Genomic DNA, 45,671 nt, shown 5'->3' with positions numbered 1-45,671 from the left:
CCCGGCATTCACCTGGGCCGTGCCTGAACTGGTACGCGAAATCAAGCCCGAAGAAATGGATATCCCCATCCGCAACAAGCGTTAATCCGTTGCTGTAACCGCCCGCGCAAGCGGGCACAAAGCCGGAACTGGCGGAACAATCGCCAGTTCCGGAAAATCACGTAGAATTTTTAGCGGGGTGCGGCATGTCTGTACAAAAACTGGACGCGGCTGGCAAGAAAGCCGGAACCGTGTCGCTGGAGACGCGCGACTTGACGATCCGTTTCGGCGGTCACGTTGCAGTCAACGCGGTGTCATGTGCCTTTAAGACCGGCACGCTGACCGCGATCGTCGGCCCGAACGGCGCCGGCAAGACCACATACTTCAATCTGATTTCCGGTCAGCTGAATGCTTCAGCTGGCCAGGTGCTGCTGAACGGCCGGGACATCTCCCGCCTGCAAGCCTCGGCCCGCATGCATGCCGGCCTGGGACGCGCCTTCCAGCTCACCAGCCTGTTCCCGCGCCTGACCGTATTGGAAAACGTGCGCCTGGCGCTGCAATCGAAGCGTCAGATGGGTCTGGACATGTGGAATATCTGGAGCAGCCACAAGGACCTGATCGCGCGCGCCGAAGAGGTGCTCGAAGCCGTGGCCCTGACTGCCAAGCGCAACATGTACGCCGCTGCTCTGCCGCATGGCGACCAGCGTAAGCTGGAAGTTGCCCTGCTGATGGCGCTGGACCCGACCGTCTACATGTTCGACGAACCGACTGCCGGCATGAGCGTCGATGAAGTCCCGGTGATCCTGGACCTGATCCGCATGCTGAAGACCAAGACCGACAAGACCATCCTGCTGGTTGAGCACAAGATGGATGTGGTGCGCGAACTGGCCGACCGCATCATCGTGCTGCACAACGGTACCCTGATGGCCGATGGCGAACCGGAAGCCGTGATCGCCTCGCCTGTCGTTCAACAAGCCTACCTCGGTCTCGCGCCGGTTGGAGAAGCCGCATGAATGCCCCTCTCTTGAAACTCGAAGGCGTCAATACCCACATTGGCCCTTATCACATCCTGCACGGCGTCGACCTGCAAGTGCCGCGCGGCCAGCTGACCATGCTGTTGGGCCGCAACGGCGCCGGCAAGTCCACCTGCCTCCGCACCATCATGGGCTTGTGGCAGGCGTCCAAGGGCAAGATCACTTTCGACGGCCAGGACGTCACCAAGAAGTCCACTCCCGATATTTCGCAGGCAGGCATCGCCTACGTGCCAGAAAACATGGGGATCTTCTCGGACCTGACCGTGCGTGAAAACATGATTCTCGCGGCCCGCGGCGCACGCAGCGTCGAGGACATCGATCAAAAGCGCCTGGAATGGATTTTCTCGCTGTTCCCGGCAATGAAGAAATTCTGGGAATACCCGGCTGGTAAATTGTCCGGCGGCCAGAAGCAGATGCTCGCCGTTTCCCGCGCTATCGTCGAACCGCGCAAGCTGCTGCTGATCGACGAGCCCAGCAAGGGCCTGGCGCCGGCGATCATCGCCAACATGATTTCGGCCTTCCGCGAACTCAAGCAGACCGATACCACGATCCTGCTGGTGGAACAGAACTTCAACTTTGCCAAGCAGCTGGGCGACACGGTGGCCGTGATGGACAACGGCAAGATCGTGCACCGCGGCCTGATGGCAGAACTGGCTGAAGACGAAGCGCTGCAGACGCAGCTGCTGGGTCTTTCCCTGAACGCTCACCAATGAGGAAATCATGAGCACAGCTGAACTCCCCATTGCAAAAACTTCGAAGGCGCCAACCATTCCAAAGGCCAAGGTCGACTGGATTCCGTTGGCCCTGGCGCCGATCATGGCGCTGGCTTCATTGCCCTTCATTGGCTCAACCTCTACCTGGCTGACGCTGACCCTGGCAGGCCTGGCCATGGGCATGATCATTTTCATCATCGCCTCCGGCCTGACCCTGATCTTCGGCTTGATGGACGTGCTGAACTTCGGTCATGGCTTGTTCATCGCCGTCGGCGCATTCGTGGCAGCGACCGTGCTGGGCTGGCTGCCGGCCGAGTGGATGACCGCGGACAGCCTTGGCTTGAACTTGCTGGCGATGATCCTGGCCATGTTTGCGGCCATGGTCGTGTCCGGCATTGTCGGCTGGATCTTTGAGCGTGTCCTGGTGCGCAAAGTCTACGGCTTGCACCTGATGCAGATTCTTATCACCATGGGTGGTATGGTGGTCGGCGAAGAGCTGATCAAGGTGATCTGGGGCCCGGAAATGCGTCCGATGACGCTGCCGACTTCGCTGTTCGGTTCCGTGATCTTCATGGATGCCGGCATCGAGAAGTACCGCCTGTTCGCCGTGGTAGTCGGAATCATTGTGTTTGCCGTCATGATGCTGGTGCTGAACCGTACCAAGCTGGGTCTGCTGATCCGTGCCGGTGTGCAGGATGCCGAAATGGTGGAAAGCCTGGGTTACCGCATCAAGGCCCTGTTCGTTGGCGTGTTCGTGGTAGGTTGCGCACTGGCCGGCCTGGGTGGCGTGATGTGGGGCTTCTACCAGCAAAGCATCATTCCGCAGATGGGCGCCTCGATCAACGTGTTGCTGTTCATCGTGATCATTATCGGCGGCCTGGGTTCGACCGGCGGCGCCTTCCTCGGCGCTATCCTGGTTGGCCTGCTGTCGAACTACTCTGGCTTCCTTACCCCGAAAATCAACGCTGTCTCGACCATTCTGCTGATGGTTGCCATCCTGGTATGGCGTCCGAACGGCCTCTATAAGGTGACCAACCGATGATCTCGCGTCTCTTATCCAACGACTTGCCGCGCAGCCGCGTGCTGACCGGTATCCTGATCGTCATTTTCCTGGGCCTCGCGCTCGCGCCGTTCCTGTTCCCGAGCTCGCGCGCGCTGAACGTGGCTGCAAAGATTTCGATCTTTATCGTGCTGGTGGCCAGCTTCGACCTGCTGCTGGGTTACACCGGGATTTTCTCGTTCGCCCATACCATGTTCTTCGGTATCGGTGCCTACGGGATTGCCATCGCCAGTTCGCGCATGGGCCCGGGCTGGGATAGCCTGTTGATCGGCATGGGCGGTGCGCTGGCTTTGTCGCTGGCCCTGTCCCTGGTCGTGGGCCTGATGTCGCTGCGGGTGAAGGCAATCTTCTATGCCATGATTACCTTGGCGGTGGCGATGGCGTTCCTGACCCTGGCTGGCCAGATGTCCGATATCACCGGTGGTGAAGACGGCTTGAATTTCCGCCTGCCGGAAATTTTCTCGCCAGGCTTTACGTTGTCGGAAACACCGCTGTTTGGTGTTGAACTCAACGGCAAGCTGCTCACCTACTACATGGTGTTCTTCATCGCACTGGCGCTGTTCTTGCTGATGCTGCGTATCGTGAATTCGCCGTTTGGTCGCGTACTGCAAGCCATCCGTGAAAACGATTTCCGTGCTGAAGCGATCGGCTACCGTATCGTGGTGTTCCGTATCTGGTCGAACATTCTGGCTGCGCTGTTCGCCACCCTGGCTGGCTGCCTGCTGGCGCTGTGGCTGCGTTATAACGGCCCGGACACTTCCCTGTCGTTCGTGATCATGGTGGACATCCTGCTGATCGTCGTGATCGGCGGCATGGGCACGATGTACGGCGCAGTGGTCGGCACGGCCCTGTTCCTGACCGCGGAAAGCTATCTGCAGGAGCTGTTCAAGCTGGCTTCCGACGCTACCTCCAGCCTGCCGATGCTGTCGGCCCTGTTGTCGCCGGACCGCTGGCTGCTGTGGCTGGGTGTGCTGTACATCCTCTCGGTGTACTTCCTGCCCATGGGCGTCGTCGGCAAGCTGCGCTTGCGCGCGATGTTCAAGAAGAAGTAAGGCAGCATGCAGCCTAGCTCGCACTACCTGCGTTGCCATGGCCGTGAAATCCACTATGTGGAGTGGGGTGACAATGCGGCGCCCCCGCTCATCATGTGGCACGGCTTGGCGCGCACCTGCCGCGATTTCGATGATCTGGCGCTGGAATTGCGCGGCAGTTACCGCATCATCGCGCCCGACACGCTCGGGCGCGGTTTTTCTCAGTGGAGCCCGGTACCGGACGAAGAGTACTGCCTGGCTTTCTATGCGCAAATCGCGCAATCCCTGTTTGATCAGCTTGGCATCGAACGCGCCCGCTGGGTCGGCACTTCGATGGGCGGCGCCATCGGCACGCGCGCCGCGGCAACCACGCTCAAAGGCCGCATCAGCCACCTCGTCTTGAACGATAACGGCCCCATGCTGGCACTGGAAGCGCTTGAGCGCATCAAGGCCTATGCCGGCAATCCGCCGGAATTCGATACAGTCACCGAGTTGGAAGCTTATCTGCGCAAGGTGTATTTGCCGTATGGCTGGCAAAGCGCTGCGCAATGGCGCCGCATGGCGGAAACGTCGACTCGTCGTCTTCCCAACGGCAAGATCACTACGCATTACGATCCCGCCATGGTGCGGCAGTTTTTCGTGCATCCCAACGATTACCGCACCTGGGAATTCTACGATCAGCTGGACATGCCGACGCTGGTACTGCGCGGTGAAAATTCGGACCTGTTGTTGCAGGATACGGTCGATGAAATGACTCGCCGTGGCCCACGCGCTCAGGCAGCCATCATTCCGGATTGCGGTCATGCGCCATGCCTGAACGTGCCGGAACAAATCGAGATCGTGCGTCGATTCCTGGCCAGCTAGGCACGCACCTTCACGTCAGCAGCATTTTTCCTTTTGAATCGAGCCAGGAGCGACAATGCATTGGGCATTGCCGCGCCGCTGGCCGTATTGTCGAAGATGCACCAGGCGGTTTTTCCCTGCGCCTGATATTGCCGCAATTCGTTTTCAAGTTGCGACAGGTATTCTTCTGAATACGCCGAATGGTACATCTCTGGCGATCCATGCAGCCGGACATACACCGTTTTCGCGCCAGTAAAGAGCTCTTCGCACGGCGCCACGGGCGGATCGGCAATGACTTGGCTGATGCCGAACTCTTGCAAGAGTTGATTTGCTGCGGGCATGAACCAACTGCGATGCCGGGCTTCGCAGACAACCGGCGCGCTTGTCTGTTGAGTCAAATTCGCGAAAAACGCATGTACGGTTGGCGGATCGAACCGCAGGCTCGGTGGCAGTTGCACCAGAAGGCAGCCTAGTTTGTTTCCCAATTCATGAACTTCTTGCACGAACCCTTCAATGAGCGGCGCGACATTTTGCAAACGCTGATGATGGGTAATCGTACGCGGAACCTTGACCGAAAAGCGGAAATTCTCCGGAACGCTATCGCCCCAGCGCTGATAGGTTTCGGGACGATGCGAGCGATAAAAGGAACTGTTGATTTCGACCGCCGGCAAAACAGCACCATAGCGCTCCAAGTGACTTCCTGCCAGGGGAAACGAGGCCTTCTGCGCGCTCGCGATGCTCCAGCCAGCGCAGCCGATTAAAGGGGTAGATTCCTCAAGCATGTATCGTGACGCTAAGCATTAAATTTTATTCGCATGTTCCGGCCGACGCTGCAGAGCAACGGGCTAGGCAGATGGCCGCCGATAATTGCATGGCAGTCCACCGGTTTGAGTTAATAGGAATGCAACAAGTTCACGATGCGGAAAAGCCGAAAGGAAGACGACCCGGTGACGAAGAATCACCAATTTCTATGTCGCATGAATGAGTAACTCCTGCGAAAATGCTAATGTCACATCCTCGCACCTCAGAAACAAAACGACTCGCCACACGCGGCAAGGCTTTACGCTACACTGATATTTTTATTGCCAGAAAGAATCGTCATGTGGATTGCCAAACGCGCGCCAGAATTAAAAACCGTGTTGATCGCGGGCGGACTGGTGCTGACTCTGGCAATGGGAGTACGGCACGGCTTTGGATTCTGGCTGCAACCGATTTCACAAGCCAATGGCTGGACGCGGGAAACCTATTCGCTCGCCATGGCACTGCAAAACCTGATGTGGGGTGTATTCGGGCCGTTCGCCGGCGTGATTGCCGACCGTATCGGCACCGCGCGCGTGGTGCTGGTCGGCGCCCTGTTTTATGCGGCAGCCTTGCTCTGGATGGCATTGGTCACGCAACCGACTTTGTTCGTCATCGGGGCTGGCGCGCTGGGCGGCGCGGCACTTGCCTGTACCGCCTTCGGCGCCATCAGCGGTATCGTGGGGCGAGTCGCGCCGGCGGAAAAACGCTCCTGGGCTTTCGGCATTTCCTCGGCGGCGAGCTCCTTCGGGCAATTCGTCCTGATGCCGGTCGAACAGCAATTGATCTCGGCTACCGGCTGGCAAAATGCCTTTTATGTGCTCGCCGGCCTGCTGCTAGTGGTGATGATCCCGATGTCCTGGTATTTGCGCGAGCCGGTTTATCAAGAACAAGGCGGGCATCAACAAAGCATCGGCGAAGCGATCCGCGAAGCCTTCGCCTATAAACCTTTCCTGCTGCTTGTGGCCGGGTATTTCGTTTGCGGCTTCCAGGTCGTATTCATCGGCGTGCATTTGCCGGCCTACCTCAAAGACAAGGGCATCATGGATCCGAATGTCGCCGTGATTGCGCTTGCCCTGATCGGCCTGTTCAATATTTTCGGCTCCTACTACGCCGGCAAATTCGGTGGCATCCTGCCCAAGCGCTATTTGCTTTCCTCGATTTACATCACCCGCTCGGTGGTCGTCGCCCTGTTCCTGCTGGCGCCGCTATCGACCGCTTCGGTGTACGTGTTTGCTGCGGCGATGGGCTTTTTGTGGCTGTCGACCGTGCCGCTGACAAATGGCGTCGTGGCGAGCATCTTCGGCGTGAAGTACATGTCGATGTTATCCGGCTTCGTGTTTTTTTCGCACCAGGTCGGCAGCTTCCTCGGCGTCTGGCTGGGCGGGTATTTGTTTACCAAGGAAGGCAGCTACAACACGGTCTGGATGATCACCATCGCGCTTGGTGTGTTCGCGGCCCTCGTCAACCTGCCGATCAATGAAAAGCCGATTGTGCGCAAACCTGCGCTCGCTTAAGGGGCATATACTGACTCGCCGCCAAGTCATCGTGAGAGGCAGAGTGAAATGGACGACCAGATGAAATCTCGACGCAGCCGGCTCCAGCATATGCTGTTGGGCATACTGCTTGCCATCGTTCTGGCGGCGACCTTCATGGCTTATCTGCGGCCATCCTTTATCGTCGACCTGGCAAATCGCCTGGTGCTGTGCACATAGTTTCCACGCTGGTCCACTTACCATGTCTGCTGACATTTCACTGACCAACCTGGAAAAGCTAATCAACCACTGGCGCTTGAGTAAGCCTTCCACTGGAGAGGAGAGTACGCTTTCGCCGGAAGTGAATGCCTTGGCCAGCGTCTATGCGCAGATGATCTACGAGCGAAGACACGCGCTTCCCATTTCAGCGCTGCCGCCGTTTGTGCGGCAATTGATCGAGGAGTGGATGGCGCGCCAAGAGGCAATGCCGTCGCAGGCGATCAAATAACCTCGGATTGGAAGCGCAGCGCTGCGCCTAGACAACTATCCGGCGAGCGCACTTCAGCCAAGCTTACGCTGCCAGATGCCGCGCTTGCCGTAACGGTGCCGCGCTCTCGGCCTTTTTGTTTTCGGCCTGCGCTTTTTTCACGATATGCTTCTTGTGCGCCTGTCCCGCATAATCGCTTTCCAACAATGCACGCGCCGTGTCTGCCGATATGCCTTGCTCCTCCAGCCATTGCCCCACTAATCCGGCAAGGCGGTCCAGGGCGATGCGGTGTGTGGCGTCCGTCTTGGCATACAACCAGTCCGACAATGCCATAAAGCGCGCGAAGGGAGACTCACCCAGGATATGCGGCAGCGTATGGGCAAAGCGGCCGGAATTGGCGATCATGTCCCAGTAACGGGCAAAGCGTACCAAGCGTTGCATGTCGGCGAAACCGATGCGGTCATTTGCCAGAATCGTGTAGGGCGGATGGGCTTCATACACCATATGGAAATTTTCCGTATGGCGGATGATCGGCGTGCCACGCAAGCGCTTGAGGATGCCGAACTGGATTTCGTGCGGCTTGAGTGAATACAGAAAATCGAAGCCGCGCGCAAAGCTGTCGATATCCTCGCCCGGCAAGCCGGCAATCAAATCAACGTGCAAATGCGCGTGCGAGTGCTCGCACAGCCAGCGGATATTGTCGGCCGCCTTTTCATTGTTTTGCCGGCGGCTCACGTGTGCCTGGACTTCCGGGTTGAAGCTCTGGATCCCGATTTCGAATTGCAGCGTGCCCGCCGGGAACTTCACGATGGCATCCTTGAGCGCATCGGGCAGATGGTCGGGCACCACCTCGAAATGGGCGTATACCGGGTCTTCCGGATGCGCGGCCAGTTTATCGAGGAAGAATTGCATGATCTTCAAACTGGATTTGATATTCAGGTTGAACGTGCGGTCGACGAACTTGAACAGGCGAGCGCCGCGCGCATGGAGTTTTTCCAGCTCCGCCAGGAACGCATCGAGATCAAACGGCCACGCCGTCTTGTCGAGCGACGATAGACAGAATTCGCACTTGAACGGGCAGCCGCGCGATGCCTCGACATACAAGGTGCGATGCGCGATATCTTCATCGGTATAGAGATCGTATGGCAAGGCAAGGTCGTTCAATGGCGGCTGCACGCCCGCATGGATCTTCATCAATGGCTGCGGACCATGCAATACCTGCCGGCACAGCACGGCAAAGCTGACATCGCCCCAGCCGGTGATGACGTAATCGGCCAGGCGCACGATTTCCTGTTCGGCGGTTTCATACGACACTTCCGGCCCGCCCAGAATGACCGTCACTTCGGGTGCGACGCGCTTGAGCATCGACACGACCTTGGTGCATTCCTCGACATTCCAGATATAGACGCCAAGCCCGATGATGCGAGGGCGCGACGCCAGTAGCTTTTCCACGATTTCCGTCGTCTTCGTGCCAATGACGAATTCCTGCACGCGGGTTTGCTCCTGCAGTTCGCCCATGTTGGCAAGCAGATAGCGCAAGCCCAATGAGGCATGGGTGTAACGGGCGTTCAGGGTGGACAGCAGGATAGTCATGAAAAGAGACGGCGCAAAAAAAGCCTCATTCTACGCTGGAAGACTCGGGCGTGAAGGCATTGCTCCTGGACTACCCGAGCCGCGTCGGACGAATGGGCTACACTTAGCGCTAAACCATGCATGATGGCAGAAACGATATTGCGCAGGAGAATAATCAGATGGACATGAAGGCCAGCAACGATTTCAATCCGGATCAGCACCGCATTGCCCTGGTATTACAAGGCGGCGGGGCGCTCGGCGCTTACCAGGCCGGCGTCTACCAGGCGCTGCATGAGCACGGCTTGACGCCGGATTGGGTCGTGGGCACTTCCATCGGTGCGATCAACGCCGCCATTATTGCCGGCAACAAGCGTAGTCGTTGCCTGGCTCAGCTGAAGGAATTCTGGGACCGCGTGGCTCATGATGATGCCTTCGACATGAACCGCGTCTCCGACGCCGCCCGGCAAATGAATATCCGCATGGCGACCTTCGACACGCTATTGCGCGGTGTTCCCGGCTTTTTTTCGCCTCGGATGATGCATCCTTTTTCGCTTGGCATGCCCGTCGATCCGGAACAGGCCAGTTTCTACGATACCGCTCCGCTGGCAAAGACGCTCCACGAACTGGTCGATTTCGATTACCTGAATACTCCGGGCGGCATGCGCCTGACTATCGAAGCGATGAAAGTCACCTGCGGCCGCCGCGCCATCTTCGACAACCGCCAGCGCCATATCAGCGTCAAGCACATCATGGCCAGCGGTGCCCTGCCGCCCGGTTTTCCGCCAGTACGCATCGACGGCGAGTTGTACTGGGACGGCGGCTTATTCTCCAACACGCCGCTGGAAACCGTGCTGGACGATGAGCCGCGCGTCGATACCTTGTGTTTCATGGTGGACTTATGGAGCGCTTCCGGCGATGAACCGACCACCATGGATGAAGTCGCGACTCGCCAAAAGGATGTCATGTATGCCTCCCGCTCGAAAAACCACATCGAGCATTACCTGGAATTGCATAACCTGCGGCGCATGGTGCGCAAGCTGCATAGCGAGTTGCCGGAGGAGTGCAAGAAGCGCACGGCGCATGTCCTCGATGCCGTCGGGCGTGACTCGACCATCCACATCGTGCGCCTCGCGTATTCCGGGCGGGACTGGCATATGGCGTCGAAGGATGTGAATTTTTCGCGGGGATCGATACGCTGGCGCTGGGAACAGGGTTATCAGGATGCGCTGCGGGCAATACGCCACCGCGGCTGGACGAGTTTCGTGCCGGCCGAGACCGGCATCGTGGTCCACGAGTTGGTGCCGGATGAAGCCGAGTCAGTGAGTGCCAAATAGGCTGCCTATGAGGCTGGCTATGCGCAGACTCGACCATCTTCTGCGCAACCTTTGCGCTGCAACAAGAAATTGCCAGAAAAATATTTGAATAACTGGCAACTCCTTTCTATAATCCGCTGGCTGCAATGCAACAATGAAACGCAGAAACAACTCGTGCCCGGCTTGAAAGCCACTTAATGTGTGGACCAAGCAACATAAAAAATATTTTGTTGCGTCGCACAAAAAAGTTCTTGACAAAAGTAAAGAGGGGCCTAAAATAGCCATTGTTGCGGTGCACAACCGGCGCTGCCCCTAATCACTGTTATTCCTTATCTACTAGGAGAAGCAAATGTTTTCGTACCAAGACCAATTTTCCGCTGCTACCAAAGCTAATGTCGAAGCTCAACTCGCCCTGGTTACCGCGCTGACCAGCAAAGCCTTCGAAGGCGTCGAAAAGCTGATCGACCTGAACCTGACCGTTGCCAAGACTTCGCTGGAAGAGTCCAACGCCGCTGCCAAGCAATTGCTGGCTGCCAAGGATGCACAAGAATTCTTCTCGCTGGCCGCTGCCCAAGCTCAACCGAACGCTGAAAAAGCCGCTGCCTACGCTCGTCACATCGCCAACATCGCTTCGTCGACCCAGGCTGAAATCACCAAGACTGCAGAAGCGCAAATCGCTGAAACCAGCCGCAAGGTTGCTGCTCTCGTGGACGACGTGGCCAAGAATGCTCCGGCTGGTTCGGAAAACGTGATCGCCATCGTTAAGTCGATGATCGGTAACGCCAACGCTGGTTACGAACAATTGGCCAAGACCACCAAGCAAGCTGTCGAAGCCATCGAAACCAACCTGAGCAGCGCAACGGCGCAATTCACCCAAGCCGCTGAAAAAGCTACCGGTCGCACCAAGAAGTAATTCTTCTCGCTGCTGAGAACCGAAAACGGGCCGCATCGCGGCCCGTTTGTCGTTCAGGAGTGCCGGTTTTGGTAGCCCGGTGCTTCTTTGAGTAAGGCTTTGCCGGAGCGGCAAACCGAAGACGCGCTTTCTTTTTGCCGGCAGGTCGCCTCGTCGGCATATTCGCTGGTAATGACGAAGTTGGTATTTCCTCTTACCAGATACCAGGCGTCTTCTTTATAAGACGGAGCGGTAGTGATCCACCCTAACTTGAATGCGGCCAATCCTGCCACTGCAACCAAGGCCACCGCGCTCATGACATAGCGCGCACGTCGTTCCAGCATTCCAATCGATACAGCCATTTTATTCTCCAAAGCAATAAAAATATGATGGCTGAAATAATGCAGAATGGCGAGTGCTTTGCAGAAAAATTGTGAGCTAGGGCCACCGAATTGTAGCCAAAGCTGAAATTTTTTGTCGCTTGGATAAGCTTCTGGATGGACTTGCATTGCACCGATGGCAATTGGTAAAAATAGTTATCAGCGCATTTGATCCGCCAGCAAACCGTGCGAGTCATTAATCAGTACTTAATGCAACAGACATGCATGCCTGCACAGTGCATTCGCTGTAAACTGCGGGCTTATAAAATAATGAAGCTTTCCACATCTGCGATATGTACAACGACTCTCTCAATGAATCAGGCGCTGCAAAAACGGCAGCGCCGCGCCAACGTTCCGCCATCGTCGTGCGCGGCTCGCACATTCATGGCAGAGGCGTCTTCGCCACGCGCCTGATCAAAGCAGGCACGCGCATCATCGAATACAAAGGCGAGCGTATCAGCGAGGATGAAGCGCAGCGACGGCACGGCCGCGACCCGGACAATCCGCATCACACATTTTTCTTCAGCCTGGAAGATGGCCGTCTGATCGATGGCGATGCCGGCGGCAACAATGCGCGCTGGATCAATCATGCCTGCGAACCAAATTGCGAAGCTCGCGAGGAAGATGGCCGCGTCTTCATTTATGCCCTGCGCGATATCCAGCCGGAAGAAGAATTGGGTTACGACTACGGTCTCATCATCGAAGAGCGCCACACGCCGACCGTGAAACAGAATTATGCATGCCGCTGCGGTGCGCCGACATGTCGTCAGACGATGCTGGCCCCAAAGAGAAAAAAATCTGCAAAAAAATAGATCGCCACGGCGACCAGATTTTTATCGTGAGCAAGTAAGTGCAGGCGTAATTTTTCTTCGACTCAATAATTCCATTGTTATCCGTTAACTTTCATTTCCCCCATTAATTTTTTAACGATTTCTTCGCGTTTTCCTACTCTACAATCAGTCACTGTCCTATGCCATTGAGCGGCTTCCCCTGCTAGCATCCTTTTAGTAGCCGGATGCAAGGCGACTTGTTTTTCGTGACATTGCACACTTTAGGAGACCAACATGAACTTCATTATCTGGATAGTAGTTGGGGGCATCATCGGTTGGCTGGCAAGCTTGGTCATGAAGACCGATGCAGAGCAGGGAATGATTTTGAATATTGTGGTCGGTATCATTGGTGCATTGCTGGGTGGCTGGTTGCTGGCACCGCTGTTTGGCACAGGGACGATTAATCAGAACGACTTTAGTTTGGGTTCGCTGCTGGTGTCATTCCTTGGCGCTATCATCCTTCTGGCCATCGTTAATCTGGTACGACGCGGTCGCACACGCTAAGTAGCAGCCATCCTTTGCTGGCTGGCTAGGCGAGATCATCCATTTAGCAGAACAGCATCAGCACGCAAGAAAAAGGCAAGTCTGCAAAGACTTGCCTTTTTTGTTGTCGCGATAGCGGATCCAGCTGCAGATGCAGATCAGCCGGCCTTGAGGTTTTTGAACATATTTATGACGAATGCCAGTACGGCCAATGCCGCCGCGATCTCTGCTAACGCCATGACGGGAATCACTTCCTTGTGACCAAACAGCAGCAGAGTGAGGGTGACCATCATGACGGGCAGTGCAAGGTTAAGAAGCCAGAAGTGCAGCTTGGCCAGGCGGCTTTGCGCTGCCAAGGGAAAGAGGCTGTAAATCAACCCGGATAAGGCCAGTGTCGTCCAGCCAAGCAGATTGACATGGGCATGCACCGGCCGCAGCGTAAAGTTTTCACTCGCCCCCATCGCAATACCGATAACGATGCCTAGCACCAGATAGAGGCTGGCAAGCTTTAGCCAGATAATGCCGGCCGAAGAAAACGCCGGCTTTGTATTGACGACAGTTGCGTGGGCAAGTGTTTCGTTGCTCATGGTATTTTCCTTTTCATTGTTAGTTACCCTGACGCGCATCCCGGCCGGCATAAATCCGGCGTGACCCGACAACCGATGGCTTTGCCTACTCTCGGATGTTTGCCGCATCGCAACCGCTGAGGCTGATCGACACGCCGCCCTGCATGAAAGCGGCAGGGGTAGCATCGATCAATAGCGATGAAGATGTTGGCATATTGCAAATATTACACAGCTGCGGCTAAAAATCCATTATTGCAATAGTCTTCGCCGGTAATATTGAACGAGCAGGAAAGATGCCATAATTAAATTTTCATTGGCAGAGTAAATAATGATTCTTGAGATTGCAGATATCCGTATCCAGGCAGACCGTCAAGCCGAATTCGACTTGGTCATTCAGCGCGGCGTCACGGAAGTAATTGCTAAAGCTAAAGGGTTTCAGGGTTTTAAGATCAATAAAGGGATCGAATCACCTGAGCGATATGTATTAATGATCTTTTGGGAGACATTGGAAAACCATACCGTTGATTTCAGGGAGTCGCCTGCTTTCACCGAATGGCGCGCAATCGTCAGCCCCTACTTTGCCCAGCCTCCTGTTGTTGAGCATTTCAGTTTGCTGGCAAAATCTAACTAAATTGCAATTTCTTAGATACGCAAGACATCCACATCAAAGCGCAACCTTTATAGCGGCGTATAGTCAAAAACAAGTGTTGATTTTGACAAGGGGAATGACATGCGCGTCGATATTTACCGTCGTCCAGAATCCGGTGGACAGTTTTCTTACTTGGCCGTGCCAGAAGGCAAGGTTATTCCAGATGAAGCGATCAGCGTCGATTGGGAAGCGGCGGAACGAAGCGTCGATCTGGAAGAAAGCGTGGACCGCTTGCCGCAGTTTTCAATTGAAGACCCGGTCGAACAAATTTCGTCGAAGGGCTATGCCATTACCAGTGTAAAAACCTTGGGCGACGGCGAATTACCGATGTGATTTTCTTTTTCAGTAAAAAAGCAGGGACGTCATCAGGACGTCCCTGCTTTTTTATTGGATTGTCATGGCCTGATCCAGGCAAGGTGTTACGGTCTTCTTTTCGATATTGGCGTTACGCTCAGATATTGTCATCTCATCCGCTTTTTTGCACATTTCGCTGAAAAAGCCGGCATTTTCGCGTTCCTTGATTGAACCGCGGCAAGAGAAAGTGGACTAAGAAGAAGAATCGCTTTTCGATAAGCAATTATTGCCCTGCCACATCTCATACCCCGGAGAAAATATTTATGACGAGCAGCATTTCCAGCATCAAGCGACGTCAATTCTGGCGCAAGATCCTGATCGCTTTGATCAGTGTCGGCGTGATTGGCGGCGCTGCCGCGTATTTCACTTATAAACAGAATCACCGCATCACGCAGACATATAGCTATTTTGCCGCCGACCTGGAAGCCGGCAAAATCGGCACCGTGCGCATCGCGCCCAACCGCGACAGCGGCAAGGCTGATGTCACGCTGAAGGATGGCGGCCGCTATATCGTCGAGCTGCCGTCCATGGATGTGGATGCCGCCAACCGCTTTACCGCCAAGGGCGCCAATGTCGAGATTGACCCGCATGCCATCAACCTCGATACCATGCTGCCGATGATCGTGTTGCTGGCCGTGCTGGGCTTGTTTGGCCTGATCGCTTCGCGTCCTGAGCCGCTGGCCCTGCCTTTCCGGAAGAAGCAGCGTCAATCGCAAGTCTGCTTTGCCGATGTGGCCGGCGCGGAAGAAGCGAAAAAGAACTTGATGGAAATTGCCACTTACCTGAAGGCGCCGGACGTCTATGAAAAAATCGGCGCCAACTTCCCGCGCGGCGTCGTGCTGTACGGTGACCCGGGTACCGGCAAGACCTTGCTGGCCAAGGCCTTGGCTGGCGAATCCGGCGCGAACTTCATCGCCACCAATGGTTCGGAATTCAGCTCGATGTTCGTCGGCGTCTCGACCCTGAAGATCAAGCGCCTGTTTGCCAAGGCGCGTGCGATGGCGCCCTGCGTGCTGTTCATCGATGAAATCGATGCCGTCGGCGGCAAGCGCATGAATGAAGGTTCGGCCGCTGCGCGTGAAATGAGCAGCACCCTGAACCAGCTGCTGGTGCAGATGGATGGTTTCGAAGCCAATAACGGCGTCATCGTCGTCGCCGCCACCAACCGTCTGGATTCGCTCGACCCGGCCTTGCTGCGCTCGGGACGTTTCGACCGCCGTATCCAGGTCGGCAAGCCGAACCTGAAGGAGCGCGAGCAAATCCTGAAAATCCACGGCAGCAAGGTCCGCGTCGAGGACAATCTGAACTACAGTGAAATCGCCCGCCAGACCATCGGCTTCTCCGGTGCCGATTTGGCTAACGTGATGAACCAGGCGGCGATGATCGCCGTGCATAACGGCGCCGACAAAGTCGCGCTGGAGAATGTTCTGCGTGCTCGCAATGTCATGCTGATGGGTGAAGAGCGCCGCTCGACCCTGTCGCTGATCGATCAGGATGCGCGTCGCCGCCTGGCAGTCCATGAGTGCGGCCATGCCATCGTCGCCATGGCTGGCGGTACCGATCCCGTGACTGCGGTGTCGATCGTGCCGCGCGGCCAGTCGCTGGGCCAGACCTTCATGGCGCCGACGAATGATCAGCTGCTGGTGGAGCGTAAGCATCTGGTGAACCGCTTGCACGTGCTGCTGGGTGGTCGCGTGGCGGAAGAGTTGTTCATGCACTCGATGACCACCGGCGCCGACGATGACTTGCAGCGCGCCTCGGATATCGCGCTGAACCTGGTGTGCCGCCATGGCATGTCGGAATTCGGCCTGCTGACGATCGATGAGCATTCCAGCCCGCAGATGCGCTATGAAGCGGAAATGAAAGCGATGCACATCATGGCGCAGGCCAAGCAGAATACCTCTGCCATCCTGACCACGCACCAGAATGTGATGGATGCGATGGTGGAGCGCTTGCTGGAAAAAGAAGAGATCGATATCGATGATATCAAGGTATTCCAGGCGATGATGGACGATAACCCGGTGGCGCTGGCAGTCGCTGCGTAATCGATCCGGCCATTTCCCGGTAAAGAAAAACGCCCGCATATAGCGGGCGTTTTGTTTTGGCTGCGGCGTTATTTAGTTGACTTGCTGGATGCCTGCCAGGAGCCAGCCGCCCTGGCCGTTGGCCGGCTTGGTCAGGTTCCAGATTTCCGCGAACGGTTCTGCTGCGGCGTGCTCCGATTCGCGGATCATGCCATCGAACTTGACGCTGGCAACATATTCAGTGCCCACCGTTTCAATGCCCAGCAAATCGGCATTGAGCGAAACCACATCGGTATGGTTGGCCGACGCACCGCGCTCTTGCAGTTGCAGACGCAGTTCGCCGAACATTTCCGGCGTTGAAAATTCGCGGATATCGTTGATATCGGCACGATCCCACGCCGCTTGCAGGCGGATGAAGTTGCTCTTGGCGTGACGTAGGAAACCTGTCGTATCGAAATCAGCCGGTACGCCAAACGGCGTCACACCGGTGTCGGCAGCATTGCCCGATGCCAGCGGCGCAGCTGAAAAGGCGGCCGGTTGCACCGGTTGTGCGGGTTCCAGGCGCGAGCCGATGTTCGGCGTATTGAAGCCGGAAGAATTCGCACTCGCATAGGCCGGGCGCATCGGTTCCTGATGACCCGATTTACGCTTGATCATGCGATAGATGAAGAATGCCGCTGCTGCCAGCAAGGCGATCATCAGGATCGAGCTGATGGCACTGGCCAACGCACCGCCGATGCCCAGGTGCGACAGCAAGGCTCCGAGACCCAGACCAAGCAGGGCGCCGCCCAACATCCCTTTCCACGGGCTGGCCGGCTTGGCTGCCGCATTCTGCGCATTGTTGGCCGGTGCGGCCTGCCGTTGTGCGGGTGCTGCCTGGTTATGCGATTGCGAAGGTGGTGTAGCCTGGCGGCTCATGCTTTGCGACTGCCGGCCGAATGATCCGCCGCCACCCATGCGTTTGGCTTCGGCATCGGGAATGCCCGCAGTCAGTGTCAGTGCACCGACCAGCATCGCTGTTAACAGTGTTTTCATGCAAATCTCCAATAAAAGCTTGCGGCGTGTAAAGCGTGCACTTCCGCGTGAATTCAGTCATAGATCATAGGACAAGCTGGAAACCCTATGACGCTTCATGGCACATAATAGTGCCGGAATGCTCATATAAAAAGCGAAATTAATGGAACTTACACTTCCGAAAAATGGAAGTATTCAACATTCTTGCCGTCGTTTCGGCTCACAAACCGAAGTCTGAGTCCACCGTACGGCCTGGAAAAGGAAGAAATCTGCTTCCCATAGATAACATGCAACCAATGCGAAAGCAGTATGTCTATTGAGTTCATCTCCTTGCCCTCTTCTGATATATCGGGAACTGCGGCTTGTTGTTTCGACGCTGATTGATCTCCGCTATGGCGCATACGGTAATTCCATCGCAAAAGACCTCCCCACAGTTCTCTGACAAAGACAATATCTTTCATGAAGAAGCGATTCGGCCCAGAAAAAAAAGACGCAAGACGCAGGATGCCGGCGCAACAGCGGCAGAAGCCGGGCAGCATGCCCATGAGCGCACCGCCAGGCTGCAGCAGATCAATGCCTTGCTGACGGAAGAAATCGCCGAGCGGCGCCGCGCCGAGCAAGCCCTGCAGCAATCGCAGCAAGTCTTGCGGGAATTGGGGCGGCATACCGGGGAGATTATCGAGGAAGAGCGCAAGCGCATTGCGCGCGAATTGCATGATCAGCTCGGCCAGAACCTGATGGCGCTGCGCATCGATATTCTGATGATGCAGCGTGCGGCCGGCAGCGATCATCCGGTGGTGGTGGAAACCGTGCAGTCGGCGCTGAACAATATCGATAGCATGATCAAGAATGTGCGGTCGATCATCAATAACCTGCGCCCTGCCGTGCTCGACCTGGGCTTGATTGCGACCTTTGAATGGGAGATCAAGGAATTCGAGCGGCGCAGCGGCATAACCTGCTCGCTGACGACGGATCGCAGTGAATTCATGATCGACGATGCGCGTGCCCTGGCGCTGCTGCGCATATTGCAAGAATCGTTGACGAACGTCGCCCGCCACGCCAATGCCGACCATGTCGACATCTGCTTGCATGGCGATCGGCGTTACCTGTATTTGCAAGTCGCCGATAACGGCGTGGGAGATTTTCCCAACTGTCGCCGCAAGGCCAATGCGTTTGGCCTGGTCGGCATACAGGAACGCGTATCGGCTTTGGGCGGCAATCTCTCGATCACTACGGAAAAAGGCAAGGGATTGACGCTGATGGCCAGCTTGCCCTTGCCGCCGGAATAGCGGCAGGGCACACGCGACTTGCAGAAGAGGGATGGCGCCGCTCCTGCGCGCGTGATCATTACGCTTGTAGCCGGTGCGGCGGTTCCGGCTCGTCGGTAGCCTGGGTATTGAGCGGCACCGACAGCACCAATACCGTGCCCTGGCCGACGATACTTTCCACCGTCATTTGACCGCCGATAGCGCTGATGCGCTCGCGTATGCCGAGCAGACCAAAGGATTTCGATTTGCGCCGGTCGCCCGGATACATGCCGACGCCGTCGTCGGCAATGCGCATGAAAAGTTGGCTACCCTTGCGGTCCAGTGCGATGTTGACATTGCCGGCATTGGCGTGACGGGCGACGTTCGTCAACGACTCTTGCAATATGCGGAACAGCGTCGTGGTTTGTTCTTCCGTCAGGCAGCGATCGAGTTCGTCCGCCTTGGCGAACAGTTCGCAGACAATGCCGGTGCGGCGTTGGAATTCCTCGATCTGCCATTGCAGGGAGGCGTACAATCCCAGGTCCAGTACTACCGGGCGCAGGTTGTTGATGATGGCGCGTACGCTCTTGATGGTATTGTCGATATTGTTGAGAACGGTCTCGACCTTGTGATGCAGCTTGGGATGGCTTTTGGCCGTACGGGCATGCAGCATGGAGACGTCGATGCGCAGCGCCAGCAGGTTTTGTCCCATCTCGTCATGGATTTCGCGCGCGATGCGTTTTCTTTCTTCTTCCTTGATGACTTCCTGGTGCACGGCCAGCTGGCGCAGCATTTCCTCATTCTGCTTTTGTTCGGTGATGTCAAGCATCGACCCGATGAGGATGGTCGGCGGCGCATAGCCGCTGGGCACCGGCTCGCCCTGCAATAGCACGTGGCGAATCGTGCCATCGGGGCGCACGACGCGCAGCGTCTCGCTGTATTCGCGGCGCGCTTCGACGGCCGCGTTGACGGCGGCGGAAATGCGACGGCGATCCTCAGGATGGATCAGGTCGAATCCGGCCGGGATGCTGAGTTTGATCGACCCGGGCTCGAGTCCGCAGATACGGAAGAATTCATCGGACCATTGCGCTTCCTGGGTGACGAGGTTGATTTCCCAGCTGCCGACATGGGCGGTACGCTGCGCGATGGTGAGGATATTCTGGGTCTGACGCAGCGTGTCTTCGGCACGGCGGCGTTCTTCGATCTGCGACTTCAGCTGGGCGTTGGCGACCACCAGTTCGCGGGTGCGCATCGCCACGCGGGCTTCCATGGCGTCATGCGCGGCCTGCAGCGCTTTTTCCGTGCGCTTCAAGTCGGTGACATCCAGGCTAACCGTGATGGCGCCGAGAATCTTCTGCTGGTTATCTCGCAGTGGCATGGCGGAAGTGCGCAAAATTCTGCGCTGGCCATCGTTGGCCCGCATGATTTCCACTTCCTGGTTCAAGGTCACTTCACCATGCTCGAGCGCGCGCACGATGCTGGACTTGTCCTGGGTGATGCTTTCCCCCGTGCCGATATCCCAGGCTTTCAGCCAGGGCAGCTGCAGCTTATCGCCGGGGCTTGTGCCCATGATTTCATGGGCGGCGGGATTGGCCATGCTGAGCGAGCGGTCCGGCCCGATGACAACGACGCCGACAGGCATCAATTCCAGCACCTGGCGCAATAAGGCTTCGCTCTTTTCCAACTCCATGCGCAACTCGTCACGGCGCAGATGATGATTGATGAGCAGGTACAGCCCGGTCAGCAGGATGGCCAATGACGATACCAGCATGGCGGCGCTGATTTGCGTGCGTCGGATGCCGGCGCGCTTTTCCTGGTCGAGACGATGGTGGCGCTGATTCTCGTATGTAGTGATGCGACTGAAGATTTCCTGCAGTTGGGCACTGCTGGCATTGCTCGACTTGACGTTAGCCAGGCGCTCGCTGCCTTGACGGCTCGGACCCTGCTTCATCATGTCGATTTTTTCCGGAATGATCGTCTGCAATTGCTGCAGATAGGCTTGCAATTCCAGGTCGTCTTGCACCAGGTCGGCAAGCGAAGCGACCGAGGCATCCAAGGCTTCCAATGCCGCATCGCGTTGCAATAAGGATTCCTGATCGCCATTGAGCATGTAGCCGCGATGAGCGGCAATGGCTAGGGCCATGCTGGAACTGATTTTTTCGGTAGCGAGCAAGACCGCATTGCTATGGTCTTCTTCGCTATTTACTTTCATCGAAGTCATCATGCTATCCCACACGATGCCTGATAGCAGCGCCAGAAAGAGCACCGCCACGATGAAGCCAGTCAGCACGAGGAGCTTAATTGTCCATTTTTTTTTCATTCTGGAAATACAAGCGCCGTCGAAGTTATTCTTCTTTTATCGAAAAAAGGCATTTTAGGGCCTTTTTAGACGGTAAGCCTAATTTTTACGAAAAAACCCACCAATCCCACGAGAGATATGGGAATTGGTGGGTTTTATGACCGGTCCAGGACCGGCCTTAGAGCCGCTGGTTAACGCGTGCTCGACGTGGTGCTGCTGACGCTGCCGCCGCTGCTGCCCGAGGAGGCGCTGCCGCCGGAAGAGCCGGTCCCGGACGAGGTATCGCTACCGGAGCTGCCACTGCTGGAAGTTGCGCTCGGCGGTTGCTGGCTGTTTGACTGACCACCGCTAGCGGCAGGATTGGTGCCGGCGATGCCCCCAGTGCTGCCCCTGCCCGACGAGCTGGTGCCCGAGGAGGAGTCGCTACCCGAGCTGGAAGAACCCGACGTGCCGCTCATGCTGCTGCCGGACGAACCTGTACCGGACGAACTGGAGCCAGAGGTATCGCTACCGGAGCTGCCACTGCTGGAAGTTGCGCTCGGCGGTTGCTGGCTGTTTGACTGACCACCGCTAGCGGCAGGATTGGTGCCGGCGATGCCGCCAGTGCTGCCGCTGCCCGACGAGCTGGTGCCCGAGGAGGAGTCGCTGCCCGAGCTGGAAGAACCCGACGTGCCGCTCATGCTGCTGCCGGACGAACCTGTACCGGACGAACCGCTGCTTTGATTGCTGTTGCCCGACGAGCCGTCGCTGTCATAGCCGCTGCTGCCAGCGCCAGTGGTGGCGCCAGCACCGGCTGCTGCGCCGGATTTGGAACTCTTGGCCTTATGGTGTTTTTTCTTGGCATGACGCGGTTTAGCTTTCGTGCCGGAATCGGTCGAGGAGCTAGTCGCGCTGCTGCCAGTGTCGCTGCCGGATGAGGATGCGCCGCTTTGTTCCTGCTTCATCCGCAATTCTTCTGCGCGTTGCTCGACGGCGGCTGCCTTAGCGGGATCGGTGGTGCTCGAGATGTCACTGCTGGAACTCTGGGCATAGGTGACACTTGCGGCACCCAACATTGCAATCAAGGTGGCCAATTTGAGTTTCTTCATAGTTATCTCCGTAGATATAAAACGGGAACGGCATTCATGGCAAAGAACCGGAATGCAATAGACGAGGAACAAATCAGACTCACTGCATACGTGTCGGTTTCGTCAACACGTTGGAGAAATCGCAAGTTTTCCTTTATTTTTTTATTAAGCTCAAAAGACGGTGCGGCTACGCGAACTTTCCTACCACGCGGAGACCAAAGACGCTTTTTTTATCGATGCATTTCTGAAATTTCCTGCGGCATTCAGATTTGCAGCCTCATGGAAATAAAAACGATGCTTGCCGAGGCGCATTTTGAATGCGACCACACTGTCGATTTGATATCGCGTAAGTGCATGGCAAAACCTCATGTTTTCCTACGTCACTTTGCGAGGGCCTCCTACTTTCACGGCGCGTTGGCTTTTATATATTGCCGAGACACTTCACAAAGACAACGCAAAGGAGAGCGCCATGAGTGATGAAGCCGATATCGCAAACGATCAAGTCGAATTGAACCGGTTGGCAGCAATCGAGGCATGCCGTCATCGTCCCGGCCTGATTCCTAAAGGCTCTTGCTGGTTCTGTGACGAGCAGTTGCCGCTCGGGCAGAAATTCTGCGACCGCGATTGCGCGTCTGACTATGAATTTGAGCAGGCTGCCATGATTCGCAATGGCCGGTCGCCCGGCCAGGAATTGCTGCTCGATTGAGAAGGGAGATTGGGGGCGGCGCCAGCCGGCGGGGATCGCTTAACCGAAGATAATCCACGCCAGCAGCAAGGCGCCGAGCGCAATCCGCGTGACATTGTAGGCGGTGCGGTTCCAGGCCTTGAAGCGGCGGCGGTATTGACCGATGAGCCAAACGAAACGGAACAGGCGATTGATGCCGCCAGTCTGGTCGCCGGTTTCGTTTGGCGAGCTTGCCGCCGTCATGAGCGTGCGACCGAGCCAGCGGTTGAGCACTTGCGCCCAGCGGTAGCGCATGGGCCGCTCGATATCGCAAAACAGGATGACGCGGTCACTGGCGCTATTGTTTTGCGCCCAGTGGATATAGGTTTCATCGAAGACCACGCTCTGGCCATCGCGCCAGCTGTAGCGCTGACCGTCGACGTCGATGAAACAGGCATCGTCGTTTGGCGTCGATAAACCGAGGTGATAGCGCAGCGAGCCGGCATACGGATCGCGATGCATGTTCAGCTTGCCGCCTGGCGGGAGCTCGGCAAACATCGCCGCCTTCACGCATGGGATTTCCTTGAGCAGGGCCACCGTCTTGGGGCACAGGCGTTCCGCCGAAGGATGGCTGGCGTCATACCATTTCAGATAAAAGCGCTTCCATCCGTATTTGAAAAACGAATTGAAGCCGGCATCGTCATTTTTTTCCGCAGCCTTAATTTTTTGCAGGGCGATCAACTGCAAGGCTTCGTCGCGGATCATTTCCCAGTTGGCATCGAGCTTGCGCAATTGCGCAAAGCTTTCCGACGACAGATAAGGCGTCGATGGCACGCCGGAAAACATGTGCATGAAAGTGTTGAGCGGCGCCACCACCGAAGAGTGGTCTACCAGCTGACGCAGGAATGGCAGCCGTACTCGTCCGCGGAAATGCACATGGAGAATCGATAACAGGTAAATGGCAATGATTGTCCATTTCATGGTGGAGCCCGGAATATTGAAATAACAAAGAAGGAACGGCTGCAGGGAAGATGTCAGGCCCAAGAGAACGTCTGGCTGATTGCGCACTATGGCGCATCCTCATTGAGCGGCAGGCCTGCTGCGCCGCGGCACATTATATACGCGAATTCACTGGCATTCCGGCGGCAAAGGCTTGTTCCGCCAACAGTTGCCAGTTCCGCCATCTAACGGCAAGTCCAGTCGGGATTGGCTGGCTTCGACTTGTCCGCGCGGCCATATGGGCAGGGCCGCACACGCATTCTGTCAATGTTAAGTATCATGCAAACAGACGCAGCCATTCCTTCCATTCCACAGTTCGCGATTGTCCCTTATGAGCACACTATTCTCTCCCATCAAACTAGGAAAACTGACGCTTCCCAACCGTATCGTGATCGCGCCGATGTGCCAGTATTCGGCGCAGGACGGCAATGCTGCGCCCTGGCACCTGATGCATCTCGGGCAGTTGGCGCTTTCCGGCGCCGGCCTGCTGATCATCGAAGCCACCGCAGTCGAAGCGGATGGCCGCATCTCGGCGCGCGACCTCGGCTTGTGGTCGGATGCCAATGAACAGGCGCTGGCGTCGACGCTGGCGGCGGTGCGGCAGCACTCATCGATGCCGATCGCCATCCAGCTGGCGCATGCCGGCCGCAAGGCCTCCACCAGCGTGCCCTGGGAAGGCGGCACCCTGCGCCCCTCCACGGCCGGCGGCTGGCGCACCTGGGCACCTTCGCCCCTGCCGTTCATGCATGGCAATGAAGCGCCACTGGCGCTCGATGACGCCGGTTTGCGGCGCGTGCGCGAGGCATTCGTGGCTGCCGCCGTGCGCTCGGCGCGCCTTGGCATCGATGCCATCGAAATCCACGCCGCGCATGGTTATTTGCTGCATCAGTTTCTGTCACCCTTATCCAACCAGCGTGACGATGCCTATGGCGGTTCGCTGGAAAACCGCATGCGCTTTCCGCTGGAAGTGTTCGACGCGGTCCGCGCCGCGTTTCCCGCCGAGCGGCCGGTCGGCGTGCGCGTGTCGGCCACCGACTGGGTCAAGGGCGGCTGGGATCTCGAGCAGACCGCTGCCTTTGCGGCCGCGCTCAAATCCCGCGGCTGCGATTTCCTCGATGTCTCCAGCGGCGGCTTGTCGCCGCAGCAGCAGATTGCGTTGGGGCCGGGTTATCAGGTGCCGTTTGCCGAGCGGCTCAAGCACGAGGTGGGCATGCCAACCATGGCGGTGGGCTTGATCACCGAAGCGCGGCAAGCCGAAACCATCGTCACATCCGGCCAGGCCGACATGGTGGCACTGGCGCGCGGCATACTGTACGACCCTCGCTGGCCATGGCATGCCGCTGCCGAACTGGGGGCGCAGGTGGAAGCGCCGCCGCAGTACTGGCGTTGCCAGCCGCGCGAGCACAAGGAGTTGTTCCGCGGGGCGAAGCTGGGTTAGCGCTAGGCTGGCGTTTGTCGCGAAGAGGGGCGAAAGCCCCTTTTTTATTTGACGTCTTACAACAGTCATGTTTGCAGCTGCATGCAGTCGGCATAGAATGTGTCTCTAATGCAAAATAAAGCCGGTGGCAGCGATGCCGGCACCGATAAAGCAAACGGGATCACATGGCTGAAGTCAAGTTCGCCTGGCAAACCAGGACTTAAGCATGCGCTCTTGGCCAGCAATGAAATATTGGGACTGACGTCATGATCAAAGCAGCCGTCATCGATGGCAATGCCATTTCGCGCAATCTGTTGTCTACGCTATTGTCGAATGGTGGCTTTGACGTGGTCGGCGACGGCAATGCCAGTTCCGCAAGCCTGGCGGCCATCACCAGGCTGCATCCGCAGCTGGTCTGCATCGATATCGGCACGGTGGATGAAGCGGGCTGGGAACGCCTTGATGCAATTCGCAACGGCTTGCCCAAGGCTCTGGTATTCATGGTGTCGGGCCAATTTGAACCGGCAACGGTGCAGATGGCGGCGCAGCGCGGCGTGCATGGCTTTATCGTCAAGCCATTCAAGGAAGCCACGGTGTTGGCCACCATCCGCAAAGCCGTCATGAAAGTCGCAAGGGAACATCAAGCGCGCAGCACTGCACCGGACGCGTAATGGCGCAAGTCGTGGCTGCGACGATGCAAATCGAAGGAGCTACCGATGCATGCACATTCCAGTCTCTGCCAGACTGACCATCTGCCGCGCGTACAGCGCATACCCGTGTTTCGTCGTGCCGCCGTGGCAGGCCTGATTGCGGCCCTGGCGCCGCTTTCTGCTTTGGCCGTGGAGTTGCGTGCCGAAGTGGTGAGCAAGGGGCTGGAGCACCCGTGGGGCCTGACATTCATTGACCAGGGCCGCATGCTGGTGACCGAGCGGCCCGGCCGGCTGCGGCTGGTACAGCCGGATGGCACGCTGGGCGAGCCGATTCAGGGCGTGCCGCAAGTCGATGCCGGCGGCCAGGGCGGTTTGCACGACGTCGTCGCAGACAGCCGCTTTCAAGACAACCGCACGATTTACCTCTGTTATGCCGAAGCCGGGCCGGGCGGCAATTCGACGGCCATGGCGTCGGCGCGCCTGGCGGAAGATGGCCGACGCTTGGAGCAGGTCAAGGTCTTGTTCAGCCAGCGGCCGAAAGTCAGGAGCAGCGCGCATTTCGGCTGCCGCATCGTCGAAGCCAAAGATGGCACGCTATTTCTGACGCTGGGCGAGCGCTTCAGCCGCAAGGAAGATGCGCAATCGCTGGACAACCACCTAGGCAAGATCATCCGCGTGAAGAAGGATGGCAGCGTACCGCCGGATAATCCCTTTGCCGGCACGGGCAAGCCAGCCGGCGCCTTGCCGGAAATCTGGAGCTATGGCCACCGCAATATCCAGGGCGCGGCGCTGGGACCCGATGGCAAGCTATGGATCGTCGAGCATGGTCCGCAGGGCGGCGATGAAGTGAATCGCATCGAGCCCGGCAAAAATTACGGCTGGCCGGTGATCACGTATGGCGAAAACTATGGCGGCGGCAAGATCGGCGCCGGCATCACGAGTAAGCCCGGCATGGAGCAGCCGCTGCATTACTGGACGCCTTCGATCGCTCCTTCCGGCCTGGTGTTTCTGAAAAGCGCGCGCTATGGCCAGCCGTGGCAAGGCAGCTTGTTCACCGGTTCGCTGAAGTTTTCTTACCTGGCGCGCCTGGAAATGCGGGATGCCAAGATGGGACGCGAAGACAAGCTGCTGCAGGATCTCAAGCAGCGTATCCGCGATGTGCGCGAAGGGCCGGATGGCTTGCTGTATGTCTTGACGGATGAAAGCCGTGGCCAGCTGATCCGCCTGCGGCCCGGGACTTGATCAAGGAAATCAAAACGCGCGGCTGTACTGCAGGCTGAGGATATCCACCTTGTTGCGGTACGTGCCGGTTTGCGTGCCGGCGGCGACTTCGGTGCGGTTGATCGGGGCATCCTTGACGAAGATATGGGCATAGCCGAGGTCCCAGGTATCTTGCCTGCTCGGTTTGAATTGCACGCCAAGGCTGAGCCAGGTGCGGTCGGCATCCGGAATGCGCGCCGAGCGGAATTCATCCCTGACGGGCGTCGGATCGTAGGCCGCGCCGACACGGAATTTCCAGGCATCGTTGTAGCGGTAATTGACGGCCGCGGCATAACGCACCGTATTGCGCCAGCGCTCGGTCATCACGGCATCGGGCGCGCCATTGTTGAACCGTATGCGCAATTCATCAAAACGATTCCAGCGCATCCAGCTGACATCGCCCATGATGGCCCATTGCGGGCTGATATCCATGTAGCCGCTCAGGATGAGCGACTCCGGCAGCGTCACGTCGGCCGCGACGCCGTTATTGCTGAACAGGGGCAAGGCGGCCAATCCGGGAGGCAGGTTCGCCGGGATCTGGTACGAGGCATTGCCGGAGAGATTGTGCTTGATCTGCGAACGGTAGGACAGACCGATGCGGGCCGAATCGGTCGGTGACAGGAGCACGCCGAAGTTATAGCCAAAGCCCCAGTCGTTACCCTTGACCGTGACCTTGCCATCATTGGCCAGCGGCAGAATGCCGCTCCCCAGGCAAGGAATCGCGCCGACGGTAAACAGGCAGATGGTGCCGAAATCGATCGCCCTGGAGAGCTTGACGTCGGCGTATTGCGCGCTGACGCCGACACCCAGCGCCACCAGGTCGTTGAGTCGATAAGACAGCGACGGATTGATGTTGACCGTGGTCAGGTCGGAAGTCAGCGCCTGGTAGCGGCCCACCCAGCCCTCATCGTATTCGGTCCGCAAGCCGAACGGCGCCTGCAAGCCGATGCCGAAGCGCAGGCGCGGCGCCAGATCGGTCGCGAAATACATGGCCGGCACTACTGCCCAGCCTCCCGCATCGCCGCCCGCCTGTGCCGCCCCGCCGGGAATTGACGAGCCGGCATTGGCGAATCGCGAAGATGGCCGGATGACCGCGCCATTGATCATGAACTGGCTTCCCGACATGCGCGCCAGGCCGGCGGGGTTGTAGAAAATGGTGCCGAGGTCTTCCGCCACTGCCGCGCTGCCTGCATGCGCATTGCCGACGCTGCCTGCGCTCATCTCGTTCAAGGCAAAGCCACTGGCATGGACAAGGCTTGCCGGCGCCCAAGCGATCAAGCCAATCATCAGCAAGATCAGCCAGGCAGTCGAACGATGTGCGAAACGCCGGGCTAGCTGCGACGTGGATGTCATGGACTTCTCCAAATCTCCAAACTTCAAAAGGGGCAGAGGCTGAATTGCCAGCACGCCCGGTCCGAAAAAGCTTTTTGAGGAGCAGCAATCGTTCTTTCCGCGGCGGATTGAACTTGTCCCGGCGCCGAAAATATCTGTAGATGGAGAGGGAGAATGCGTGAATGTTCCAACCGGACGAACAGATTATTCGCTTATCAAGGCACAGAACAATGAGCGGAACCCGAAAATAATCCTCTGTCTAATGGGTTGAAGCGGAAATCCGGCCCGATTTCATTCGGGTTAGATCAAACTCTTGTCACTCTCTTTTTCCTATAAGCAGACGTCAGCTGTTTTAGCCCTGTCGCAAACCCTCCTACAAATCATAGGTCCCAGCGCTTCTACTGACGGATTTTTACCGTGAGCGCAAAGCCGCGTCCTTACTGGGATTGCGACCGCTTTTCCCCTTGAATTGATCTAAAACAATTGACGTTCGGAAATGTATAGGGGTAGGAAATTTCCGAATTATTAAAAAGTTTGCTTACCCGGTGTTTCAGCAAGTGCCTGATTCTCGTCAACTTGGGAAATTTTCATAATTCAACCCATCGATTGCTGCAACGCAAAGAACAGCAAAGCTTGTTATCCGCGAACAATTTTTCTAATGGGAATTATTATGCTCAACACACCAATGTCTGAAATCCGGTCCACCTCCGCAACCGCACGCAACGTTTCCGCTGCCGTTGCCCGTCAAGGCAAACTGTGGTCCAACCTCAGCGAGGTCTGCGATCTGTTGCGCATCCCTGCTTCGCTCGGCGCGTTCCAGGATGATTTCCAGTTTCAGCACATGCAATTCAAGTCGGGCCAGCGCGTTCATACCATCGGTCAACCGTTCGACATGCTCTACATCGTCTACTCCGGTTTCCTGAAAACCGTGATCATCGATGAATCCGGCAATGAACAAGTCCTGGGTTTCCCGATGAAAGGTGATCTGTTCGGTATCGATGGCATTCACGGCAAGCAATATTCGACCGAAGCGGTTGCCCTGTCAAACTGCGAAATCATTCTGGTGCCCTTCAAGGCGTTCCTGGCCATCGGCCGCGCCAATGCCGAACTGGAAGCCGCTATTTATGGTGTCATGAGCCGTGAACTGGTGCGCGAACAAAGCCTGATCGGCACCCTGGGTTCGCTGTCGGCCGAAGCCCGCGTGGCACGTTTCCTGGTGTCGCTGTCGGAGCGTTTTTCCGACATGGGCTATTCGGGCAAGCAATTCAACCTGCGCATGACCCGTCAGGAAATCGGTAATTATCTGGGCCTGACCCTGGAAACCGTCAGCCGCACTTTCTCGGCATTCAATGCCGTCGGCCTGATTTCGGTCGACCAGCGCGCCATCGTGCTGCACGATATCCAAGCCTTGCGCACCCTGCGCCGCTTGCCGCCGTCGCATGCCCGTGCCAAGGCTGAAGCCGCCAAGGCCCTGAAACTGGCTGCCGCCAACAAGGAAGCGCAAGCCGCTGCCGGCGCCGAAGTGCAGGCTGCCGTCTAAGGATGGTGCCCCTGCATCGGTGATACAGTTAGATCTCCCCCGGTAAGGGGCAGGATCAACCGCCAACCAGCAGGGTGCGCCACATGTCCAGACCTCTGAAACTCATTGCCATCATCCTCGCCGTTCTGGTGGGGCTGATGGCAATTGCCATTGGCATTTTTGCCGCCACGTTCAATCCCAATGACTACAAGCCGCAGCTGATCCGCCTGGTCGCGGAAAAAAAGCAGCGCACGCTCAGCATTCCCGGCGACATCAAGCTGAGTTTCTTTCCCAAGCTGGGCGCGCAACTTGGCGCAGCCAGCTTGTCCGAGCGGCAAAGCCAGGAGGAATTTGCCTCGGTCCAGCAGGCGCGGGTATCGCTGGCGCTGTTGCCGCTGCTGCGCAAGCAATTGGTCGTGGATAAAATCAGTGTCGATGGCTTGCAGGCGCGTATCCGCCGTAATGCCGACGGCAGCACCAATTTCGATGACTTGCTGGAGCAAAAGAGCGAGGAAGAAAGCAGCGCGCCGGCCGAACCGGCCAGGGAGCCGTTTGCCTTCGATATCTCCGGTCTCAACATCGATCACGCTAACGTGCGCTATGACGACCTGCAGGCGAAGCGCCATGTCGAAGTCACCAATCTCAAGCTGGAAACCGGCAAGATCGCCAATGGCGTCGCCAGCGACTTTACACTCGCGGCCGACGTGAAAAGCAATGCGCCGGCGATCGCCGCACGCCTGAAAGCCAAGAGCGGCTTTACCATCGACCTGGAACAAAAACGTTATGCGCTGCGCGGCGCCGATGCCGAGATCAAGGGCCAGCTGCTCGACTTTACGGATGCCTTGCTGCGTTTTTCCGGCAACGCCGATTTGCAGCCGGCTGCCAAGCAATTTGCCCTCGATGATGTGAAGCTGGACGCCAGCGGCAAGCTGAAGGCGCAAGCGCTCACATTGCGCCTGGAAGCGCCCAAACTGGCGTTGTCCGATACCGCCGCCAGCGGTGGCAAGCTAAAGGGCGAAGCCAAGCTGGTGGAAGGCGCGCGCAACATCACCGCAAATTTTTCCGCGCCATCTTTCGAGGGCACGCCGCAGGCATTCAAGCTGCCCTCGGTCTTGCTGGATATGGTCATCCGCGAAGGCAAGCTGGATGCCAACGCCAAGCTGGCCGGCAGTATCAGCGGCGATATCGACAAGATGCTGTTCCAGTCGCCGCAACTGAAAATGACGCTGGCCGGCAAGCAGGATAAGGTTGCCATCGACGGCACGCTGACCACGCCGCTGACGGCCAACCTGAAGAGCAAGCGCATCGAGTTGCCGAATATCGGCGCGGCCTTTACGCTGCCTAATCCGGCTGGCGGCAACCTGAAATTGAATGCCAACGGCAATGTCCGGCTCGACATGGCCAAATCCGACCTGGATGCCGCGCTCAAGGGCAAGCTGGACGAGAGCAGTTTCGATGCCAAATTCGGCATGTCTTCCTTTTCGCCAGCGGCGTATTCCTTCGATATCGATATCGACCGTCTCGATGCCGACCGCTATCTGGCCAAGGCCGCCCCTGCATCGGCCAAGCCTGCCGGACAAGCAGCGGGACAAGCAGCGGGACAAGCAGCCGGTGCGGGCAAGGCAGCGCCAGCCAAGCCGCTCGACTTGTCGGCCCTGCGGGAATTGCGCGCCAAGGGTACGGTCAATATCGGCGCATTAACTCTCCATAACATCAAGGCGTCGAAACTGCATGCCACGCTCAATGCCGGCGCCGGCAAGGTCGAGGTCAATCCGTTGAAAGCTAACTTGTATGGCGGTAGCGCCAGCGGCTCGGTATCGGCGACGGCCACTGCCACGCCGCGATTCGCGCTCAAACAGAATTTGAGCGGCATCGATGTCGGCGCTTTGCTCAAGGATGCGAGCAACAAGAATCCGATCGATGGCCGAGGCAACGTCGTGCTGGATGTCACCAGCACAGGCGGCGGCTTCGACCAGATCAAAAAGAGCCTGGATGGCAGCGCGCGCCTGGAGTTGCGCGAAGGCGCCGTGCATGGCGTCAACGTGGCGCAGGCAGTGCGCAATGCCAAGGCGAAGATCGGCGAATTGCGCGGCCAGTCGGTGACCGAGACCGGTACCGGATCGACCGCAGAAAAGACCGATTTCAGCGAATTGACCGGCAGCTTTCGCATTACGAATGGCGTGGCGCGCAACGATGACCTGAGCGTCAAGTCGCCGCTCTTGCGCGTCGGCGGCGCCGGCAATATCGACCTCGGTGCGGAAAGGCTGGATTATCTTGCCAAGGTCACGGTTGTCTCGACGCTGCAGGGTCAAGGCGGGCCGGAATTGCAATCGCTGAAGGGGTTGACGGTGCCGGTGCGCCTGTCCGGTCCGTTTACGGCAATCGGCTGGCGCATCGATTTCGCCGGCTTGGTGAAGGAAGCGGCGAAGGAAAAAATCGAGGAGAAAAAATCCGAGATCAAGGAAAAAGCGCGCGAGGAAATCAACAAGCAATTGAAGGGCTTGTTCGGTAAATAGGGCGGCGCGGTGCGCATGAAGCTCATGTGCAGCACTGTGCTGGCGCGGCTATAATTGCCGTTCTATCTAAGCCGTCGTCGTAGCCTTTTGCTGGCTGACCGGGGCGGCATATAGGAGGACGACCTCCCCCGTTTTTGGGAATACAGTCCGGGACGGCCCGGCTCTTTTTGTAAAGGAGAGCCGCCATGGCCTGGATCACGTTAATCATCGCCGGACTCTTTGAAGTCGTTTGGGCTTATTCGATGAAGCTGTCACATGGCTTCACCAAGCTCGTTCCCTCTGTCATCACGATGGTCATGATGATAGCCAGCTTTGCCTTGCTATCGTTTTCCATGCGCACGCTTCCGCTTGGCACTGCCTATACGGTCTGGACCGGCATCGGCGCTGTCGGCGCATTCATCGTGGGCATCGCGGCGTTGGGTGAGCAGGTGAGTCTCATGCGGGTGGTTGCCGCAGCGCTGATTGTTTGCGGCCTGGTGCTGATGAAACTTTCAACGGACTGATTGTTCCTGGCGGCACCGATGGCAAGCTCCGTATGTCGGGCTTCTCAGGCGAGTACGCGTAGCGCTGCCTGATATCCCCACCAGGACGCTTCCTCAAATACGGAAAAACCGGACAAGTCGGCATGGGCAAAAAGAATCGGCCCATCTACTGACTGCAAGGCCTTTAAGCCCGCGTTGCTCAAAAAGCCGGGGCGCGGACTGGCCATGGCATGCGCCCGCAGGGTCAGGTCGGCGCGCTCGACGATCCCAGCAAAACGTGGGCCATACGCCGCCGTCAAATCACTCATCGCCAGTTGCAGCAATTCCTGTGGATGGGCATCCTGCAGCCAGCGGCGCGCCACTGGCGGCTCTTGTGCCGACAGGTCGATATAGGCCGTCAGCACCGTCTTGGGCGGCGGCGCAACCCGCACATCCTGGTGGGTGGAGACGACATAGCCCAAGCCCTTGCCGCCATAAATGACATTGTCCCAGGAGAGTGGTGCCTGCGGTAATTCGCGAGGAAAGCCTTTGAGCAGAAAATTGGCCACCATCCAAGGCGCGTAAGACGGCATATGCCGGGAGGCGTCGAAGCCAAGGTCGCTGATGTGTTGCACGACGCGTGCGGCGACGAAGAGCGGCATGGCGCAAATCGCCTTGCTGGCCCGCACCAAGTAGGTACGCGGCTGGCCGCCATCAAGTTCAAAGCAAAGCGCCTGCACGCCCTTGCCGGATTTTTCCAGCGCGATGACCGTGCCGGATCGGCGCCGTTGGCCGGCTCGGCGATCAAGACCTGCTGCCAAGGGTTCCAACCCGCCGGGCCAGGTCAGCCAGGCGCCATCGGCAGCGTTTTCCGCCTGGCCGCCGCGACTGCAGAAATAATGCAAGCCGGCCCAGGCCGACACCTGGTCATAGCCGCAACCGTAATCATCGCGGCAGCAATAATTCACATACCAATGCAGGGTCGGCGCGCGATAGCCGTTTAGCTCCAGCCACGTGCGAACGCTGATGCGGTCGAGCGCCCGCCATGCGGGGTCTTGCGAAGACAGGGCGCTCGGCAGCGTAAACAACCGCTTGCCATCGTTGCCATGCAAGGCATGGATGCGCGCCATCTCATCGTGGAAGCGCCGGTGCTCCTGCAATTCCCATTCGGGCACGCCTTCCTTCGGCAGCACGCCCTCTTGCCAGCGACCTTCAAACAATACGCGTTCCTGCGGCTCATGCAGCAGGAATCGCTCGTCGTAATACGGCTTTTCAGCAGACGGATTGCGCAGCAAGATGCCAAGGTCATGCAGGATTTCGCGCACATGAAAGGCATCCTGCGAAGGCAGCGGCAGGTAGTGGGCGCCGGTCGGGAAAGCGTAGTCGCCATACTGACCGCCGGCAGCATTGCCGTAGGCTTGCGGCCCATCGATGACCAGAAAGTTGCGATGCCCTTCCTTGTTGAGCTTCCAGGCGGCGGTCAGCCCGGCGATGCCCGAGCCGAGGATGACGATATCGGTGTCAATCTGTGCCGAGGGCGCAGGCAGTGCACGATGGTCGCGCAAGTCGCGCAGGTAGTGCCCCTCTGCTCTACCGGGAACACGAATCTGCGGCGTGATTTCCTGCCAGCGCCAGTAAGCGGCAGCGCCGGCGGCGGCGAGCATGCCGGCGCTGCCCGCGCCCAGCAAGAAGCTGCGCCTGTCCATCAGCGCATCACCCGTCGCCAATCCTGCTCGAACTCGTGCACCAGCGATTGGGTATTCAAGCGGTTCGGCGCCATCGGCAGGCGTTGCATATCGGGCGGGAAGGTAAACATTGCCTGTGTCGTCTCGCCATTCAGATAACGCAAGGGCAGCCGGTAATGCTGCGGTGGTGCGTAGGGCAATTGCGGCGAAGCCAGTACGAAGCCCCATTCACCGAAGGATGGCACGTACAAGTGATAAGGCCAGGTCGCCAGGCCCGCTTCGCGCAAGGTAGCATCGATGGTCCAGTAGGCATGCGGCGCGAAAAAGGGCGAGGTCGATTGCACGACGATCAAGCCATTGGCGGCGACATGGCGTTTGAGCTGCGTGTAGAACGGCACCGAATAGAGTTTTCCCAGCGCGAAGCTGGAGGGATCGGGAAAATCCACGATGGCGGCATCGAACACTTGCTCGTTATGCTGCAGCCAGATCGCTGCGTCGGCGTTCACGACGGTCACGCGCGGGTCCCTGAGCGCGCCGCGATTGAGCTGCACGAGTTCGGACCGGCTGGCAAAGGCTTGCGTCATGGCCGGATCGAGGTCGACGAGGGTCACATGTTGAATGTTCGGATAGCGCAGGATTTCGCGCAGGGCCAAGCCATCGCCGCCGCCCAGCACCAGGACCGAACGCGCCCACGGCAGCGCTTCCAGGGCCGGGTGCACCAGCGCTTCGTGATAGCGGTATTCGTCGCGCGAAGAGAATTGCAGGTTGCCGTTGATGTACAGCCGCAAGTCATCCTTCCAGCGCGTCAGCACCAGTCGCTGGTAAGGCGTGGCGGTGGAAAAAATGATCTGGTCGCCGGACATGGCTTGTTCGCCCCAGCGCACCAGGCGATCCGAAGCGATGAAACCGGCCACCAGCAAACTCATCACGGCAGACGCGCGCAGTACGCGACCAGTGGCATGCACTACCTCGGCACGGAACGTATAGATAGTCCACAGCCCGACGCCGACATTGAGCATGCCGAACAAAAAGGCCGTGCGCACCAGACCAAGCTGCGGCGCCAGAACCAGCGGAAACAGCACCGACACCGCCAGCGCACCCAAGTAATCGAAAGTGAGGACCTTGCTGACCAGTTCGGAAAAAGCAGTCTGCCGCGCATTCAAGGCGCGCATCACCAGCGGGATTTCCATGCCGACCATCGCGCCCACCAAAAACACCATCACGTATAGCATGGTGCGAAATGGCGCGCCGGTCCAGGCAAAGGTGAGAAACAGGATGGCCGCCGACAAGCCGCCGACGAGGCCCACCGCCAGTTCGATATCGATGAAGCGCGCCAGCACTTCGTCATCCTTCACATACTTTGAAAAATGCGCGCCCACGCCCATGGCAAACAGATAGCAGCCGATGATGGTGGAAAACTGGAAGACCGAGTCGCCCAGCAGATAGCTCGACAGCGCGCCCGCCACCAATTCGTAAGCCAGGCCGCAGGATGCGACGACGAAGACGGAAAAGATCAGGATGTGGCGGGTCATCGGCAATGAGTGCGCAGGCGGCGTGAGGCTTGTTGTGAAATTATTACGTGAGTGAGGACGGCGCTGCCGCCGAGGCAAGATTTTCGATTAGTATAGTGGCAATTTATATCCGGATGGACATTCATGAATTCTCTGCCCGCCTTCGCCAATTACCTGATCTATCTCGCGCTCGCCGGTATGCTGCTCACCGTGTTCTTTGTGATTTATACGCGGGTGACGCCGTTTAACGAAGTGCTGCTGATTCGGCAAGGTAACACTGCCGCCGCGTTTTCGCTCGGCGGCGCGATCATCGGTTTTTCGCTGACCGTGGTGTCTGCCATCATGCATACCGCGGGCTATGTGCAATTCATTGCCTGGGGCGCCGCCGCGCTGGTGGTGCAACTGGTCGCTTACCTGGTGATGGAACGCTGCATGGCGATGTCCAAGGATCATATCGAATCCGGCAACGTCGCCTTCGGCGGCTTGCTGGCGGCAATTTCCATTGCGGTAGGCGCCATCAATGCCGCCTGCATTTCCTGAATCAGTCAGGTCATCAATCCGAGAGAGGAACATCATGAGCTTGTTCGATTTCGTCAAGACGCAGTTTATCGACGTTCTGCAATGGAACGAGGAAACCGAAGGCGTGCTGTCGTGGCGCTACCCGATGGCGGACTTCGAAATCCAGAACGGCGCCACGCTCACCGTGCGTGAATCGCAGATGGCGATGTTCGTCGACGAGGGCCGGGTCGCCGACATTTTCGGTCCTGGTAACTACAAGCTGACCACCCGCACCCTGCCCGTGCTGACCAACCTGAAAAACTGGGACAAGCTGTTCGCCTCGCCTTTCAAGTCGGACGTGTATTTCTTTTCGACCCGCATCCAGACCGGACGCAAGTGGGGCACGCCGCAGCCGATCACGATCCGCGACAAGGATTTCGATGCCATCCGCCTGCGCGCCTTCGGCATGTTTTCCTATCGCGTTGCCGACCCCAAGCAATTCTTCACCGAGCTGGCCGGCACGCGCGAGGTCTACACGCGCGACGATGTCGAGGCGCAGCTGCAGGGCATCATGCTGGCTTCCATGGCCAATTCGCTGGGCGCTTCGCAAATCCCCTTCCTCGACATGGCGGGCAACCAGACGCTGATGGCGCAGCAGGTCAAGGGCGACCTGGCGCTGGCATTCAGCCGCTATGGCCTCTCGCTGGACGAATTCAATGTCGGCACGATCAGCCTGCCGGACCAGTTGCAGCAGGCGCTGGACGCGCGCATCGGCGCCGGCATGAAGGGTGGCCTGTCCGCCGACAAGCTGGCCGGCTACACGCGCTTCCAGACTGCCGAGGCGATTCCGCTGGCGGCGCAGAATGAAGGCGGCCTGGCCGGCATCGGCGCCGGACTCTCGACTGGCGTCGTCATGGGCCAGGCGATGGCGCAGGGACTGGGCCTGGGCGCCGGCGTGCCGGGCGCGGGCGTCATTCCCGGCGCCGTGGTGCCGCAACCGACTGGAGGCGCGCCGGAACATGCCGCCGTTCCGCAACCTGCTCCAGCCGCAGCGCCTGCCACCGATTCGCCCGAGGCACGCCTGGCTCAGTTGAAAGGATTGCTCGACAAGGGGCTAATTTCGCAGGCCGACTACGACGATGCCAAGGCCAAGGTCTTGCAAAAGCTGATCGGCTAGAAAGCGTCATACATGCAGAAAGTATCCTGTCCGAGTTGCGGCGCGCCGGTCGAGTTCAAGTCGCATGCCTCGGTCATGGCGGTATGCGCCTACTGCAAGAGCACCCTGTTCAAGGATGCCGACAGCGTGCGCGACATGGGCAAGATGTCGGCGGTGCTGGAGGATTATTCGCCGCTGCAGATCGGCACCTCCGGCAGCTTCGGCGGACAGAAATTCACCGTGGTGGGGCGCATCCAGCTGCGCTACGACGCGGGACTGTGGAATGAATGGTATGTCTTGCTCGCCGACGGCCGTGGCATGTGGCTGTCGGAATCCGGCGGCCAGTACACGCTGACGCAGGAAAAGACTCCCGCAGCGGAATTGCCGCGCTTCGATAAGATTCGCATCGGCGCCACCTATGGCCTGCTAGGCATGCTCTGCACCGCCGCCGACGTGCGCGTTGCGCAATGCACCGGTGGTGAAGGCGAATTGCCGTTCCAACTCGGAGCGGGATGGCAGGCGAAGGTCGCCGACTTGCGCAGCGGCCGCCATTTCGTCACGCTGGATTATTCCGAGAGCGACACTCCGAAAGTCTATGCCGGCCAGGCCGTGACGCTGGACCAGCTCAAATGCCAGCTGCTGCGCGACGATGAAGCGGTCAAGGAATCCGCCGGCGCCTATCGCAAGCGCATCCAGGCCTTGTCCTGTCCTTCCTGCGGCAGCAGCCTGAATTGGGTGCCGGGCGTCACCAAACAGATCGTTTGCCCGGCTTGCCGCTCGCAAGTCGACACCACGACCGATGTGGCGACCGTGATGGAAGCCGGCGAGCGCATGGCGCGCCTGAAGACGACGCTTGAGCTGGGCGCCAAGGCGACCATCAGCGGCAATGCCTATCAGGTCATCGGCGCCATGCGCAGGCGCGACGACGAAGGTGAGGAATGGACGGAATACCAGCTGTACAGTCCGCGTGCCGGATTCTTGTGGCTCATCGAAACCGCCGACGGCTGGCAACGCGCCCGCGTGCAGGACGACTGGCCGGTATGGAACCGCGACGGCGCCATCAAGCTCGGTTCAGCCACCTTCCGCAAGCTGTATGAATACCAGGCGACCGTTGTCAGCGCAATCGGCGCCTTCAACTGGCGCGTGCAGCAAGGCGATACCGCCCATGTGGTGGAATTCGAATCAGGCAAGAACCGCCTGGCCGCCGAAACGACGCAAGACGAGCTGACGTGGTCTTATTCGACGCCTGTGGGCGCCGACCAGATGCGTGCCTGGTTCGGCTTGAACATCTCGGACAAAGCGCTGGCACCCAAGACCGATATCGTAAAAATCGCCGAGTACTTCTTGTACGGGATCTTCGGTTTCAACTTTATCCCCTTGACGTCGGCGTTCGACGAAACCTGGCATTACTCGGCATTCGCGGCGGCCGCCATCTGGCTGCCGGCAAAGATCATGAGTCTCATGCAGGATGAATAGCGTACGCATCACTACACTAAGCCTGACTACAACAACATGAATGGCAAATTCATTGTCTATGCGCTGATCGTGGCATTCATCAGCGTCGTGGCCAGCTGGGGCAAGCTGCTCTCGCCGGGCCATGGGGGGAGCAGCTACCGGTCCGGCAGCAGCTGGAGCTCGAATTCGGGCGGCGGTTCGTGGGGCGGCGGAGGACACAAGTGACGCCGGCGGACTTGCGTCATTCAGGCATGCACCTGATCGCCGACCTGCACGGTATCGCGGGCGAAAAACTCTGCGACGCCGATGCCATCGCCGCCCTCTTACGCGCGGCGGCACAGGCAGCTGGCGCCACCATCGTCTATAGCCACTTTCATGGCTTCGGGCCGGGCCAGGGCATCACCGGCGTGGTGCTGCTGGCGGAATCGCATATTTCGATCCATACCTGGCCGGAACTGGGTTTCGCCGCGCTGGATATTTTCATGTGCGGGCATGCCCAGCCGCATCGGGCGCTGGCAGTAATCGAGGCAGCATTGGCGCCGGATTCGCGAACCATACAGGAACTGCCGCGCGGTTATGCCGTCGCGCCACTTTCCACTCGAGAAAAGTCGTAGACGTTTCAGTAATTTGAAGTCTTAGGTTCGTCTTGGCAAAGCCTCACTGCATCCCCTGCACGCTCGAAACCTTGAGAAGCAAACCCGCAAACCGCGAACGCAATTCATTTGCAAATTGCTATGTAATCTCGGCAAATCCCAGTGATTTACGCTGCCGAGCTTATGCCGCACCGACATAAGCATAGAAAATAATAATTCTTGTACCTGCAATGATAGGCCGCTAATCTTCAGGATGTAGCCAAGTCTTCTATAATGCTGGGTTTGACCAGTGTCTTGCAGTTTCCAATGAAACTATCTTTTAACAACATTACAAAGAATTTTTCCGGCTTGCACGTCATCGAGCAATTCAGCTCTGAAATGCAAACGGGAGAACTGGTGGCGCTGGTAGGCCCGTCCGGATGCGGCAAGTCGACCTTGCTGCACATTGCCGCCGGCCTGGAAAAGCCCAGCAGCGGCAGCATTCTGGCCGATGGCAAGCCGGTCACCGGCCCGCACCCGGAACGCATGCTGATGTTCCAGGAGAATGCGCTCTACCCGTGGCTGACCTTGGTGCAGAACGTGGCGTTGGCGCTGGAATTCCAGAAAGTGAGCAAGGCCGAAGCGCGCCGGCAAGCCGTGCAATGGCTGGCCAAGGCCAAGCTGCAGGGGTTTGAGGATTATTATCCGCACCAGGTCTCGGGCGGCATGCGGCAACGCGCGGCACTGGCGCGCGCCTTCGTGTCGGAACCGAAAGTGCTGCTGCTGGATGAACCCTTCGGCGCGCTCGATGCCCTGACGCGCATGACGCTGCAGGATGCCCTGCGCGACCTGATCCGCGAAGTGCGCCCGACCGTGCTCCTGGTGACGCACGATGTCGATGAAGCGCTGTTTTTGGCCGACCGCATCCTGGTGTTCAGTCATCGCCCGGCCACGGTGCTCAAGGAATTCAACCTCGCGCACCATGAGAAAAGCCACGATTTATCCGAATTCGCTCCCATGCGGCGCGAAATCCTGAGCCTGCTCGGGATCCATGCCGAAGTGGATGCAATCAACTCAACAGAAGGAGTGGAAGTATGAAATTGTCTCGTTTGATTCTGGCTGCCGCCGCCGCGCTGGCGCTGACCAGCCAGGCATTTGCCGCTGAAAAGTTCAAGGTCGGTTACATCCGCGTCATGGATGATGCCCAAGCCATCGTCGCCCAGGAAGCCGGCTTGTACAAAAAGCATGGCCTGGATGTGGAACTGGTCGAGTTCAAGTCGGGCACCGACCTGATCAAGGCGATCGTCGGCGGCCAGCTCGACACCGGCGTCTTGGGCTTCACCAATGCGGTGGCATGGGCTTCCAAGGGCGCCGACCTTAAAGTGGTGGGCGGCGCGCAGCATGGCTATCACGCCATCATCGCGCGTGACGATGCCGGCATTAACAAGGTCGCCGACCTGAAAGGCAAGACCCTGGCGTCGCAAGCCGAAGGCAGCACGGCTGACACCGTCCTGAAGGGCGTGGTGCTGAAGAATGCCGGCCTGAAGACCGATGAAGTGAATGTCATGGGCGTGTCGCCGCAGGTGGCGGTGCAGTCGCTGGTCGGCAAGCGCGTCGACGCCGCCTTCCTGTTCGAGCCGCAAGCCAGCATTGCCCAGCTGATCGCGCCGGTCAAGCAAATCTATGAAATCGGCGAAGTCTGGCCCTTCCCCTGCATGGTCGTGATCACCTCGGGCGACACCCTGAAGAACCGTCGCGCTGAAGTCTGGAAGTCGCTCGATGCGCAAAAGGATGCCATCGACCTGCTGCAGAAAAAGCCTGCCGATGCATCCAAGCTGATCGCCGGTTATTTCATCTCCGAGCCGACGCTCAAGACCCTGAAGAAAGGCGACGTGCCGCGCGAGGAAGTGATCACTGCCGCCATCAAGAGCCAGACCTTCAGCCCGCTGGTGACGCCGAAGGAAGAAGCGCGCATGCAGGAAATCGCCAACATCATGCAGGAACAGGGCGCCCTGAAGACCCGCGACGGCAAGCCGTTTGAAGTCAAGTCGATCCTCGACCTGTCCTGGCAAAAGGAACGCAAGCTGTAATTGGTAACTTGCTATACTGCGGACTTCGCAGATTGACGATGGCCGGCGCTCTGCCGGCCATCTTGTTTTGAGATTGACATGAGCACCCAGACCCGTCTTTCCGGATTACATAAGAAACTCGCCTTCGCCCTCGCCGTCGTCCTGATCCTGCTTGGCTGGCAAATCGCCGCCTGGATCTTGCCCGACTTTTTGATGCCGGATGTGCCGGTGGTGATGAAGCGGCTGTGGGAAGAGATGCAATCCGAATCCTTCCGCGCCGCCTTGTGGGGCAGCCTGATTCGCCTGGGCAGCGGTTATGGCGCGGCGCTGGCGTTCGGCATTGGCTTTGGCCTGATCGGCGCGGTGCTGTTCTTTTTCCGCGAAGTGTTGAAGTCCGCCATCATCATCCTGCAATCGATTCCCTCGATCGCCTGGGTGCCGCTGTTTTTGATCATGATGGGCTTCGGCAATCTGCCGATCATCGTGGTCGTCGCCATTGCGGCATTCTTCCCGGCTGCGCTGTCGGTGATGAATGCCACCGAAAGCGTGCAAAAAGTCCATGTCGCGGCGGCCCGCGTGATGGGCGCCTCACGCTGGGATCTGTTGCGCCGGGTGTACCTGCCGGCGGTGATGCCGGAATTGATCACGGGCGCCCAGCTGGCTTTCGGCAATGCCTGGCGCGCGCTGATTTCGGCAGAGATGCTGATTGGCTTCGGCAAGGGCCTGGGCCGCTCGCTCTCGTATGCCGGCGAAACCGCCGACATGGTGGGCGTGATGACCAGCATCCTGACGATTGCCATCCTGGCGCCGCTGATCGACCAGCTGGTGCTGGAAAACCTCAAGCACCGCGTGCTGCGTTATCAATACGTTTAACTACCTGCAATGATTCCGCTGCTATGAAACTGTCGTCGCACCTGCCGTCCTCCGCCATGCCGCTACCGGCAGGCGCAGCGGCGCTGGTAATGGCGGCCGCAACAGCAGTGACTGGCTTGGGCATGGCATTGCCGGCAACGGCCGCCGACACGCTGGCGCAAGCCCGGCAGCGCGGTGAGTTGAGAATCGGCATGGCTTATGTCGCGCCGGAATACGCCGCAGGCGCCAAGTTCCGCACTCCGGAAGGCATCGAACACGCGCTGGCGCAGGATCTGGCGCAGCGCCTGCAAGTCAAGGCCGTGCCGTTGCAGCAAACCGCGGACAAGCATCGCGCCAGTCCGGCAAAGGCGCGCAAGGCCGATCTGCAGTTGCTGGTCGCGCCAGCCGGCGCATCATCGGCCCGCGCCGACGTGGCGGCAGTGCCGACTGGTTACGTGGCCGCGCCAATGGCCATCATGCGCACCGATACCACCATCAAAAGCTGGGAACAGTTAAAGGGGCGCAGCGTGTGCGTGACGCAAAGCGGACGTTACGCCGGCCTGGCGGCGCGCTATGGCGCCACTGAAAAATCATACAAGGCGGCAGCCGATGCCTTGCTGGCGCTGCGCACCGGCGCCTGCGACGCCACTATCCACGATGCCGCCTTGCTGGAAGAATTACTGAAGCTGCCGGAGTGGAAAAAGTTTTCCGCGCGGCTGACACCGCTTGGCGGCGCACCGCTCGTCATCATTCTGCCCAAGGATGACGACAAGGCCCGCGCCTGGGCCACGCAAGTGACGCAGGACTGGCAAGCGAGGGGTTATCTGCAGCAGCAATTGCGCCTCATGGCGCGTAATATCGCCTTTGAAGTCTATCTCGACCAGGATGTGCCGGACTGCCATTGAGGCGTTCGAGCCTATTCGTCCCTACTCCAGGTATTGCGCATTCCAGCGCCGGTACAGTTCATACGCAGCGGCCTTCATCGCATACTTGTCGGCGTAATCCTTCGGGTCGAGCGGGTCATACACATAAAAGTTGGCGCGGTTGTTGACCGCCGTGGCCATGTGGCGGATCTTGTCCGGCAAGGTCCAGGGCGATTGCCATTCGAAATCATCCTGCGCTTCGTAATGCAGAAATACCGGCAGGATGGGAATGCCGGTGCGCATGGACACGTCAAACGCCCCCGATTTGAACTCGGTATGCAAGCGCCGCCCCTTGCAGCCGCCCTCCGGATAGAGCGCAATGTTTTGCCCGCCATTGACGGCATCGGCCATGACCTGGATCGCCTGCTGGCGCGACGCCGGATCGTCGCGGTCCACATACAACGTGCCGGCGGCGCGGCTGATGCGGCCGACGATGAACCAGTCCTGCACCTGCAGCTTGGCCAGCGACACCACGTTAAACAGCGCGGGGATGCCGATGTCTTCGAAAGCGCTGGGGTGGTTGGCGATGAGGATGAAGCGCGCCGGCAGCGGCCGCAGGTTTTTCTGATGCAGGCGTAAGTCGACATCCAGCGCGCGCACAAAAGCGCGGCACCAGGCATGGAAGAGATAAGCTACCGGATGCTTGCCGCGCCAGGGCAGCCAGGAAAGCAGATATAGCAGTACGGTAAATATGATGAAGTCGATCCAGCCGATGGCTTTGCGCAGCAGGCGCAGTAGGGGTAGCATCCAGTCTCCCTTGTCTTGTATCGATACAATGATACATGAGCAAGGAAAATTATTTCCTTAATGCTTGCCGCAACTCTTCTGCTAAATGCTTGCGTTTTTCTACCGTGACGAAGCGGCCGACTTCCACGGCATATCGCCCACCGCAACGCAGGCGAATTAAGTCGCCATAACGTCGGGGCGCCTCCACCCTTATCCAGTTTGGTTCCAATCGGAACTGATGAACGTTATCGGCCTCGACACGCTCCACCAGCAGCGACCCGTCCGCCAGCACGATCCGTTCGCGGTCGCGCGCATGCCGCGCAAAATGCACAAAGGCGGCAGCCAGGGCAGCAATTTCCATCGCTGCAAATACCAGCACCAGCCAGGCGCCGTACAGCAGAACGAATGGAACCGCCAAACCCAACATGGCAAGGCATAAGCTGCCCAGCGCCGCAATCGACTGGCGCGGCGTCAGCGAACAGTTACGTTTTAACAGCCATTCCCGGTTGTTCATCGGCAGCGTATCTAAGGTGTGGTAAGCCGTCTCTAGCTATAGAGTCGCTGCCGTAGAAATAATTTCCGATATGCCCGGATCAAGCCGGCATGAGGCCTTTGGAACTTGCAGGCAAATCGCCAAAGCTACTTCCATTCAAGCGGATGTGGACGGCGGTACTTATTGCAGGCCCCGTCTGGTCGACCGTTATATGAAGCGCTTTATCCTCGCCCGGCGCAAAGGGATGCCGCAGCTGGCGGCAACCTTTCAACATTACTCGTTACAGGTTTTAAGAGCCGGTGCCATGGCAGCATTGTCTTGAGTGATGATGGGCTTTTTTCTCCCATATTCATGGGATGTGCTTTCGTCTTGCGAGCGCTACCATCTTTCCTTGCGGACAGGACGAACGGGTGAGCATGATATGATTATTGCAAGAAATGTGCTTGCAATGTGCGCGCCGGTTTTGCAGTTAATTAGTACTGTCTTTTTTAACAGGATATCGTCGTAAGGCCGATGAATGCGGCGTTTTCGGCTAAGCGGAGAGTCGGGTTAGGTGGCAGGCTGACCGGGTTAGACGGACAGTTTCATTCTGCGACGGAGTTGTTGACGTTTTTTTCGTTTAATTAGTACTGGGTGTTTATGCAGGTCGGCTGCAACTTGTTGTAAGTTTGGGGTTTTCTCTTAATCAGTGCGCCAAGTTAGGTGGCAGTGACCTGCTACCCAATTTAGTCCGGAATGGACATGGAATCTGCGGTTAAAAAACTATCTGCAAACTGGTCTGGGGCCAAGTAGCCCAGCGAGCT

At 58.2% G+C, this 45,671-nt stretch carries 45 protein-coding genes; 32 read left to right on the top strand and 13 right to left on the bottom strand.

Annotation, left to right across the window (positions count from 1 at the left end; all coding sequences use genetic code 11):
• The first annotated feature begins 185 nt into the window (after positions 1–185).
• The 5 genes from EDC30_RS18850 (at position 186) to EDC30_RS18830 (ending at position 4,681) form a co-directional block, all read left to right on the top strand.
• Complete coding sequence (locus EDC30_RS18850) at positions 186–992, top strand: ABC transporter ATP-binding protein (RefSeq protein WP_132260424.1); 807 nt, start codon at positions 186–188, stop codon at positions 990–992.
• A complete protein-coding gene (locus EDC30_RS18845) occupies positions 989–1,726 on the top strand; it encodes an ABC transporter ATP-binding protein (protein WP_132260422.1) in 738 nt (245 codons plus the stop codon). Before EDC30_RS18850 ends, EDC30_RS18845 begins: the two co-directional genes overlap by 4 nt.
• A 103-nt stretch (positions 1,727–1,829) precedes the next feature.
• Positions 1,830–2,768 (top strand): branched-chain amino acid ABC transporter permease, encoded by a 939-nt coding sequence (locus tag EDC30_RS18840; protein ID WP_243656865.1) that lies wholly within the window; start codon positions 1,830–1,832, stop codon positions 2,766–2,768.
• On the top strand, positions 2,765–3,838 hold the full coding sequence (locus EDC30_RS18835; RefSeq protein ID WP_132260419.1) for a branched-chain amino acid ABC transporter permease: 1,074 nt from the start codon (positions 2,765–2,767) through the stop codon (positions 3,836–3,838). Before EDC30_RS18840 ends, EDC30_RS18835 begins: the two co-directional genes overlap by 4 nt.
• 6 nt (positions 3,839–3,844) lie before the next feature.
• Positions 3,845–4,681 carry an alpha/beta fold hydrolase gene (locus EDC30_RS18830; RefSeq protein ID WP_132260417.1) on the top strand — a complete coding sequence of 279 codons (837 nt, stop codon included), beginning with the start codon at positions 3,845–3,847 and terminating at the stop codon, positions 4,679–4,681.
• Here the strand turns inward: EDC30_RS18830 and EDC30_RS18825 are convergent.
• On the bottom strand, positions 4,678–5,442 hold the full coding sequence (locus tag EDC30_RS18825; protein ID WP_132260416.1) for a DUF72 domain-containing protein: 765 nt from the start codon (positions 5,440–5,442) through the stop codon (positions 4,678–4,680). The two genes, EDC30_RS18830 and EDC30_RS18825, sit on opposite strands and share 4 nt — an antisense overlap.
• Positions 5,443–5,760: 318 nt before the next feature.
• On the opposite strand from EDC30_RS18825, the gene EDC30_RS18820 reads away from it, so the two are divergent.
• Genes EDC30_RS18820 through EDC30_RS18815 form a run of 3 tightly spaced genes read left to right on the top strand, consistent with a single transcriptional unit; the run spans position 5,761 to position 7,441 of the window.
• Positions 5,761–6,975: an MFS transporter gene (locus EDC30_RS18820; protein WP_132260414.1), complete on the top strand. Its 1,215-nt coding sequence runs from the start codon at positions 5,761–5,763 to the stop codon at positions 6,973–6,975.
• Positions 6,976–7,035: 60 nt separating this feature from the next.
• Positions 7,036–7,173 carry a hypothetical protein gene (locus tag EDC30_RS19550; RefSeq protein WP_165973888.1) on the top strand — a complete coding sequence of 46 codons (138 nt, stop codon included), beginning with the start codon at positions 7,036–7,038 and terminating at the stop codon, positions 7,171–7,173.
• Between the two features lie 22 nt (positions 7,174–7,195).
• The gene (locus tag EDC30_RS18815; protein WP_132260412.1) at positions 7,196–7,441 is read left to right on the top strand and encodes a DUF3717 domain-containing protein; all 246 of its coding nucleotides are present in this window, start codon (positions 7,196–7,198) and stop codon (positions 7,439–7,441) included.
• Positions 7,442–7,504: 63 nt separating this feature from the next.
• Here the strand turns inward: EDC30_RS18815 and EDC30_RS18810 are convergent, their stop codons facing one another.
• Entirely contained in the window at positions 7,505–9,013 is a 1,509-nt protein-coding gene (locus EDC30_RS18810) for a B12-binding domain-containing radical SAM protein (RefSeq protein ID WP_132260411.1), read from the bottom strand.
• Positions 9,014–9,177: 164 nt separating this feature from the next.
• On the opposite strand from EDC30_RS18810, the gene EDC30_RS18805 reads away from it, so the two are divergent.
• Together EDC30_RS18805 and phaP are read left to right on the top strand one after the other, a co-directional pair.
• Complete coding sequence (locus EDC30_RS18805) at positions 9,178–10,326, top strand: patatin-like phospholipase family protein (protein ID WP_207907331.1); 1,149 nt, start codon at positions 9,178–9,180, stop codon at positions 10,324–10,326.
• Between the two features lie 328 nt (positions 10,327–10,654).
• The gene (phaP, locus tag EDC30_RS18800) at positions 10,655–11,218 is read left to right on the top strand and encodes a TIGR01841 family phasin (protein ID WP_132260407.1); all 564 of its coding nucleotides are present in this window, start codon (positions 10,655–10,657) and stop codon (positions 11,216–11,218) included.
• A gap of 53 nt (positions 11,219–11,271) precedes the next feature.
• On the opposite strand, the gene EDC30_RS18795 is transcribed toward phaP, so the two are convergent.
• The gene (locus EDC30_RS18795) at positions 11,272–11,706 is read right to left on the bottom strand and encodes a hypothetical protein (protein WP_132260406.1); all 435 of its coding nucleotides are present in this window, start codon (positions 11,704–11,706) and stop codon (positions 11,272–11,274) included.
• A 164-nt stretch (positions 11,707–11,870) separates the two neighbouring features.
• Here EDC30_RS18795 and EDC30_RS18790 point away from each other — a divergent pair, with 164 nt between their 5' ends.
• Positions 11,871–12,389: an SET domain-containing protein gene (locus tag EDC30_RS18790; protein ID WP_132260404.1), complete on the top strand. Its 519-nt coding sequence runs from the start codon at positions 11,871–11,873 to the stop codon at positions 12,387–12,389.
• 252 nt (positions 12,390–12,641) lie between these two features.
• Positions 12,642–12,911: a GlsB/YeaQ/YmgE family stress response membrane protein gene (locus tag EDC30_RS18785; RefSeq protein WP_132260402.1), complete on the top strand. Its 270-nt coding sequence runs from the start codon at positions 12,642–12,644 to the stop codon at positions 12,909–12,911.
• A gap of 137 nt (positions 12,912–13,048) precedes the next feature.
• Here the strand turns inward: EDC30_RS18785 and EDC30_RS18780 are convergent, their stop codons facing one another.
• Positions 13,049–13,516 (bottom strand): heme-copper oxidase family protein, encoded by a 468-nt coding sequence (locus tag EDC30_RS18780; protein ID WP_207907330.1) that lies wholly within the window; start codon positions 13,514–13,516, stop codon positions 13,049–13,051.
• A 268-nt stretch (positions 13,517–13,784) separates the two neighbouring features.
• Between EDC30_RS18780 and EDC30_RS18775 the strand changes: the two genes are divergently transcribed.
• The 3 genes from EDC30_RS18775 to EDC30_RS18765 all read left to right on the top strand — a co-directional run bounded on the left by EDC30_RS18775 (position 13,785) and on the right by EDC30_RS18765 (position 16,504).
• Positions 13,785–14,087: an antibiotic biosynthesis monooxygenase family protein gene (locus EDC30_RS18775; protein ID WP_132260401.1), complete on the top strand. Its 303-nt coding sequence runs from the start codon at positions 13,785–13,787 to the stop codon at positions 14,085–14,087.
• A gap of 99 nt (positions 14,088–14,186) precedes the next feature.
• Complete coding sequence (locus EDC30_RS18770) at positions 14,187–14,438, top strand: DUF6139 family protein (protein WP_132260399.1); 252 nt, start codon at positions 14,187–14,189, stop codon at positions 14,436–14,438.
• Positions 14,439–14,722: 284 nt separating this feature from the next.
• Positions 14,723–16,504, top strand: a complete 1,782-nt coding sequence (locus EDC30_RS18765) for an ATP-dependent metallopeptidase FtsH/Yme1/Tma family protein (protein ID WP_132260397.1) — start codon at positions 14,723–14,725, stop codon at positions 16,502–16,504.
• Positions 16,505–16,576: 72 nt separating this feature from the next.
• Here EDC30_RS18765 and EDC30_RS18760 read toward each other — a convergent pair whose 3' ends face one another.
• Positions 16,577–17,518 (bottom strand): Tim44 domain-containing protein, encoded by a 942-nt coding sequence (locus EDC30_RS18760; RefSeq protein WP_132260396.1) that lies wholly within the window; start codon positions 17,516–17,518, stop codon positions 16,577–16,579.
• A 371-nt stretch (positions 17,519–17,889) separates the two neighbouring features.
• On the opposite strand from EDC30_RS18760, the gene EDC30_RS18755 reads away from it, so the two are divergent.
• Positions 17,890–18,786: a sensor histidine kinase gene (locus EDC30_RS18755; RefSeq protein ID WP_132260394.1), complete on the top strand. Its 897-nt coding sequence runs from the start codon at positions 17,890–17,892 to the stop codon at positions 18,784–18,786.
• A gap of 58 nt (positions 18,787–18,844) precedes the next feature.
• On the opposite strand, the gene EDC30_RS18750 is transcribed toward EDC30_RS18755, so the two are convergent.
• Together EDC30_RS18750 and EDC30_RS19545 are read right to left on the bottom strand one after the other, a co-directional pair.
• Entirely contained in the window at positions 18,845–21,064 is a 2,220-nt protein-coding gene (locus tag EDC30_RS18750; protein WP_132260392.1) for a PAS domain S-box protein, read from the bottom strand.
• Positions 21,065–21,234: 170 nt separating this feature from the next.
• Positions 21,235–22,131 carry a hypothetical protein gene (locus EDC30_RS19545; protein ID WP_165973887.1) on the bottom strand — a complete coding sequence of 299 codons (897 nt, stop codon included), beginning with the start codon at positions 22,129–22,131 and terminating at the stop codon, positions 21,235–21,237.
• Between the two features lie 448 nt (positions 22,132–22,579).
• Here EDC30_RS19545 and EDC30_RS18740 point away from each other — a divergent pair, with 448 nt between their 5' ends.
• Positions 22,580–22,816, top strand: a complete 237-nt coding sequence (locus EDC30_RS18740) for a hypothetical protein (RefSeq protein WP_132260389.1) — start codon at positions 22,580–22,582, stop codon at positions 22,814–22,816.
• A 39-nt stretch (positions 22,817–22,855) separates the two neighbouring features.
• On the opposite strand, the gene lpxO is transcribed toward EDC30_RS18740, so the two are convergent.
• A complete protein-coding gene (gene lpxO, locus EDC30_RS18735) occupies positions 22,856–23,755 on the bottom strand; it encodes a lipid A hydroxylase LpxO (RefSeq protein WP_132260387.1) in 900 nt (299 codons plus the stop codon).
• A 349-nt stretch (positions 23,756–24,104) separates the two neighbouring features.
• On the opposite strand from lpxO, the gene EDC30_RS18730 reads away from it, so the two are divergent.
• The 3 genes from EDC30_RS18730 to EDC30_RS18720 all read left to right on the top strand — a co-directional run bounded on the left by EDC30_RS18730 (position 24,105) and on the right by EDC30_RS18720 (position 27,082).
• Positions 24,105–25,211: an NADH:flavin oxidoreductase/NADH oxidase gene (locus EDC30_RS18730; protein WP_132260385.1), complete on the top strand. Its 1,107-nt coding sequence runs from the start codon at positions 24,105–24,107 to the stop codon at positions 25,209–25,211.
• 245 nt (positions 25,212–25,456) lie between these two features.
• The gene (locus EDC30_RS18725) at positions 25,457–25,861 is read left to right on the top strand and encodes a response regulator (RefSeq protein ID WP_132260384.1); all 405 of its coding nucleotides are present in this window, start codon (positions 25,457–25,459) and stop codon (positions 25,859–25,861) included.
• Between the two features lie 45 nt (positions 25,862–25,906).
• Entirely contained in the window at positions 25,907–27,082 is a 1,176-nt protein-coding gene (locus EDC30_RS18720; RefSeq protein WP_132260382.1) for a PQQ-dependent sugar dehydrogenase, read from the top strand.
• 9 nt (positions 27,083–27,091) lie between these two features.
• Here the strand turns inward: EDC30_RS18720 and EDC30_RS18715 are convergent, their stop codons facing one another.
• The gene (locus EDC30_RS18715; protein WP_207907329.1) at positions 27,092–28,453 is read right to left on the bottom strand and encodes an OmpP1/FadL family transporter; all 1,362 of its coding nucleotides are present in this window, start codon (positions 28,451–28,453) and stop codon (positions 27,092–27,094) included.
• A gap of 649 nt (positions 28,454–29,102) precedes the next feature.
• Between EDC30_RS18715 and EDC30_RS18710 the strand changes: the two genes are divergently transcribed.
• From EDC30_RS18710 to sugE, 3 genes are all read left to right on the top strand, one after another.
• Positions 29,103–29,972, top strand: coding sequence for a Crp/Fnr family transcriptional regulator (locus tag EDC30_RS18710; RefSeq protein ID WP_132260381.1), 870 nt, complete (start codon positions 29,103–29,105; stop codon positions 29,970–29,972).
• An 83-nt stretch (positions 29,973–30,055) separates the two neighbouring features.
• Complete coding sequence (locus EDC30_RS18705) at positions 30,056–32,467, top strand: AsmA family protein (RefSeq protein ID WP_132260380.1); 2,412 nt, start codon at positions 30,056–30,058, stop codon at positions 32,465–32,467.
• Positions 32,468–32,652: 185 nt separating this feature from the next.
• A complete protein-coding gene (gene sugE, locus EDC30_RS18700; RefSeq protein ID WP_132260379.1) occupies positions 32,653–32,970 on the top strand; it encodes a quaternary ammonium compound efflux SMR transporter SugE in 318 nt (105 codons plus the stop codon).
• A 44-nt stretch (positions 32,971–33,014) separates the two neighbouring features.
• Here the strand turns inward: sugE and EDC30_RS18695 are convergent, their stop codons facing one another.
• The gene (locus EDC30_RS18695) at positions 33,015–34,634 is read right to left on the bottom strand and encodes an NAD(P)-binding protein (protein ID WP_132260429.1); all 1,620 of its coding nucleotides are present in this window, start codon (positions 34,632–34,634) and stop codon (positions 33,015–33,017) included.
• On the bottom strand, positions 34,634–36,145 hold the full coding sequence (locus EDC30_RS18690; RefSeq protein WP_132260378.1) for a polyamine aminopropyltransferase: 1,512 nt from the start codon (positions 36,143–36,145) through the stop codon (positions 34,634–34,636). The genes EDC30_RS18695 and EDC30_RS18690 overlap by 1 nt, the downstream gene beginning before the upstream one ends.
• A 123-nt stretch (positions 36,146–36,268) precedes the next feature.
• Here EDC30_RS18690 and EDC30_RS18685 point away from each other — a divergent pair, with 123 nt between their 5' ends.
• The 9 genes from EDC30_RS18685 to EDC30_RS18650 all read left to right on the top strand — a co-directional run bounded on the left by EDC30_RS18685 (position 36,269) and on the right by EDC30_RS18650 (position 43,631).
• Positions 36,269–36,664 carry a DUF350 domain-containing protein gene (locus tag EDC30_RS18685; RefSeq protein ID WP_132260377.1) on the top strand — a complete coding sequence of 132 codons (396 nt, stop codon included), beginning with the start codon at positions 36,269–36,271 and terminating at the stop codon, positions 36,662–36,664.
• Positions 36,665–36,698: 34 nt separating this feature from the next.
• On the top strand, positions 36,699–37,799 hold the full coding sequence (locus tag EDC30_RS18680) for an SPFH domain-containing protein (protein ID WP_132260376.1): 1,101 nt from the start codon (positions 36,699–36,701) through the stop codon (positions 37,797–37,799).
• Between the two features lie 12 nt (positions 37,800–37,811).
• Positions 37,812–39,254, top strand: a complete 1,443-nt coding sequence (locus tag EDC30_RS18675) for a DUF4178 domain-containing protein (RefSeq protein ID WP_132260375.1) — start codon at positions 37,812–37,814, stop codon at positions 39,252–39,254.
• Between the two features lie 36 nt (positions 39,255–39,290).
• Entirely contained in the window at positions 39,291–39,458 is a 168-nt protein-coding gene (locus tag EDC30_RS19540) for a hypothetical protein (RefSeq protein WP_165973886.1), read from the top strand.
• A gap of 26 nt (positions 39,459–39,484) precedes the next feature.
• Positions 39,485–39,847: an adenosylmethionine decarboxylase gene (gene speD, locus EDC30_RS18670; RefSeq protein WP_132260427.1), complete on the top strand. Its 363-nt coding sequence runs from the start codon at positions 39,485–39,487 to the stop codon at positions 39,845–39,847.
• A gap of 285 nt (positions 39,848–40,132) precedes the next feature.
• The gene (locus EDC30_RS18665; RefSeq protein WP_132260374.1) at positions 40,133–40,903 is read left to right on the top strand and encodes an ABC transporter ATP-binding protein; all 771 of its coding nucleotides are present in this window, start codon (positions 40,133–40,135) and stop codon (positions 40,901–40,903) included.
• A complete protein-coding gene (locus EDC30_RS18660; protein WP_132260373.1) occupies positions 40,900–41,895 on the top strand; it encodes an ABC transporter substrate-binding protein in 996 nt (331 codons plus the stop codon). Before EDC30_RS18665 ends, EDC30_RS18660 begins: the two co-directional genes overlap by 4 nt.
• Positions 41,896–41,973: 78 nt before the next feature.
• On the top strand, positions 41,974–42,747 hold the full coding sequence (locus EDC30_RS18655) for an ABC transporter permease (RefSeq protein ID WP_132260372.1): 774 nt from the start codon (positions 41,974–41,976) through the stop codon (positions 42,745–42,747).
• Positions 42,748–42,770: 23 nt separating this feature from the next.
• Complete coding sequence (locus tag EDC30_RS18650) at positions 42,771–43,631, top strand: type 2 periplasmic-binding domain-containing protein (protein WP_243656864.1); 861 nt, start codon at positions 42,771–42,773, stop codon at positions 43,629–43,631.
• A gap of 21 nt (positions 43,632–43,652) precedes the next feature.
• Here EDC30_RS18650 and EDC30_RS18645 read toward each other — a convergent pair whose 3' ends face one another.
• Together EDC30_RS18645 and EDC30_RS18640 are read right to left on the bottom strand one after the other, a co-directional pair.
• Entirely contained in the window at positions 43,653–44,396 is a 744-nt protein-coding gene (locus EDC30_RS18645) for a lysophospholipid acyltransferase family protein (protein ID WP_132260371.1), read from the bottom strand.
• 49 nt (positions 44,397–44,445) lie between these two features.
• Positions 44,446–44,889, bottom strand: coding sequence for a DUF2244 domain-containing protein (locus tag EDC30_RS18640; protein WP_132260370.1), 444 nt, complete (start codon positions 44,887–44,889; stop codon positions 44,446–44,448).
• Positions 44,890–45,671: the final 782 nt, after the last annotated feature.

This window comes from Paucimonas lemoignei (assembly GCF_004342585.1).
Lineage (GTDB): Bacteria > Pseudomonadota > Gammaproteobacteria > Burkholderiales > Burkholderiaceae_D > Paucimonas > Paucimonas lemoignei.
The sequence above is the reverse complement of the archived record's forward strand: the minus strand, read 5'-3'. Positions and strand labels throughout refer to the sequence as shown.

Coding starts and splice junctions, on each gene's coding strand:
- lpxO (WP_132260387.1), bottom strand. CDS start 23,755: ATGAAATGGACAATCATTGCCATTTACCTGTTATCGATTCTCCATGTG.
- EDC30_RS18845 (WP_132260422.1), top strand. CDS start 989: ATGAATGCCCCTCTCTTGAAACTCGAAGGCGTCAATACCCACATTGGC.
- EDC30_RS18825 (WP_132260416.1), bottom strand. CDS start 5,442: ATGCTTGAGGAATCTACCCCTTTAATCGGCTGCGCTGGCTGGAGCATC.
- EDC30_RS18770 (WP_132260399.1), top strand. CDS start 14,187: ATGCGCGTCGATATTTACCGTCGTCCAGAATCCGGTGGACAGTTTTCT.
- EDC30_RS18760 (WP_132260396.1), bottom strand. CDS start 17,518: ATGAAAACACTGTTAACAGCGATGCTGGTCGGTGCACTGACACTGACT.
- EDC30_RS18645 (WP_132260371.1), bottom strand. CDS start 44,396: ATGCTACCCCTACTGCGCCTGCTGCGCAAAGCCATCGGCTGGATCGAC.
- EDC30_RS18750 (WP_132260392.1), bottom strand. CDS start 21,064: ATGAAAAAAAAATGGACAATTAAGCTCCTCGTGCTGACTGGCTTCATC.
- EDC30_RS18655 (WP_132260372.1), top strand. CDS start 41,974: ATGAGCACCCAGACCCGTCTTTCCGGATTACATAAGAAACTCGCCTTC.
- EDC30_RS18720 (WP_132260382.1), top strand. CDS start 25,907: ATGCATGCACATTCCAGTCTCTGCCAGACTGACCATCTGCCGCGCGTA.
- EDC30_RS18790 (WP_132260404.1), top strand. CDS start 11,871: ATGTACAACGACTCTCTCAATGAATCAGGCGCTGCAAAAACGGCAGCG.
- EDC30_RS18705 (WP_132260380.1), top strand. CDS start 30,056: ATGTCCAGACCTCTGAAACTCATTGCCATCATCCTCGCCGTTCTGGTG.
- EDC30_RS18830 (WP_132260417.1), top strand. CDS start 3,845: ATGCAGCCTAGCTCGCACTACCTGCGTTGCCATGGCCGTGAAATCCAC.
- EDC30_RS18755 (WP_132260394.1), top strand. CDS start 17,890: ATGGCGCATACGGTAATTCCATCGCAAAAGACCTCCCCACAGTTCTCT.
- EDC30_RS18780 (WP_207907330.1), bottom strand. CDS start 13,516: ATGCGCGTCAGGGTAACTAACAATGAAAAGGAAAATACCATGAGCAAC.
- EDC30_RS18715 (WP_207907329.1), bottom strand. CDS start 28,453: ATGACATCCACGTCGCAGCTAGCCCGGCGTTTCGCACATCGTTCGACT.
- EDC30_RS18680 (WP_132260376.1), top strand. CDS start 36,699: ATGAGCTTGTTCGATTTCGTCAAGACGCAGTTTATCGACGTTCTGCAA.
- EDC30_RS18795 (WP_132260406.1), bottom strand. CDS start 11,706: ATGCAAGTCCATCCAGAAGCTTATCCAAGCGACAAAAAATTTCAGCTT.
- EDC30_RS18665 (WP_132260374.1), top strand. CDS start 40,133: ATGAAACTATCTTTTAACAACATTACAAAGAATTTTTCCGGCTTGCAC.
- EDC30_RS18710 (WP_132260381.1), top strand. CDS start 29,103: ATGCTCAACACACCAATGTCTGAAATCCGGTCCACCTCCGCAACCGCA.
- sugE (WP_132260379.1), top strand. CDS start 32,653: ATGGCCTGGATCACGTTAATCATCGCCGGACTCTTTGAAGTCGTTTGG.
- EDC30_RS18805 (WP_207907331.1), top strand. CDS start 9,178: ATGAAGGCCAGCAACGATTTCAATCCGGATCAGCACCGCATTGCCCTG.
- EDC30_RS18640 (WP_132260370.1), bottom strand. CDS start 44,889: ATGAACAACCGGGAATGGCTGTTAAAACGTAACTGTTCGCTGACGCCG.
- EDC30_RS18835 (WP_132260419.1), top strand. CDS start 2,765: ATGATCTCGCGTCTCTTATCCAACGACTTGCCGCGCAGCCGCGTGCTG.
- EDC30_RS18740 (WP_132260389.1), top strand. CDS start 22,580: ATGAGTGATGAAGCCGATATCGCAAACGATCAAGTCGAATTGAACCGG.
- EDC30_RS18765 (WP_132260397.1), top strand. CDS start 14,723: ATGACGAGCAGCATTTCCAGCATCAAGCGACGTCAATTCTGGCGCAAG.
- EDC30_RS18690 (WP_132260378.1), bottom strand. CDS start 36,145: ATGACCCGCCACATCCTGATCTTTTCCGTCTTCGTCGTCGCATCCTGC.
- EDC30_RS19550 (WP_165973888.1), top strand. CDS start 7,036: ATGAAATCTCGACGCAGCCGGCTCCAGCATATGCTGTTGGGCATACTG.
- EDC30_RS18820 (WP_132260414.1), top strand. CDS start 5,761: ATGTGGATTGCCAAACGCGCGCCAGAATTAAAAACCGTGTTGATCGCG.
- EDC30_RS18815 (WP_132260412.1), top strand. CDS start 7,196: ATGTCTGCTGACATTTCACTGACCAACCTGGAAAAGCTAATCAACCAC.
- EDC30_RS18685 (WP_132260377.1), top strand. CDS start 36,269: ATGAATTCTCTGCCCGCCTTCGCCAATTACCTGATCTATCTCGCGCTC.
- EDC30_RS18725 (WP_132260384.1), top strand. CDS start 25,457: ATGATCAAAGCAGCCGTCATCGATGGCAATGCCATTTCGCGCAATCTG.
- EDC30_RS18730 (WP_132260385.1), top strand. CDS start 24,105: ATGAGCACACTATTCTCTCCCATCAAACTAGGAAAACTGACGCTTCCC.
- EDC30_RS19540 (WP_165973886.1), top strand. CDS start 39,291: ATGAATGGCAAATTCATTGTCTATGCGCTGATCGTGGCATTCATCAGC.
- EDC30_RS18810 (WP_132260411.1), bottom strand. CDS start 9,013: ATGACTATCCTGCTGTCCACCCTGAACGCCCGTTACACCCATGCCTCA.
- EDC30_RS18840 (WP_243656865.1), top strand. CDS start 1,830: ATGGCGCTGGCTTCATTGCCCTTCATTGGCTCAACCTCTACCTGGCTG.
- EDC30_RS18850 (WP_132260424.1), top strand. CDS start 186: ATGTCTGTACAAAAACTGGACGCGGCTGGCAAGAAAGCCGGAACCGTG.
- phaP (WP_132260407.1), top strand. CDS start 10,655: ATGTTTTCGTACCAAGACCAATTTTCCGCTGCTACCAAAGCTAATGTC.
- EDC30_RS18775 (WP_132260401.1), top strand. CDS start 13,785: ATGATTCTTGAGATTGCAGATATCCGTATCCAGGCAGACCGTCAAGCC.
- EDC30_RS18660 (WP_132260373.1), top strand. CDS start 40,900: ATGAAATTGTCTCGTTTGATTCTGGCTGCCGCCGCCGCGCTGGCGCTG.
- speD (WP_132260427.1), top strand. CDS start 39,485: ATGCACCTGATCGCCGACCTGCACGGTATCGCGGGCGAAAAACTCTGC.
- EDC30_RS18650 (WP_243656864.1), top strand. CDS start 42,771: ATGAAACTGTCGTCGCACCTGCCGTCCTCCGCCATGCCGCTACCGGCA.
- EDC30_RS19545 (WP_165973887.1), bottom strand. CDS start 22,131: ATGAAGAAACTCAAATTGGCCACCTTGATTGCAATGTTGGGTGCCGCA.
- EDC30_RS18695 (WP_132260429.1), bottom strand. CDS start 34,634: ATGGACAGGCGCAGCTTCTTGCTGGGCGCGGGCAGCGCCGGCATGCTC.
- EDC30_RS18785 (WP_132260402.1), top strand. CDS start 12,642: ATGAACTTCATTATCTGGATAGTAGTTGGGGGCATCATCGGTTGGCTG.
- EDC30_RS18675 (WP_132260375.1), top strand. CDS start 37,812: ATGCAGAAAGTATCCTGTCCGAGTTGCGGCGCGCCGGTCGAGTTCAAG.